Below are 57,671 nucleotides of genomic sequence, written 5' to 3'. Positions count from 1 at the left end.
TTAGTTGATTGAGTTTAGCCTTCAGGTGAATCAGTAGAACCAACCTGTGCGAAACGAAACGCCTACTATGACAAAGCAAATCGATAAAATGGTAACGGGAATAATATGCCAAGCCATGGTTTTGAGAGTGTCAGGTGATAAGTTGGGTATGACTCTAAATCTCGCGTTTAAGGCAAAGCAAAAAGTGATGAACAAAAGAGAAAATTTAAGCCAAAGTACGTGAGTGATGGGGTTCGAAAAATCTGTCCATTGAGTAAAGTCTGGCAACATATGAAAGGCGAGCATTATGCCTGTGACGATTTGGGTCACGAGTGCTGGCATCCCAATTTTTTCATAGACAGATTCAAACTTGAGTAATTCTTCTGGTGACCGCTCTTTGAGTACTCGGGGCAGTACGACAACTGAAAGTACGATATGCCCACCAGTCCAAATGGTGGCGCCCAATACGTGCAGTAATAGCAATATTCCAAACATAGTTAACTCACTTTAGGAAATGATAACTCACCTTATACTAATGAGAATCATTTCCAAATGAGCCAGGTCAAACTTACTGGCTATTTATAAAAGTATTGATTGGTATTGTGTGCGTGAATATATAGACAGGCTCGCGAGTGTGGGTTACCTAATGTAACGAGCATTAATACTCACATACCAGTGTTGCAGTTTTCCATCGGATTTTTCAATCCACAGATCATTCGTGTACTGCTCTATTTTCCCGTTAACACTGAGTGAAAATGTGTTCTCATCGAATTCGCCCAGTTTGGCAAACTTATCCGTGGTGATAAGGAAAGGTTCCATTTCTTTAATATCACTCACGTCGGAAACCACGTAGTAATGGTAAGTAAATGGCATGCTGGCATCGTTTGGGTTTTTTCGGTAAGAAACCAACTTAAATGGCTTGGTTAAAGGTACGTCGAGTACTTGTTTATCCAAAATTGAAGGGGTAGGGATAAACAGCCAAGCGGTAAATAAACCACTGAGTAATACGACAACGAAGAAAAGAACTTTTGCCGTTTTTAGTGCGAGTTTTGTATTCATTGCAAACCTTGCTGTATAGCAACCATTACTAATAGGGTGACAGTAACATCAATAAAAATAAGGTTGCTATGGTAACAGGTTTTTATTCCAAGCTTACTTGTTTAAGTAGGCGGCGTGGAACTCAATATGATCGCTGATGAAGGTAGAGATAAAGAAATAGCTGTGGTCATAACCAGGCTGCATACGTACTTCTAAATCTGTATTGTTCACTTTGGCCGCTTCTATCAATTGCTCTGGTTTTAGCTGCTCTATTAAGAAGTTATCCGCTTCACCTTGGTCAACTAAAATTGGAAGTTCAATGCTATGTTCTTTCATCAATTCTGAAGCGTCATACTGCTTCCAAGACTCAATGTCACTGCCTAGATATTGGCTGAACGCTTTTTGCCCCCAAGGGCATTGCATTGGGTTACTGATCGGGCTGAATGCTGAAATAGAACGATAGCTATCCGAATTTTTGATACCGATGGTCAATGCGCCGTGCCCACCCATGCTGTGTCCTGAAATAGACTTGATAGCCGTTACTGGAAAGTAAGCTTCAATTAACGCTGGAAGTTCTGTCACGATGTAGTCATACATATGGTAGTGATCATTCCACGGTGCTTGAGTTGCGTTTAGGTAAAAACCCGCCCCTTGACCCATATCGTAACTTTCATCATTTGGCACATTTTCACCGCGAGGGCTAGTGTCTGGCGCGACTATCGCAATACCTTGCTCGGCAGCCGCTTTGAAAGCATTGGCCTTCTGCATAAAATTTTCATCTGTGCAGGTTAAACCAGACAGCCAGTATAAAACGGGTACTGGATTTTCTTTGCTTGCATTAGGCGGTAAAAAAATTGCAAAACGCATATTGCAGTTAAGAGTGGCAGAGTGGTGGCTGTATTGTTTGTGCCAACCGTCGGCAACTTTTGCTTGGCTGATATTTTCGATAGACATGATGATTAAGCCTTTGATATTGGAATAGCCGCTCTTAGAGAAGAACGGCTATTAGGTAAAGCGAAGTTAGGTTGTTTGCCTATATCTAGGTCACTGACTTCTGCTTGAGTGACTTAGCTAAGCTTATGTTACTTAAACCTGTTTAGACTATTTATCCATGTGTAGAACAGTACGGATAGACTCACCTTTGTGCATTAGGTCGAACGCTTCATTTACGTCTTGCAGACCCATAGTGTGAGTAATGAACTCTTGTAAGCCAAACTCACCCGCCATGTAACGGTTTACGATTTCTGGAAGCTCAGAGCGACCTTTAACACCACCGAAAGCAGAACCACGCCATACACGCCCAGTCACTAGTTGGAATGGACGAGTTGCGATCTCTTGACCAGCACCAGCAACACCGATGATCACTGATTCGCCCCAACCTTTGTGACAGCATTCAAGTGCTTGGCGCATTACATTTACGTTACCAATACACTCGAAAGAGTACTCAACACCGCCGTCTGTCATCTCAACAATCACTTCTTGAATCGGCTTGTCGAATTTCGTTGGGTTGATGCAGTCAGTCGCACCAAGCTGTTTTGCTAGCTCGAATTTGCTTTCGTTGATATCAACACCGATGATGCGGTCTGCACCAGCTATGCGAGCACCAATGATTGCAGAAAGACCGATACCACCAAGGCCGAATACAGCAACGTTGTCGCCTTTTTCTACTTTAGCTGTATTTAGTACCGCGCCCATTCCTGTAGTTACACCACAACCAAGAAGACAAACTTCTTCAAGTGGTGCGTCTTTAGATACTTTTGCTAACGAGATTTCTGGAAGTACTGTGTACTCAGAGAAAGTCGAGCAGCCCATGTAATGGAAAATTGTTTCGCCATTGATTGAGAAACGGCTCGTTCCATCTGGCATTAAGCCTTTACCTTGAGTTTCACGTACTGCTTGGCAAAGGTTTGTTTTGCCAGACTTACAGAATTTACATTCACCACATTCAGCGGTGTAAAGAGGGATAACATGGTCGCCAATTTCAACGCTTGTTACGCCTTCGCCTATCATTTCAACAATACCGCCACCTTCGTGACCTAGGATTGATGGGAAGATACCTTCTGGATCGTCACCTGATAATGTGAATGCGTCAGTGTGACATACGCCAGTCGCGACGATACGAACAAGAACTTCACCAGCTTTAGGAAGTTGAACGTCAACTTCTTCCATTTTAAGAGCTTCACCGGCCGCCCAAGCAACCATAGCTTTAGATTTAATATGCGTTTGACCAGGTTTAATTTCGATTGTCATTGGATGCTTCCTATATATATCAGTACAGCGGATAACTGTGCAATTAGCTTCAACCCGTTAAGAGTAGTTGAGCTTAATTGTTTCCGCTCTCTCGTTTTGTTGGGGCTAGTATAGAGTTTTGTATTAATTTGATAATCCCTCAAAATTGAAAATGATTATTACATATAAGTAATAATTGCCAGGATTGAACAGAAACCTAGAAAGTAAGAAGTAAGAAGTAAGAAGAAAAAGTAAAGACACAGAAGCTTATGAATAAGGGTAATGAAGTGCTTTCTTAAAAGATAAAAGAAACTAGACAAAAAACGATAATAATCGGATTTATTATCACTTGTTTAATCGACAATATATAAAATTTAAACAGTATTTCTATATCCGTTAAATTTAATTTTTGTAAATTAAATAAATATTATCGATACGATTAAATACATTAATCAATCGTGAATTAAATAGTGTTGATATTATTTAAGTATTTGATTTTATTATTTATGTTTTGTCATGGTTATTTTAAATGACACGGATTAAATGCAATGATAGAAAATCAAATTTCTATGTTTATATAACGCATCACACTATTGACCTATAATACTACAAATTAAAATTTTCTACGGATAATATGCTCTTCAGATATTAATAATAAAGAAGACTTATACATGGAACTCAATACTCTGATCGTAGGAATTTATTTCCTTTTCCTTATCGCAATAGGTTGGATGTTTAGAACGTTCACCAGTACAACCAGTGATTATTTCCGCGGGGGCGGTAACATGCTTTGGTGGATGGTTGGCGCGACTGCGTTTATGACTCAGTTCAGTGCTTGGACCTTCACTGGCGCAGCAGGTAAAGCGTATGCCGATGGTATGGCTGTCGCGGTTATTTTCTTAGCGAACGCCTTTGGTTACCTGATGAACTACCTGTACTTCGCTCCGAAATTCCGTCAACTGCGTGTAGTCACGCCAATTGACGCAATTCGTATGCGCTTTGGTAGCTTCAACGAGCAAGTGTTTACTTGGTCTGGCATGCCGAACAGTATTGTTTCTGCGGGTATTTGGCTAAATGGCTTAGCGATTATCGCATCGGGCATCTTTGGCTTCGATATGACGACAACCATCGTTCTAACTGGTCTTGTTGTACTTGTGATGTCGGTGACAGGCGGTTCATGGGCGGTTATCGCGTCTGACTTCATGCAGATGGTTATCATCATGGCGGTAACGGTAACGTGTGCTGCGGTGGCAATCGTGCAGGGTGGCGGCGTTACTGAAATCATCAACGACTTCCCAGTAGCTGAAGGCGCGTCATTTGTTTCTGGTAACAATCTGAACTACGTAAGCATCTTCGGAATTTGGGCATTCTTCATCTTCTTCAAGCAGTTCAGTATTACCAACAACATGTTGAACTCTTACCGTTACCTAGCGGCAAAAGACTCAAAGAACGCGAAGAAAGCGGCTCTGTTAGCATGTATTCTGATGACCATCGGTCCAATCATTTGGTTCATGCCACCTTGGTTTGTCGCTGGACAAGGCATTGACCTTGCGGCGCATTACCCAGATGCAGGTTCTAAAGCGGGCGACTTCGCTTACTTATACTTCGTAGAGCAATACATGCCAGCAGGTATGGTGGGGCTTCTAATTGCAGCGATGTTTGCGGCAACCATGTCTTCAATGGACTCAGGTTTAAACCGTAACTCAGGTATCTTTGTTATCAACTTCTACCAACCGATTCTTCGTCCAAACGCGACAGAGAAAGAGTTGATGGTTGTGTCTAAGTTGATGTCTTCGGTCTTTGGCATCGCTATCATCCTTATCGCACTGTTTATCAACTCGCTGAAAGGTTTGAGCTTGTTCGACACCATGATGTACGTTGGTGCATTAATTGGTTTCCCAATGACGATTCCAGCATTCTGTGGTTTTTTCATTAAGAAGACTCCGGACTGGGCAGGTTGGGGCACGTTAGTGGTTGGCGCGATTGTGTCTTACATCGTAGGCTTCGTGATTACCGCTGAAATGCTACAAAACTGGTTCAACCTAGAGCCGCTAACAGGCCGTGAATGGTCTGACTTGAAAGTTGCAGTAGGCCTGATTGCGCACTTAACGTTTACAGGCGGCTTCTTCATTCTGTCGACAATGTTCTACAAACCACTAGAAGCGTCTCGTCAGAAAGATGTTGATACCTTCTTCAACAACCTTGCGACGCCATTGGTTTCTGAATCAACCGCGCAGAAGAAACTGGATAACAAACAACGCCACATGTTGGGTTCACTGATTGCAGTGTCTGGTGTGGCAGTAATGGCGATGTTTGCTCTACCGAACCCATTCTGGGGAAGAATGATGTTCGTACTGTGTGGCGGTATCGTGTTTATCGTTGGTCTGATGCTGGTGAAAGCTGTGGATGACTCGGTGGAAGATGCGAAAGAGGACGACTTGAAAATTTAACTCCCCCTCAATAAAACTCGACAAAAGAGAACGATAATTCAAATGGCTGAGCATTACTGCTCAGCCGTTTTTTTCTACATACTCCATAATTCTGTCTGCTGCTGTTTCTTCTTGTTTTGCTTTGTGTATCCATCTTTCTGTTTTATGCCTTTCTTATGCTTTTTTCTAGGTGCTGTAATAAAGTAAATTAATTATTTTGAACGATTGTTCAAAATAATACTTGAACAACTGTTCACGATTGAATATATTACTTCCACACCAACGGAGACCAACCAGTAAACGCCTCCGTTTTTGAACTCAATTATTTAAGAATCGACAGGATATTTATCATGACTAACTTCATCAAACATTCAGTAGAAAGCGCACCAGAGCAAAGCAAAAGTATTCTAGAAGGTGCCAAAAAGCAGATGGGCGTGGTTCCTGGTTTGTATAGTGTTATGGCTGAATCACCAAATACTTTGAAAGCGTACACTCAATTACACCAACAATTTAATGACTCGTCTTTTGATGCTGAAGAGCTCACCGTGGTATGGCAAACCATTAACGTTGAACACGAGTGTACGTACTGTGTTCCAGCTCATACGGGTATCGCACATTCAATGAAAGTGGACCCAGCATTAACGGAAGCGCTACGTAACCAAGAGGCTATGCCAACTGAAAAGCTACAAGCACTGCATGACTTTACGTTAAGCATGGTTCGTAATCGCGGCAATGTGGCAGACAGTGAAATGGAAGCATTTTTTGCAGCAGGGTACGGTCAGCAACAAGTATTAGAAGTGATTCTTGGCCTGTCGCAAAAAGTGATCAGTAACTATGTAAACCACGTAGCGAAAACACCAGTAGATAAAGTATTTGAACAGTTTGCGTGGAGCAAATAAGTCCCTTGATAGAGTGATTTACTCTTTCAAAAAGTAGCTTAGGCTCATTAGATTGACGCTTGAAACTCCCTGACTAATTAAATTTAGGCAGGGAGTTTTTGTTTTGTGGAAGACAGTCCAACCAAAAATTCTCATTTTTTGAAATATCTCTTGATCTCAAGTTAACTTGAAGTTTTATGATGCTGACATTGGTATGGTTCACAAGCGAACTGATCACTTATCGAAAATTTCTTGAGGGATACAATGAATAACAGTGACTTTGATAGCTACCTAACAAGAGTAGGGCTGACTTCAAAACCGGCATTAACCGTGGAAGGGTTGAAGGCTTTACATCATGCTCAGCATAGAAAAATCCCATTCGAAAATTTTGATATAGCTTTAGGACAAAGTATTTCACTGAGTGATGAAGATCTCATCAATAAACTGATTCATAAAGAGCGTGGTGGTTATTGTTTTGAACTCAATGGTCTTCTTTTGAAAGCTTTGAAAGCGACTGGCTTTGACACGAGAGCATTATTGGGAAGAGTACATTTAGCTGGTGAACCAACCGGAAGAAGCCATCAAGTCAGTTTAGTTAATCTGGAAGACCAGTTGTGGATTGTGGATGCGGGCTTTGGTTCTCACACGCCTCGCTCCCCTTTGCCTTTAGTCACTGACAAAGAGCTTTCAACCGACATTCAAACGTTTCGTTTTATTGAAACTGAGCAATTTGGATACATGTTGCAAGTGAAACTGCCTGACGATAATGATGGTTTTATTTGGCAAAGTTTATACAGCCTTGATATGACTTATGTCTGCGAAGCAGATAAATCATACGGTAATTTTTATGTGTCTAATAACCCTCAATCATTGTTTGTGACTTCACGCATTGCGGCGTTTCCTATTGAAAATGGCATTGTGACTCTTTTTAATCACACCTTGAAAAAGGTAGTAAATGGCGTCACGGAAGAAACAGTGTTAGAAGAAGATGAGTCTTACCTAGAAGTACTCAAGACTCAATTTGGTATTAAACTTGAAGCTTCATTTTCAGATCTAAAGCCGTTAGCAACTGACTAATTATTTGATGTCTAAATGTCTAAATTTTGATGTTTAAGTTTCTAACCTGACTAACAAAAACGGGTATGTCGTAATCGGACATACCTGTTGTCGTATAAGCCAATCGCCACAATCTTATTGAAGACGTAACATCCTCACAGCTCATTCTTTCCTATTGTGTTTAGGTTTTTCCTCTGAGGTTTTATGTTACGTTTTCTTTTTTGCAGCTTTTCGTTAGTGCTGCTTTATCCAACCGCAATTGATTTATATCTCGTGGGTTTACCGCAAATAGCGGCTGACTTACACGCCTCTGAAGCTCACCTTCATATCGCCTTTTCTATTTATCTCGCAGGTATGGCTGCCACTATGTTGTTTGCTGGGAAATTAGCAGACACGATTGGCAGAAAGCCAGTAGCCATTGTAGGCGCAGTCATATTTTCTATCGCCTCTTTTACTGGGGGAAATGCAGAGAACGTCGAGTTTTTTTTGATTGCTCGATTTGTGCAAGGAATTGGGGCTGGCTCTTGTTATGTTGTGGCTTTTGCGATTCTGCGGGATGTATTAGACGATAAAAAACGCGCGAAAGTCTTGTCGATGTTAAATGGTATTACTTGTATTGTCCCCGTTCTTGCGCCTGTTCTTGGTCATTTGATCATGACGCAATACCCATGGCAGAGCTTGTTTGTCACTATGACTGGAATGGGCGTAGTGGTGACGGCGCTATCTCTGTTTGTTTTAAAAGAGACCTTATCAAAAAAGAGTCCTTCAACAAATATTTCTTTGGCTAAGGGGATGCCGCACCAAAGCAGTTCGAAAGATAACGTGAATTATGATCTGCCAGCCGATGATGCTTGGAAAGTTGAATCCTTCAAAACCTCTTTCTTTGTTAGCCGCGTGGTCATGACATCTTTGGCTGTGACCGCAATTTTGACCTACGTGAACGTCTCTCCCATGTTATTGATGAACGAAGTAGGTTTAGATCGAGCTGGCTATTCCGCCGTTATGGCTGGCACGGCGTTCGTCAGTATGCTGGTGTCTTTTTCTGCACCATTTGCACTGTCTATTTTTAAGCAACGCACTCTAATGGTGGCGGCTCAATTATTACTGATAAGTGCGGCAAGTCTAGTGACTATATCCTTTAGTTACCAACTTGGTCACGCCGTCACCTTCATCGGTTTTGGGCTCGTATCTGCTGGTTTCTCTTTAGGTTTTGGCGTCACAATGAGTCAAGCATTGAGCCCTTATTCGAAGCGAGCAGGTTTTGCGAGTTCTATTTTGGGCGTTGCACAAGTGTGCACTTCGGCATTCTATATCTGGTTTATGGGTGTGATCGGAGTGAGCGCTTTGGGAATGCTAGCGTTTATTCTTGCTGGTGGTGGCGTTATTAGCTTGGCTTTAATACTATGGATACGTCCATCTCGCACTCAAAATGACTATGAAGAAATCACTCGCACGTCTTGATTTGAATTTACTGTTCACTTTGCAATTGTTGCTGCAAGAGCAAAGTGTTTCTAAAACGGCAAAGAAGCTGAATGTCACCCCCTCAACGGTCAGTAAATCACTCACTAAATTGCGAGATTGGTTTGAAGACCCGCTATTTGTCAAAACGCCTCAAGGGTTAACTCCAACCCCTTTGGCAATGAGTATGGCGCATGATCTACAAGATTGGTTGCAAATCGGCAGCCAAATCTTGACAAAAAGAGGGGATGAAACGCCTAGTGACATTTCCTTGAACTTGGAAGTTGAGTCGCCTCTTTTCTTGATTATGTTGAATGATCTACTGAAAGAAACCTATCAAAGATACCCCAATGCAAAAGTTAAAACGCGCAGTTGGGATTATGACTCGATTGATGCTTTAGTGCGTGGAGAATCAGATATTGGTTTTTCAGGAAGAGAAACACACCCAAGATCGAAAGAGTCGCTGAATGCACTGCCTTACTTTATTGATTTTGAAGTGCTATTTCATGACATGCCCGTCGTTTATCTTCGAAAAAATCACCCCGCTTTACAGCAAGAATGGAATCTAGACACGTTTTTAAGCTACCCGCATATCAACATTGTGTGGGAGAAAAGTGAGACGTGGGCGTTAGATGAAGTGCTGATTGATCTTGAGCGGAAGAGAAACATTGCATTGACGATGGCGAGCTTTGAACAGTCACTGTTTATGACCGCGCAACCTAACCATCATATGATGACCACTGCTCCCCAATATTGTTTGAAATATACCGAGCAATTGCACCCAGATTTGGTGTGTATGCCCATTCCTCTTAGTGATGAACACAAAGAGAAATTACTGATTCCTTTTACTTTGCTATGGCACAAAAGAAACGCTTATAACCCAGTGATTATTTGGCTAAAAGAGACCATTAAATCTTTATATCAATGTTAGCTTTAGCGGATAGTATCAATGTAAAAGTTCATTAAATTTAGGCATTCTTCAGATGTAAAAATGGCGGTTATTTAATGTTCTCAACTAAAAAGAGCACTAAATAACCGCCATTTTTTATTGCTGCTCGATATTTTACGATTCTAATGAAGGCTCATTAAAATCGTAAAATGGGTCGATTAAGCACTTTTGTCCATCAAGCAAGCATAAGCCGTTGTGAACGGTGCTTCTTGGTATTGCTTAAGACCTGTTTCTTTAAACTTCATCATTAATGGATGACGTTTAAGATTTTCTTTAATTTTAGTTGGAGCAACTACCGTGACATCAAGACCGTCAATCAGTTGAATCGCTGCTTCAAGTTTGAAACCAAAACCACCGCCAGCAAATTTGCCTTTAGTTTGACGTTGGCGAATAACAACCTTGTCTACTTGGTAATCTTCCATAAGTTTTGCAAAAGAAAATTGAAAGTCTTTCATTTTCTGTGTGTCGTTTGCATCACCAATAGAAACCTTCGAAACTCGGCAGTCTGGAATGTTAAATACACCGTCAGAAAGCGAAAGGAGACAGATGATTGCATCATTGCCTTTAATTTCAACACCACAAATTTTCATGCTTTTACCTACTTATTTTTGAGCCGTACATTATGAGGCTATTTAAGTGAGTTCACCAGTTTTACTGCATTAGCTTAACTGATACTGACTATAATTAAATCAATTGATTGAAAATTGCACACCTATTGAAATGTTGAGAGAAATGTACCCCCAAAGGTTTTTACTGCTAGGCTTATATTGCGGTCTCTGATTTGAGTGTTACATCTCAAATACCTAGCTATAAATACGCCTTGTACGGTATATTATTGCAACTAATTTCCTATCCCTAACTTATGTGGTTGTAGAGCCTTTATGAATATCAACAATATTTCCATTAAGAGTAAAATCGCGATCCCTCTGGTCGTTATTGTTGTTCTGTTTTTTATGGTGACAGTACTTAACGTTGTTAAGTCTAATGAACAGGCAGCAATAAACCACGAACTGAATAATGTGGTGCAACCCGTACTTGAAAATATCGAAGATGGCTATCGTGATATTTACCAAGTGATTGCCGCGGCTCAAGGTTTATTACTGGCTCAAGATGATGCGGCGATTGCTTATCAACAGCATGAATTCAAAGACAATGCTTATAAAATTGTTCCGAGATTTGAAAGCATCCAACAATTGTATGATGCTGATGTTCTCAATTCTTCTTCGCGTGGAGAGCTAACAAGGCTTGTAAAATCAATGCGTAATTGGGTCGTTTTACATGAGCCAATGTTCAATAACCCGCAAAACGTACATGCGTACAATACTGAGAAGTCACAAGCGATTGATAAAGAATTTACTACCATTCGTGAGCAATTGATTTCAATTCGTAGCCTGATTGAAGAGAAGCAGATTGCTTTGCGCCAACAAGCGGATGATTCTATTCAATCTAGCAAGCTGACGTTAGAAATAGGTATCGGTGTGGCGTTCTTTGCGGCAGTGTTCGCGATGTGGTCGTCCAATCGTTTCATTATCAAACCTATTCAAAATGTTGAAAAAGCGATGAATGAAATTGCTTCCGGAGATGGGGATTTATCTCAACGAATGACGGTGGATGGGACTGATGAAATTGCCCGATTAAGCGGCGCGTTTAATGAGTTTGTGAGTAAGATTCATATCACAGTTGAGCAAGTCATTTTTGCCTCTAATGCGGTGCGTGCTGAGATGGAAAACATCAAATCATTAACGCAAAGCGTAGCGGAATTCTCTGCCAATCAACAGCAAGAAAGTGAAGTGGTTGCGGCGGCTGTCCATGAAATGCAGGTGACCAGTGAAACGGTAAGTCACAATGCTAATGATGCAGCAACGGCTAGTAATAGTGCCAATAGTGAAGTGGAATCTGCCAATAACACTCTTGGGTCAACAGTGACTTCAATTGAGCAATTGGCGACAGATATTGACCGAGCAAGCAGTGTTGTGCATGAATTGGATAGCGATGTGAAGAATATTGCCTCCATTTTGGGTGTGATCAAAGGCATTGCTGAACAAACGAACTTGCTGGCGTTGAATGCTGCCATTGAAGCTGCACGTGCAGGGGAACAAGGGCGAGGCTTTGCCGTGGTAGCTGATGAAGTTCGAGCTTTAGCGAGCAAAACGCAAGAAAGCACGGGTGAAATCGAGTCTATGATTGAGCGCTTAGAAGCTGGAGCCAAGCAAGCCGTCGGTGTGATGAATGAAAGTAAGCAGAGCAGTGAAAAAACCATAGAGAAAGCGGAAACTGCGGCTTCTTCTCTAAGTGAGATTCGAAGCTCTATTGGCTTAATGAATGATATGAACACACAAATTGCAACTGCCGCTTCTCAGCAATCTAATGTATCTGAAGACGTGAACCAAAATGTACAGAGAATTACGGAAAGCACAATGCATATGGTTGAAATGGCAAGCAGTGCTGAAAACGCATGTATGGCATTAGCGGAGCAATGTGAGTCACTGGATTCACTCGTATCTCAGTTTGAAGTCTAGTTTTTAAAAGCTAAAAGCTAAAAGCTAAAAACGGATAGCTTAAAAGTTTAGTTCTTGAAATTTGGATGCCAGTATTGTGTATCTGAATTTTGAAACTAAGCTTTTTTTGGTTTTGGTTTTGGTTTTGGTTTTGGTTTTGGTTTTGGTTTTGGTTTAGCGATTTTTATCTGTGACATGTTGACTGACAAGGCTCGCGAACTTTTCTATACCGATGCGCCACTCTTTTGTATCTTCAAAGTTTGCCACGCTCATTCGAACGCAATTTTTATACTGCTCTTTTGTGCCGAATACGGTACCCGGAAGAATGATGATTTTTTGCTCTTGGCATTCACGATAAAGAACGGAGCTATCGACCTCAAAAGGCAAAGTTAACCAAACGAGATACGAGCCTTGAGGGCGAGTTAAATTAAAACGGTTTTCTAAGTTCGAAAATTGGTTTAATGATTGCACCAAATAATGGGCAAAACGCTTTTGGTTGTGCTGATACACGCGGCGCATTTTGGTTAAATGGCTGCGATACTTTCCTGTAGTCAAAAACTCGCCGACGGCTGACTGCATTAAATTTAAGCTTCCCATACTTTCACAAATCAAATGTTTCTCAATTTGCTTTTGATAGCGCTCTGAAATGATCCAGCCGATTCTGAGCCTTGAATCTAGGGTTTTAGATAGGGAGCTGACATAAATGACTCTACCTGTTTTATCCAGCGCCTTTAAAGCGGGAAGTCCGCTGTCTGCGCTTAATCCACCAAACACATCATCTTCAATAATAGGGATATCTTCACTGTAGCTGAGCAATTTTTTCCTATGCTCTAGAGGCATTCTTGCGCCTGAAGGGTTCGTGAAGTTAGGCGTGACAATAATGGCTTTCACAGGCCACTTTTGTATCGATTTTTTAAGCTCTTCTACATCAATTCCGTAATGGTCATTACTGGGTATTTCTAATACTTGTAAGCCTAACGATTCAAGCAATAATAAACTTCCGAAATAGCAGGGAGACTCAATCGCCACTATGTCTCCGGGCTGAGTCAGTGCTCGCAACGCAAGGCTGATACCTTGCTGTGCTCCATGAGTAATCGCCAAGTCACTTTTAGCGGCATTAATTCCCATACTTTGACTGATTCGCAGTAGCTGTTGAATCAGTAAATCGTTGCCTGGAGGCAGTTGGTAATGGCTTGGGATTTGGCTTTGCATTCGGCTATGCCTGCCGACTTCAGCGTATAAACTTTTAATGGCATTCGAATTGGTGTTGGGATGGGCAGATCCAGTTGGCAGAATAGGCTTTCCCTCAGGATAGCTGAGTACCGACTTAGAGAGAGACAGTAAATCAACCTTGCTCGGTTCGACAGGAATGGCTGGTTGCTGAGTCAAATTTGGTTTCACTCGATACCCAGATTTAGCAACCGAATAAATGATCCCAACGGCTTCAAGTTCTTGGTAGGCTCGGATGACGGTGTTTTTGCTTACGTTGAGCTGCTGACTTAAAAGCCTGATCGATGGGAGCTTATCTTCAGGCATGAAAACCCCTTTCTCTATAGAAAGTAATAAATGATTTTCAACTTGATGGTACTTACTCTTCGAATTCATGCCTTTCCTATTTTTACGTGTCTACTCATTTCCTAACATGCCATAACCATTGTCATTGCAATCACCGTATCTAAAACCATAGCTAAAACCATAGCTAAAACCAAAACGCTTATTACACTGCAGAAGTTATTTGCAACGTATCGTGTGAATTACTTTACCGCGCCTCTCAATTTAATTCTCAAATCTGTACCCAAAAAATTGATTAAATCTGTATCTTTTAAGTTTCTTGTACCCAATTAAAGTAGCTGCATATTCCATCAACGACCTGAGGCCTGATTATGTTGTTAAAATTGATTCCATTTGTATTTGTTTGGCTTTGGGCGTCAGGATTTATTGGAGCAAGGTTAGGTCTGGAATACGCAGAGCCAGCGACTTTGCTATCGATTCGTATGGTAGGAAATGTCATGCTTTTTGCTGCACTAGTCTGGCTATTGAAGCGAAGCATACCTAAAGGGAAAGCCTTCATTCACGCCTTTATCGTGGGCGTGCTTATACATGGCTTCTATCTTGGAGGGAGCTATCTAGCGATTGGTTCTGGTATGCCTGCGGGGCTCAGTTCTTTGTTAGTGGGTTTACAGCCAATCATCACGGCGCTTGTGATGGTGGGCTTTTCACAGCAGAAGTTCAGGCTTTCTCAGTGGCTAGGGTTAGGGCTAGGGTTCTTGGGTATATGCTTGGTCTTGATTGGTGATATTGAGTGGCAAAATGAAGATCATCGCTTATTCGCTTTTGGCACCTGTATGCTCGCGTTATTTGGCATTACGTTTGGCACGCTTTACCAAAAACGATTTTGCCAAGGGACGGATATCGTGGGATCGGCAATGGTTCAATATCTTGCGGCAGGGATGTTATTTGCACCAGTAGCGATGCAGTTTGAAGCGGGGCAAGTGGACTGGAGTATTGAATTTATATTGACGTTGTTATGGCTAGTGGTGGTGTTGTCTTGTTTTGCTGTATTGCTCCTTTTGTATATGGTTGAGCACGGGGCTGCATCTTCAGTTGCCTCTGTTTTTTATCTTGTACCACCGGTTACCGCCATACAAGCTTGGCTAATGTTTGGTGAGTCTTTTGATGCGCTAGGTGGGGTTGGCTTTGCGCTGGCAGCACTGGCTGTATACTTGGTCACTCGAACACCTAAAATATCAATTAGAGATCAAGACCCTGAGTCTGACCTGTCTCTTGCTAAGTAATCGTCGAGACTTGAGACTTGAGACTTAGGCAAAGAATGGAGAATGAAAAACGGCGCGCGTGACTCCTTTTTATAACTCAAATACACTGTATGACAGGTTCTAAAAATCATATAGGCAGTACAGATGGCAAATTGGGAAGGGGTCAGTGAGTTTGTTGCAGTGGCAGAACGTGAAAGCTTTACTGGCGCTGCGCAAAAGCTTGCCACATCGGTTGCGCAAATAAGCAGGCGTGTCGCCAACCTTGAGGAACGTTTGGCTGTTAAGCTTTTAAACCGAACCACGAGAAAAGTATCCCTGACAGAAGCGGGGCAACTGTACTTTCAGCAATGTAAACAGTTAGTGGAAGGTCTAGAAATTGCTGAGCTTGCTGTCACCCAAATGCAATCAACGCCGAAAGGTTTATTGAAAGTGACTGCGCCAGTGACTTATGGCGAACGAGAACTTGCCCCAATTTTACACCGATTCTTAAAGCTGTATCCGCAGGTTGAATTGGAATTGATGTTGACTAATCAAAAGCTGGATCTGATTGATTCTGGCGTTGATGTCGCGATTCGCTTAGGTCGCTTGGAAGACTCTAGCCTGATTGCTAAGAAACTCTCTCAAAGGCAGCTTTTCATTTGTGCTAGCCCTGAATACATTGAGCGATATGGCGAGCCTCATACTTTGTCTGAGCTTGCCAATCACCAGTGTTTACTGGGAAGCTTCGAGCATTGGCGCTTTAAAGAAAACAAGCAGTCTCGAAGCGTTCGAGTGAATGGTCGCATTAAATGTAATAGCGGATTAGCTTTGTTAGATGCTGCCAAGCAGAGCGTCGGTTTAGTTCAACTCCCGGATTATTATGTGAGTGAAGAGCTGGAATCTGGTCAGTTGGTTGAGGTTCTTTCTGATTTTCGAGACGACAAAGAAGGGATCTGGGCGCTTTATCCGCAAAATAGAAATTTATCCCCTAAAGTTCGCCTGCTGGTGGATTATCTATCAGAGCAGTTATCTCTCCGAACTTCTTAGTTACCTTTGAATCTTTTAGCTATTTCTGAACATTTAGTGATCATTCTTAGTTTATATTCGATATTTAAACGCTCTGCTTCTCTCTTTTAAATACAACGAAACATGCTTACTGGGCTTGGCGAGAGAGTAGAGGCTTTGCTAGAATGCGGCGCTTTCCTGCACGCTCTTGTGCTGAAGCTTCGCGAAGTGAGATGAACGATGAAAAAAAGCCATGTAACCGTAGGGCTAACCAACCCTAAAAGCCCAACCAACGTGGGTGCGGTAATGCGCGCGGCTGGCTGCTACCAAGTTGATGAAGTTAAATACACGGGTCAGCGTTATGCTAAAGCCGCTAAGTTTCATACTGATACGAAGAGCGCGGCACGAACGATTCCTCTTACTTTTGCTGAGTCATTTCTTGATGACTTAGACGCCGATACCCAGATCGTATGCGTAGAATTAGCGGAAGGCGCGGTGCCTCTGCCTCGTTTTAAGCATCCTGAGAAAGCCATTTATATATTTGGTCCTGAAGATGGGTCAATCACTCAAGATGTTGCAGACCGTGCTGACCATGTGGTTTACGTTCCTACTGTGGGTTGCATGAACCTTGCTGCCACGGTGAATGTGTTGCTTTATGACCGCTTGGCAAAATCAGAAGATATGGATGAGACTGATGAGCTTATTCGTAGTAGCCGTGATAATCGTAATCACTTGCTTGTGAAGTCGTAATCGAGCTGTTTATTTTATTCATTAAAAAGCCCCAAACGAGTGTATCGTCTGGGGCTTTTTTCTGCTTACTTATTTATTTAAGCAGTGATTATTCCGCACACTTTGAAGCCATAATTTGTAATGGTTTACCTGAGTCATCGAACTGCAAGCTCCATACATACTTACCACCATTGCGGATCGTAATTGCTGTATCTTGACCATAGCCACCTTTGGTTAGTGGATTCATTTGCCCCAACTTAAGGTTTAGACCATCTGCCGTAAATTGTGGAGACCACGATTTAGATGCATATTGCATGCGATAGCTACCTGGTTTTTCAGTAGTGACAACTTGATAGGTGTTATCGCCCTTATATTTTAATCCGCGTTTTGACACATGTTTCCAACCAGAATCTGCGAAGTTACCTACGACATAAAGCTGACTAGTGATGGGACCTGTACCTTCAACGGTTGGGTTATCACATTGAGCCATGAACCCACTTCCCACTTCACCACCAGTTGCGATAACCACTCCAATTGGCGCTTTGCCGCTCGGTTTAGTGACTTCTAAGAATCGAGCTTCAAAAGGTTCAAGGGCAATGGCATATTCCCCATTATTAGCAGCAAGCGCTTGGTTAGACTGAAGGTCGTTCAAGTCATCTAAAGAAGCCGATTTTTCTTGCGATAGCGCGATGGTTTGAGCTTGATCTGTCACATTCACCGCGTAAACAATGGCTTTGTCTTCAAAGGCTTTATGGTCAACATACGCGACGTCACTGGCAATAAGGTTGGTACGTTTGCCTTGGGATAAGGCTGGGTGGGTTTTTCTCAGCTCCATCAAATCAGTAACGTATTGTTTTAGATCTTGCTCATTAGCGTTTAGCTGAGCCGTAATGTTTTCAATTTTTGCGCTGGTACGGGCAACGTGATCATCACATAAGCCGTCAACCGCGCAGTCATCAGTCCAAACCTTACTTGCAAATCCTTCTAACTGATCACCAATTTCATCACCGTAATAGGTTGTGATCGGACCGGTATAAGCCGCTTGGAAAGAGAAAGCCGCTTTGTAACGTTGCCAGTATTCTTTATCTTGTGGAGACGCAATTTCGCCACGTTGCATTAAGTCACCAAAACGCACTAAGTCATGGTTACCTATCATTAGGTTGGGTTTAGCATGGTCTGGATACAATGAATGTAAAGACATCCCTTCTGCTAACCATTCTCCATCTTTTCCGCCAACCCCTGCTTCATTTACAGCAAAAGTTTCTGTTAGGCGATAGCGCATAGGGAAATCGAATGCAGAGCACAACGCAGGTGCTTCATTGCTTCCGTAGCCTGTCTCTATAATGCGGTTTTCACCGGCCCAAATTTCCGCGACCATGTAGCCTAATGGGTTAACCGTTTCACCTTTGTTATTAACGTATTCAACTTGAGATGAAGCCGTATCCACGGTTTCACGAATCTGGGTCCATGCATCTTTTGGAACTTGGTAAGCTTGGTCTAAACGCCAACCATCAATTTTTAATTCTTTAATCCAATATTCCGCCACTTCTTGATAGAAAGCTAAGCTCTCTGGGTAAGAAACTGGGTTATCTTCGCCGTGAGGTAGCTTACCTGTTGGGGAAGGAACCACGTTTTTCTTATGGTGACCAAATACGCCATCAAAGAATACATACAAGCCACGCGCATGCGCTTCTTCCACTAATTTCTTCGCGTCTTCTAACGTGCCAAATCTAGGGTCGATATTGAAAAAATCAGTAGCAAAGTACCCAGTGGCATCTAATCGGTCTGCCCAGTGATCTTGCCCTGCAATTGGCTCTGAATTGAATATAGGAGTCAGCCAAATGCCGTTCATGCCTAATGATTCAATGTAATCTAGTGAATCAATAATGCCTTGAATGTCACCATTATGATGGCTGGTGCCGTAACCCGTACCATGACCAATCGAGTTATCGCCATCCACGAAACTTTCTACCATTACTTGATAGATTCTAAGATCATTAACAGCAGTATTATTGTCAGCTTGGCATTGGTACGCCGCAACGGTGGGTGCTTGAACAGATTCAGGTGAAGACTGACAACCCGCTAGTAGGATCGCTGAAATTGCCAGAGCAGTATTGGATAAAGAAAGTTTCACGTTATGGTCCTTATTATTGTGATTCGATCTTATTATTCATCATCCCTATGTTCTATCAATCCTCCATAGAAATTAGGGCTCGGGAGTAGAGGATAGGCTGAGAGATCTTAGTCACGATATGTTCTTACTTTCTTATACAAAGCTTGATTGAGTACAAACTTTCACCACTAATCGTGCAATATCTCTCTGAAAATAAATGAAATAAAAATTTATAGTCATTGATACTAATAAAGGTTCTGTCGGTGGCGTCACTTTCTGCTATCGCAAAAACAGCGCAGAGCCCTTTATAAATAAATTGTTATAGTGTTTTATATCAAATGTTAATTTCTGTCGGTGTTTTGATGCTTGGTAGTTATCGTTTGCCGCTCTTGTTGCGTGGCATTTTATATTGTCGTAGGCAGTCAAACGTTCAATCAAGGTGGCGTAAGTGAACAGTCAATTTAACCCGTCGAACGTTGGCTTAAAACGTATTCCTCGTTTCCCATCGCCCTTTACTGTTCAGATCCCTCGTAGAAAATGGTTGGGTTGGAAAGGCATTGGTCACAGGTTAGTACTGGCTTTGGCAATGCTTTCTTTGACTACCATCTTTTTATCCGTCGTTTCGTCCTTTACGTTTAAAGATTTGAACCAGCGTTTAGTCGAGTTGAAAGAAAGTGAGATCCCCGCTTTGGAACAAGCTGCTCGTTTAAATGACATGGTGAGAGTGATCATTTCGACTTCATCTCAACTTGGAGATGCGGAATCCAATATTGAACGTAAGCAAGCCATGCAAGATATTGAGATCGCAATTCAAGTCATGGATGGCATTATGGTGAACTTTCCTGATTATCACGCCTATTTTAAAGATCTTATCGCTCAAGTTGACCACAGTTTGAGTTTACTTTACCAAAGTGAAATTGAACTGGAAGTGTTGAATAAAGAGTTACGTAACTTACTTGAAGGCTTTTACCCGCTGTTGCAACAGGCAAGCGACTCGCTGGATAATTTGCCGGACGCCCGTAAAGAAGACATTCAATACACCCAGTTAAAATCCCTGCTCTATTACCAGTTAGGTCTGGTGGAAAAGCTGTATAACGACTCAAGTTTTAACGAGCTCGATTACACCAGTTATCGCCTTGAACAGGTGGGCGAGGAGTGGTGGGCATTATGGGTGAATGGCGATCTGAGAAGTGACTTTCCGGTACTTGATCATCAACTTACTGTTATATACGACTTAGCTTCAAGTTCGAGCAGTTTGTACGAACTTAAGAACAAAGCTTTGGATTATCGCTACCAAGAACAATACTTTTTGCAAAATAGCCGTGAGTATCTTAATCAATTGACGGTGCAAATTGAACGTAACACCAGTACCGTTAACCGTAATATTGATCAGTCAATTAATGAAGCTCAGCTTTCCCTTCAATCTAATCAGCAGCTTTCTTTATTTCTCTCTTTATTTAGTATTTTGGCTGCCGCCGCTATTTCTTGGTTTTACGTGCGAAAAAGTATTTTAGAGCGACTCTTACAGTTAAAAGACAACATGTTCGCTATCTCAACGGGGCATTTAGACACTGAAGTATCCATCAGGGGTAAAGATGAAGTTACCCAAATGGCGAAGTACTTAAAGGTATTTCAAATGACGGCGAAAGCCGTGAAACAAACTAATCGTAAGTTAGAAGCCGAAGTGGAGGAGCGAACCATCGCGGAAGCTAAGCTGAGAATTACGCAAGATGAGCTAGTTCAAGCGGGTAAGTTAGCCGCTTTAGGTCAATTGAGTGTTGGGATCACCCATGAGATAAATCAACCCCTCACTGCTGTTAATAGCCACGTTCGCAGTGCTCAGCTCTGGTTGGATAAAGGTCGTGAAGACAAGGTTGTACTTAATCTACAAAAAATTGAAGGGTTACTGGAAAAAGTGTCTGCAATTACTCGTCACTTAAAAGCATTTTCAAGAAAAAGCGATGGGAAGATTCAAAATGTCGAGCTTGAACAAGTGATTGGTGATGCTATTGAGCTCTTTGAAACTCGACAAAATAATGTCCCGATTGTGTATGACAGCACTGGCATTTTTTGGGTGAAAGCCAACAGTATCCGGCTTGAGCAAGTGCTGGTTAATCTGATCAGTAATGCTTTAGATGCCGTTGAGAAACGAGACGCTCCTAGCATCATTATCTCAACAGAAGAAACACGAACATCGGTGGAAATTGTAGTCAAAGATAATGGGCTGGGCATTCCTAAAGAAGATTTACCACACCTTTTTGATCCATTTTATTCGCGTAAAGCATCGGGAAAAGGGCTTGGGCTGGGTTTATCTATTGCATACAACATCATTAAAGATTTTGGTGGTTCAATACATGTTAAATCGGTTGAACACCAAGGCTCCGAATTTATTGTCATACTTCAAAAAGGCACAGACTCATGACATCTGAAAAACATACCGTTTTTGAAAAGCATATTGTTCTTATTGACGACGAAGTGGACGTGGTTGAAGCCATGAGTGAAATGCTAGAGCTAGAAGGTTTTAACGTTAGCTCTTTCACTGACCCTAATGTGGGGCTGAAATCACTCAATTCGAACAGCCAATCTGTGGTGCTTTGTGATGTGAGAATGCCAAAGGTCGATGGATTAACGTTATTGAGTTCCATTCAGCATAGAGCGCCAAATGTGCCTGTGCTGCTTATGAGTGGTCATGGTGATATACCAATGGCGATTGAAGCCATGAAATTGGGCGCGTTCGATTTTCTGGAAAAACCATTGAATACCGACGAGCTGATTGAAAAACTCGATCTTGCTTTGGCTCAAAGCGAGCAAAGCCGTCCTAAAACGTCTCAAGGTGATGAAGGAGAGGTCTTGCCAATTGAGTCTGTGGTGATTGGGCAATCTAAGGCGATGGACACCATACGAAAGCAAGTGTTGGCTTTGGCTCATACTGGTGTGGATACCATCATCAATGGTGAAACGGGTACTGGTAAAGAAGTGATAGCCAGTGCGCTTCACCAATTCAGCAGGCGCAAAGCCAAGCCTTTTGTAGCAATAAACTGCGGTGGTATGACAGAAAGCATAATTGAAAGTGAATTGTTTGGGCATGAAGCTGGGTCTTTCACCAGCGCGAACAAAAAAAGAATTGGTAAAATTGAACAAGCGAATGGTGGCACTCTATTTCTTGATGAAATCGAAAGTATGCCGATTGCTGTTCAGATCAAGCTACTTCGAGTCATTCAAGAACGCATGATTGAACGAGTCGGGGGGAATGAGTTAATTCCAGTGGATATTGTAGTTGTAGCGGCCAGTAAAGCGGACTTGGCAAGCCTAAGTGAGACGGGTGAGTTTAGGGCTGACCTCTTCTATCGATTAAATATTGCGAGCTTAAATTTACCCGCTCTTCGCCAGCGTAAAGAAGATATTCAGGTGCTGTTTAGACATTTTGTCATCCAAGCCAGCCAAAAGTACAGAACGCGACCTTCGACTATTTACCCTGAGCAAATACAACAGCTTTGTCGGCACGAATGGCCTGGCAACGTGCGTGAATTACGTAATGTGGCTGATAGGTTCGTCTTAGGTATTGTTGGCGATGGTTTTGATCTTCAATCACCAATCTGTGAATCCACAGGTGAAGATTTTGCTTTTGAAAAGCAGATGGAGCAATACGAAAGAAACGTATTAACAGAAGCCCTAATAGAGACGGGTGGCAATATAAATGAAGTGTCGAGTAAGTTGAATTTACCTCGCAAGACGCTTTATCGAAAAATGAAGAAACACCAATTAGATAAAGACAGCTTCAAAGCTTAGTGCTTTTTTATCATGGCTAATGGCTAATGGCTAATGGCTAATGGCTAATGGCTAATGGCTAAGTATGGATAAAAGAGAAGCACAAACAATAGAAATTTCATAAAGACATTAATGACCCATTTATTTGCTTTATAAATTAACTAATACTTCAAGTTATTGTAATAAAAGAATTTTAGTATTTGGCACAATGCGTGCAATTGATGGTTGTGGCGCAAGTTCACAGGAGTCCAATTTTGGTATTACCGCAAACCTGTATCGCGGTAGTTCAATATCGATTTGGTCTAATAATGGAAAGTAAAAGAAAAATTGCTTTTGCAAGGAGATACAAACATGAAGCAAATACTGAAGGGGTCTATTGCCCTAGTTCTAGGGCTAAGCTCAATGACTGCATGGGCAGCTCAAGAGTCAGCAAACTTAGGTCCTCGTCCCCTCTTTTTAGTCAACAATATGGATGAGAGCCCTTTAAAAACCAAACTACTGAGTTGTAGTGAGGGACCTTTTCATCGCAGCGATTTTTCAATTGGTCACCGTGGAGCTGCTATGCAGTTTCCGGAGCACACTAAAGAATCGTACCTAGCTGCGATTCAAATGGGTGCAGGTGTCGTTGAATGTGACGTGACGTTTACCAAAGATAAAGAGCTTGTTTGTCGTCACTCTCAGAGTGATCTTCACACCACTACAGATGTTTTGGCTCACCCTGAGCTTGCTAAAAAATGCTCAACGCCATTTACACCAGCAAACCCTGCAACTGGGGAAGATGCACAAGTTGAATGCCGAACCTCAGATTTTACTCTAGCGGAATTTAGAACTCTGAAAGGTAAAATGGATGGCGCTAATCCTAAAGCGACAACGGTTGAAGAGTACATGAATGGCACTCCAGGCTGGCGCACAGACTTATATAGCCAAAGTGGGACGTTAATGACACACGCTGAAAGTGCTGAGCTATTTAAAGCACATGGCGTGAAGGTTACTCCTGAACTGAAGTCGGCTTCAGTGGAAATGCCGTTCAATGGATTCTCTCAAGAGATGTATGCTCAAAAGTTAGTTGATGAGTTAAAAGAAGCAGGTTTCAAACCATCAGAGACTTACTTGCAATCATTCAACCTAGATGACGTGAAGTACTGGGTAAATAAAACGCCTAAGTTTGGTAAACAAGCCGTGTACTTAGACGATCGTGTATATGATCAAGCGGATTTTGTTGCGTCAGTGAAAAATATGAAAGAGCTGCGTGATGCGGGCGTGAATATTATTGCTCCACCACTATTTGCACTGGTTGATTTGAATGACAAAAATGAAATGGTCGCATCTAACTATGCGAAGTTAGCGAAAGAAGCGGATCTAGATATTATTGCTTGGACTTTGGAGCGTTCAGGTCCACTTGATCAAGGTGGCGGCTGGTACTACCAAACGGTTAAGCAAGGCATTAACAATGATGGCGACATGATGAAAATGCTAGATGTACTCGCGCAAGATGTGGGTGTACTAGGTGTATTCAGTGATTGGCCAGCAACCGTGACTTACTACGATAACTGTATGAATAGTAAGTCTTAATTAATATTTACTATTCATGTGTTACTTGCAAGTATTGATGTAAGTACAAGCGGTTAGTTATCTTGAAAAGAGCCTTCGGGCTCTTTTTTTGTTTGTGATATTTGTGTGGGAAACTAAGGGACAAAAATGACCCAAACTAACTAGATACCTTTGGACACTTATGACTCATACCAGAGTGATGTTTTAGTTGTTCATTTTAAGTTATTGAAAAGTAATAATTATTTTTCTGGCATGAAGGGTGCAATAGTGAATTCGACTTTCAACAATAAGTAAAATAAGGTTTGAATATGAAAATCAGTGTTAAAGGACTGTTAATCGCTAGCTCATTACTGCTTCCATCAATGGCTATGGCAAGCGACTGCTCTAGCCGTGGTGTGTTAGACGATAGATACTGTGATGAAAACCAAGACTTGGTTGCCGACTCACCAAAGAATCCTGATGAATGGAATGATCCAAGTACGCTTGTGTTTACCTATACACCAGTAGAAGACCCGGCTTTGTATAAAGATGCGTTTGCTGATTTCCAAGCTCACTTGAGCAAGATTACTGGTAAGCGCGTTATTTACTACACGGTTCACTCTAATTCAGCTCAAGTTGAAGCAATGCGTTCAGGTCGACTTCATGTTGCTGGATTCTCTACAGGTCCTACAGGCTATGCCGTTAACTTAGCGGGTTACGTACCAATCGCTGTGAAAGGTGATGAATCAGGTTTCCAAGGCTATAACTTAATCACTATTGTTCGTAAAGACAGCGGTATTAATACTATGGCTGACTTGAAAGGCAAAAAGGTTGCGCATACTTCTGCTTCTTCCAACTCTGGTAACCTTGCCCCACGAGCTTTATTCCCTGCGAAAGGCTTAGTGCCAGATGAAGACTACAAAGTACTTTACTCAGGTAAGCACGACCAATCAATTCTAGGCGTGTTCAATGGGGATTATGATGCAGCACCCGTGGCATCAGATGTCTATGATCGCATGGTGGCAGCAGGACGAGTTGATGATTCAGAGCTAAAAATTATTTACCGCAGCCCCCGCTTCCCTACCTCTGCATTTGGTTATGCTTACAACCTAAAACCAGAATTGGTTGAGAAGATTGAAGAAGCGTTCTTCAGTTACCGCTTTACTGAAGAAATGAGTTCTTCATTCAAAGGGGCAGACCGATTCTCTCCAATTTCATACCAAGAAGAATGGGATGTCATTCGTGATATTGCACACGCAACCGGTACGGCTTACACAAAAACGGGTCTGAAGAAGCTAGCAGAGAAAGATGCAGCGAAGCGTGCGAAGAAAAAAGCAGCGGCGTTAGCAAAACAAGCGGCTAGCCAGTAGCGCCTCATTAACTAGTGATTGTTATTGGAGAGCGTTACTAGATAACGATTTATCAATAACTGCTTACGAATAGCTTTCACTAGTTACAGGTTACACGCTTCACTAAACAATAATCACATTTTACCTCTTTAGCTTATCCAATTGATAAGCGCATTTTAAATCTATGCCCTCACGGGTAGGGCATAGATCATCTTAAATTTTGCACAAGGAAATGCAGTATGGCTGTCGCAAGCTATGAAGGAATAAAGATTAATAACCTGTTTCATGAATATGTGGCAGGTAAGCCGATTCTTAAAGGCATTAATATTGATATTGATGCGCCGGGTATCATTGCCATTATCGGTCCATCAGGCACAGGTAAAAGTACGCTTCTACGTTGTATCAACCGCCTTAATGATCCGAGCAAAGGCGAAATCATATTTGATGGTGCTGACCTTACTCAACTAAAAGGGCAAGCGCTTCGAATGCAGCGTCGCCATATCGGCATGGTGTTTCAAGAATACAATCTAGTTGAGCGCTTAACCGTCATCGAAAACGTATTAAGCGGGCGTTTAGGTTACATGTCGGCGTGGAATGCATGGCGTCGAAACTACTCAACTGAAGATTTAAATAAAGCCTTTGAGCTACTCGAATTTGTCGGTTTACAAGATTTCGCGAACCAACGAGCGGATAGTTTGTCTGGCGGACAAAGACAACGTGTCGGTATCGCTCGTGCGGTCATGCAAGACCCATATATATTGTTAGCGGATGAACCCACGTCTTCACTTGACCCTAAAACAGCGGTTGAGATCATGGAGCTAATGGAAACCTTCGCTGAGCAGAAAAACATTCCAGTCCTGGTTAACATTCATGATGTGAACTTAGCGAAACGTTACGCGAAACGCATCATTGGAATGTGTAATGGTAAAGTTCACTACGATGGTAGCCCTGAAGGGATCTCAGAAGATGATCTAAAAATCATTTATGGGGGTGAATCATGGCTGGATTAACCCAAGATGGTTCTGTTCAGAACTCATCAAGTACGCATTCTTCAAGCCAATCTGTTAATAGGGAAAACCCTTTCAAAACGTCGTGGACGAATAGAGCGATTATGGCTGCGATTGTGGCGTATCTGTTTTATAGCTTTTCTACATTAGGTTTAACGCTTGACCGACTTATTATTGGGTTTGGCGAAAGCGAGCGCTTACTTGCAAGGATGTTCCCGCCAGATTTTTCTCGCACCAGTTTGCTGCTGAGCGGATTAGCTGAGAGTTTGCAGATCGCGATCATCTCGAGCTTCTTTGGCATTGTGATTTCACTGTTTTTAGGCTTGCTTGCCGCAAGGAATATGATGCCTTCAATTGTTTCAACACCAATACGTTGCTTCATCGCTTTGTGTCGTTCTTTTCACCCGGTGATTATCGCGATCTTATTCGTGAAAGCGGTAGGCTTTGGCGCTTTGGCTGGCATCCTAACCTTGGTTTTTGCTTCCATTGGTTTCATCGCCAAGTTGTTCGCAGAAGCTATTGAGGAAATATCGTTTAAGCCTGTGGAAGCGATAAAAGCAACAGGGGCAAGTTTTGCTAGCGTGATTCTATATGCTGTTATGCCACAAGTGTTTACCCGCTTCATTGGTTTTGCAAGTTACCAGTTAGATTCGAATTTACGTAATTCTACGATGGTCGGAATTGTCGGTGCTGGCGGTTTAGGTGGCACACTTTTCTCGGCATTCCAGCGTTTCGATTACGATTTTGTTGCGGCTATATTGATGACCATAATCGCATTGATTCTTGTCGGTGAATTTCTTTCAAATATTGTTAGGAGAGTCTTCTAATGACAACGGCTACGATTGATAAAGAATGGCAACGCTTTACGTTTAATGAGCGTATCGCTCGGTTTGCAATTTATTTAAGCTTAGTGTGCGCGATTGTGTGGTCTTGGCAGACGGTGGAAGTGATTCCTGAGTTCTTGTATGACGCTCCAGCCCAGTTTGCAGATATGTTTGAACGCATGGTGCCGCTTGATTACGCATTCTACCCAGAGTCCATTCATGCGGCGATGATTGAAACCTTGCATATCGCCACGTTAGGTACTTTGTTTACCTTGGTTTTTGCCATTCCGTTGGCGTTACTTAATGCGCCAAATATTACGCCTAATAAAGCATTAAATTGGGTTGCTCAATTCTTTCTTGTGTCTTCTCGTTCTGTGAATTCATTAGTGTGGGCGCTCTTGTTTATTGCACTGTTTGGCCCTGGTGTTCTTGCAGGCATTATGGCGATTGCCATTCGCAGTATCGGCTTTGTAGGGAAGCTGTTAGCGGAAGCCATTGCTGAAGTGAACATGGGACCAATTGAAGCGTTGAAAGCGACAGGCGCTTCTTGGATGAGCATTTTACTTAAAGGGTATTGGCCTCAAGTGATGCCAGCTTTTTACTCTATTGTTTTATTCCGTTGGGATATCAATGTACGAGAGTCGGCAGTGTTAGGGCTAGTGGGAGCGGGTGGCATTGGCGTTATTCTTAATGATGCTCAAAACCTATTTGAATGGCAGAAAGTATCTATGGTGTTAGTGAGTATTTTTGCCGTAGTGATTATTGCTGAAGCCGTAGTAATCCATATTCGTAACAAGCTCATTTAGTCATTGAGTTAAATTCAATTCATACAGTTTAGAGCTTAAAGTGACACTTTAAAGCTTAAACGACCCTAGGTTCTTTCGGTCAACCTAGTGGTCGTTTTTTTATGCTTCTAGCTTTATCTTTTAAGTGTGAGGTCATTTATAAGTGAGAGGTCTTTGCATGTATCAGGCCTTTAAGTCAGAGGCTTTTTAATCGCAAGCAGCTTTTCGGTAAATTCTGCAAAACCATATCCACCCGGTTTGGACATAACGAGGCTAGGGTGGTGATCTAACTTATCCCAATAGTGCCGAATGTTCGCTACACCAACGGTGAGAGGCAAAGATTCAAACATCTGCTGATCATTCATAGAGTCGCCCACATAGCAGGTATGCTGGTGAATATCTTCTTCTGAAAATCCTTGTTCTTCCAAAAACTGATGAACTGCATTCCTCTTGGAGTGGTCACCATACCAAGCGTTAATGTGAATAGAACTGGCGGTTGCGTGAGCACCTAATGCATGGATTTCTTTCAGTACCGCTTGTACTATTTTTTGATCAACAGGCTCACAGTTCTGCCCAATATCAATCGCCACTTCACATAGACGGTATTCTTGATCTAATGTGAGCGATAGCTCTGGGTAGTGGGTAAGAATAGCTTCAATTTGTTGTTTCAGCTTAGCTTGGTTTGCTCTGATATCGGTGAGTGGAAGGTTAGTGCTTATCTTCAGTGAACCTGATTCCTTTTTAAGTAAAAAAGCCCCATTTTCTCCAAGTACCGCATCAACAGGCCAAAGCTGCGCGATGTGATCACACCAGCCTGCACACGCCCCTGTTACCGCGACGACTTTAATTCCGTTGTCTCGCAGCTTCTGAAGCGCAATTAATGTCTCAGGTGGTAAAGCGCCTTGCCAGGTTAGGGTGTCATCGACATCGGTGAATACCCAGTTGATGTCTTTCCACTGTGCGTGAAGTTGTTCTTCCATACTTACTTTCCTGCCTACTTTCATGCTTAAGCCCGTTAATGTAATTAAGGCGCTATTATCAAAAGGTTTGGTTTAGAAGATGCAATGCTTGGCGAAGTCGGTGGCTTCATTAGTTGTCCAGTCACCTTTTGGTTTGTCTTTCATATCTTGGCACCAAGCTTCGCTACCCACTTCTGTACAAGCCATCAGTTGAGAAGCAAGAAAGATTACTAAAGCGAATTTTTTCATCATAACATCCATATTTTATTGATAAGAGTCGTTGATATTACAAACTTATTTGGAAAGACCCAAGTGAGATTTGAGTGTTTGATTTTAATAAAATCGCATTTTTAGTATTACGTGTTTAGATGTTACTAATTTTAAGATGGATTATTGGATTATTGGATTATTGGATTATTGGATTATTGGATTATCTTAGCTCGGAGCCACAACGAAAAAGGCCAGCAAAATGCTGGCCCTTAGAATCTATAACAATACTGTTTAAACGAGTTTCATCTCTTGGATGATGTCTGAAGCTATTTCTGGTTTTGTGCTAGTTGGCTTCTCGTGTAAATCAGATTTTAATTGCCCTTTTCGGTTGCTTAGTCCCGCTTCAAGTTTTTTCAGTGAAGCAGCGATTGCTGGATACATTACATCGTCAGTTGATTTTGCTGAAACTCGAACACCTTCGTAGTTTGTGAACACTTCTACCTGATGTCGGTTGTGTTCTTTCGTAATAATAATGTCGCAACTGATCAATTGTGGAAAGTGGTTAGCTATTTTATCGAACTTACCTTCGATTTCTTTTCGTGAGTCGTCGTTAATTGATACGTGATGTGTTTGAACGTTTACTTTCATAAATCATACCTTTCCAATGACTGTGTAACCTAAACGTAGCAAAGATGCGGTAATTTGACCAAGAAGGTATTCACACATGTGTGATTGACTTCCATGTTATCAAATAATCTCTATTGAGCCCCTTGAATATGGGGTAACTAGCGCGCATATTATGTTTCGACAAATCGATGACTGCGCAAAAAAACTCCATTCTAAATTTTATTGTCTCTCTTCTTATTCTTAATACGCTTTTTGTAAGATTCCGCCCCTTTGCTGGCATTAATTTTGTCTTACTTCCTAACCTTTAGCGTCCTCTGTTAGTGGGTGATTTGTTCATTTAAAACTCTGTTAGATTTTAAGGTTAGCAGGCGTTAAGTTATCTGCTAGTCATGTAGTGGCTTTATTTTGCTTTTAGAGGGGTTGCGCACCAAGTGATTGAGCTACCTGAGGTTGTCTAATTAAGTGCTGGTTGTCTAATTAAGCGCAGTTAGCCGATTGAATAAAGGTAGCTTTCTGCCCTTATTCTTATCTGGAAGTGATGCGAATGATTTGAGTTAGGAATAGAGATCTTTCGCTAGCTTTCTGTAGTCATTCCACTCCAATTGAAACTCTAAGAGTCAAACTCATAAAAAGATGGAACGACAATCACACCATTTTTTGAAATGTGGAATCGCCTCGCGTCGGCTTTGTTATCAATACCAATTATGGTGCCATCTGGCACTTTTACGTGCTTATCAATGATGCAGTTTTGGATATGACAATTCTTACCGATTTCTACTTCTTCAAAGAGAATGCTATCGATCACAATCGCGGCGTTATTGACTTTAACTTTCGGGAAAAAGATAGAGTTCTGAGCCGAACCGCCTTCAATTACCACACCATTTGCAATCATTGAGTTGATGAAAATACCTTGGTTCCCTTCTACGGAAGCAACGGTTCGTGCCGGTGGTTGCTGAGGGTCGTAGGTTCGAATTGCCCAATCTGGTTGGTACAAATCAATAGGAGAAATTGGCTTCAATAAATCCATATTGGCTTGGTAGTAAGAATCAATGGTACCCACATCTCGCCAGTAAGTGTCTTGTGTGACGCGACCTGCTTCATCACCAAACTTATAAGCGTAAACTCTTTGATTATCTACTAGCTTTGGTATCACATCTTTACCGAAATCGTGGCTGGAGTTAACGTCTTCTACATCATCAAGCAGTGCTCTCATTAACACTTCCTTATCGAAGATATAAATCCCCATAGATGCAAGGCTGCGAGTCGGTTTGTTTGGTACACAAGCTGGGTAATTGGGCTTTTCTGAAAAATTCTTAATTTGTTGTGCGTCGTCTATTTCCATTACGCCAAACTCTTTGGCTTCATCAATAGACACTTCCATACATGCCACGGTTAAGTCGGCTTTGGAATGCTTATGTTGTGCGAGCATTGGGGCGTAATCCATACGATAGATATGGTCGCCAGAAAGGACGACAACATGTTTTGCATCGCTACGAGAGAGTAAATATAAGTTTTGATAAATCGCATCGGCAGTACCGCTGTACCAGCTGTCACCTGTTCTCATTTGTGGCGGTACATTCGTTATAAACTCCCCCAGCTCTGGGTTCAATACAGACCATCCATCACGTAAATGCTTCTGCAAAGAGTGCGATTTATATTGGGTTAACACTAAGATCTGACGAAGCCCTGAATGCAAGCAGTTCGCTAAGGTGAAATCAATAATTCGATATTTTCCACCAAAAGGAACGGCAGGCTTCGCTCGGTTGTCCGTAAGTGGTGAAAGGCGAGAGCCAACACCGCCTGCTAATACAATGGTTAATGTATCTTGCATAATCAGAGCCTCTATACGTTATGTTTTTAATTAGTTACTTATAATTAGCAAACATCAAGCCAAAACTAACTATTTGAATATTATAGATAAGATCTTAGTAGAGATAAGAGTTGCACCAAATAGTGGCACGCAATCGGGCACTTGCTTACTTTTGGTGATTTTACCGGTCAAAGTACAGCGAAAAATAACCATATACGGAACTGATGCACATAAAAGTTGCATTACAAAGTTGTCAATAAAAATGGCTTATAAGGTGATCGGCTCGATATAAATGTAAATGCTTGATTAATAGATTTCACAAATTGATTTCCATCAAAAAAGTAGGGGTATTGTGGTGTTACCTTGCACGCAAATTAAGAAATGATTCTTCATTCACTAATAAAAAGAAAGCCCTACAAAAGGAAATATTAATGAAAAAAACAGTATGTGGTTTAGCTATTTTAACAGCCCTAATGTCAACCAATGTACTTGCTCATAAAGAAGGTGACATCATTATTCGCGCAGGTGCGGCAATGGTTTCTCCTAACGACAGCAGTGGTGATGTGCTTAATACATCGGGCTCAAAATTTGGCGTAGATTCTGATACTCAGCTTGGTTTAACTATCGGTTATATGATCACTGATAACATCAGCTTTGAAGTGCTAGCTGCCACACCTTTCTCGCATACAATTTCAACAAACCATGGTGGTTTAGGTGATATTGCAGATACTAAACACTTACCGCCAACATTCATGCTTCAGTACTATTTTGGTGATGCAGACAGCGATTTCCGCCCTTATGTTGGTGCAGGTATTAACTACACAGTATTTTTTGATGAAGAGCTAAACAGCACTGGTAAGAATGCAGGGTTGAGTGACCTTTCTTTGGATGATTCTTGGGGCTTGGCTGCGAACATTGGTGCTGACTACATGTTGAATGATGATTGGTTTCTTAACGCATCGGTTTGGTATGCAGATATAGATACAACGGCGACGTACAAAGCTGGACCAACCACTTACTCAACAGATGTCACTATCGACCCATGGGTGTTTATGATTGGTGGTGGTTATCAATTCTAAGCGAGATGATTCCATTCGCTAGCTAGTTTGTACTCATGAATGTTTGAGTATTCTAACGAATAAAATAATAGCCTGAGTTCGCTTTCGTGCTCAGGCTTTTTTGTGTCTGGAAACCATACGAGATCCAGATTGGTCATGCTTTGTTAATATAATAGAAGTATTACTGTCATATCTCGCCTTTAGTATCCCTCCCTCAAATTATGGAGGATTTATGAATCGTAACGCTTTTAAGCTGAGAAATAATAAGTTAAACAAGTTTGCTTTGTTGGCCCCAGCAATGGCGACGTCGGTATTATTTGGTTGTAGTCAAAATAGCACGTCAGATATTAGCCAAACGGTCAGCTCTTTTTCTGCTAGTGATTCTTTTGGTATTCAATGTGTAGAAAAGCAGCTGCCAACCGTTAGTAACGCGGAATTAACGGGCATCACTCTTGTTGGGCGTGCTATCGCTCAAGCACCTTTTGCGACTTCAGCCGCCGAAATTGTTAGTTATGATTCTTGTACCGACAAACTTTATGTTGTAAATGCTCAAGCTAAGATTATTGATGTTCTTGAGCTAGATTCCTCGACTAAACCAACTTCTTCAGGGCAAATAGATCTGCAGTCAGCAGCGCGACATTCAGGTATTGAGATTGGTGCAGCAAACAGTGTTTCTGCTAACAACGGACTGGTAGCGGTAGCCATCGAAAATTTGAAAAAGCAACAAAACGGCATCATTGCGCTTTATCGTTCCGACACCCTAGAGCTAATCACCACTTACGCTGCTGGCGCACTGCCAGATATGGTGAGTTTTTCAAAAGACGGGCGCTATATTGCGGCTGCAAATGAAGGGGAGCCAAGCGCAGACTATGCCATTGATCCTGAAGGCAGCATCACTTTAGTGGATATAGCGAATGGTCCTTTGAGCGCAAATAGCCCTTTAGATGCAAAAGTGTCTCAAATTGATTTTAAAGCCTTTAATTCTGGTGAATCTCGTCATTCAGAGTTAACCAACAAGGTTAGAGTATCAGCGCCAACTGCCACAGTTGCTCAAGACTTAGAACCGGAATATCTCACGTTTGGTGACAACGGGAAGCTGTATGTTGCATTGCAAGAAAACAATGCCCTTGCTGCTATTGATGTCGCGCCAGCCAGTATCGATAATATTTTCGGCCTTGGTGGTAAGTCTTGGGAAGATTCGAAATTAGACGCCTCTAATAAAGATGAAAAGCTTGGCAATTTTCAAGGCTACTCAATGCTAGAAGGGCTTTATATGCCAGATAGCATCACTAGCTACAGCGTGAATGGTGACACATATATCATGACTGCGAATGAAGGTGATGGTCGTGAATATGGTATTGAAACCACGCAAAAGCAGTGTGAAGAAAAAGGCTATAAATGGGATGGCGACGACAACCAAGGCATGTTTGAGTACACAACAATAGAGGACTTCTGTATCGCTTATGTTGATGAAGTCCGAGGTAAAAAGCTCAAAGTAGATGCAAACCATCCTTTAGCGGAAGCACTGCAAGATAAAACACAACTGGCTCGATTAAAAGTCATCAAGCCGCAAGGCACACTCGGTGCGAATGAAAAAGTTCAAGCGTTTGGCAGCCGATCTTTTTCAATTTGGGATGAATCTGGACAACGAATTTTTGATAGCGGTGATGACTTTGCTCGTATAACACTTAACAGTCATCCCGATAATTTCAATAGCACGAATGATAATAATACCAGCGCCGATGATCGAAGTGATGATAAAGGCGCTGAACCTGAAGCGATTGAAGTTGCAAACATTAATGGTCGACAGTACGCATTCATTGGGTTAGAACGCCAAGGTGGCATCATGGTTTATGATGTGACAGAACCAGCTGAATCTCGTTTTATTACTTATGTGAATAATCGAAACTTTGATGAACCCGTTTGTACCCAGGTCGACGAAGAAGGGGAATGCAGTAATGGTATCTATAACCCTCAAGCGGGTGACTTAGGACCTGAATCGATTAAATACTTTTCACGATCTGGCGAACATTTTATCGCTGCTGGTAACGAAGTGAGCGGAACGACCTCGATCTTCCGAATTGATTTTTGATTGAAAGTTTTCAGTTGGAGCGAATAGTGACTTAAACATCAAAGAAATGTCACCACCACGAAAAGGCAATTCATTTTTATGAGTTGCCTTTTTTAGTTTCACTTACATGCGAATAAGAAATTATCACTCTACATTTTTTCCACATATTATGGGTATGATATTCCATAAATTAACCATTAGGAATATGTATGAAAACCAAATTGTCGGTTATTACGGCTACTCTTCTTTTATCTCACACATCTTATGCAGAGCTAGGAGAACCTGGTTTTTCTGGGAGTGTTGGTCTAGGTACAGGTATTTTTTCTGAAAGTAATAACTTAAGCACTGATGGTAATGAAATCGTTCCAAGCACGGTATCTGCTTCTTCTGAAAGTGAAATCAGTATTGAGCCGATTGTAAAATTGGAATATGTTTTCGGACAAGATTCGCACCAAAAAGCTTATGCGGGCACTCATAATGAAGAGCTGATTAATAGTGATTTAGCGATGGAGTTAGGTTACGCGTATGAGTTACGTGGTGGGACTGTTGTTGATGTTTCTTACATTCTTGGGTTAATGAATGAAGAAGTATGGTCTAACCCATATGCATGGAACACAAAACGTGAAGTGACAGACTCATCTGAATCTGCTTTTCGTTTACAAGCAGAAGACATCTTAGGTTCGAACTTTGCTTTTGATGGTTTGTACTTCACAAAAGATATTGATCAAGAACTAAGTGATAAAGCTTTAGAACGTAGTGGTTCTGGTTTCTCTGGCACACTGTTTTACACTCACTTTTTAAATGAAACTTCAGCTTTAACGCCTTCTGTTACTTACGCTTCTTTCTCTGCTGATGGTGATGCAATGTCATATTCATCATACGGCTTGGGCTTAGAATATATGAAGCAAATGGGTCAACACGCGATTTCCTTAGGTGGTGAATACAGCAATACGGCTTACGACGGTCGTAATACTGAATTTGGTAAAACTCAAGATGATACTGGCTACGGCGTGACAGCAATGTACCAATATGAAGAATTTATGGATTGGGAAGATGTCACTTTCCTCGGTCTTGTCAGCTATGAATCGATTTCATCAAATATCGATTTTTACGACAACAGTGAATACCAAGTTATGGTTGGCTTAACTTACGACTTCTAATTCATCCTATTAAATCGATAGGTCTGAATACCATTTCAATGTATCGATTAGAGATACAAAAAAGCCGCCACCGTTCAAATAGTTCTAGTTTGAACGGTGGCGGCTTTTGATTTAGGTCTCTATTTAGCGCATTACTTGATTAACCGATTAACCGATTAACCAAGTAACCCGCTCAATAGAATATACCCATTAACTCACTGAATTGAGTTAGCAGACTATGGCTGTTGCTTAGTTGGCGCTAGAGCAATTTCACGGATACATACGTTCTGTGGTTGTTGGTAAGCGAAAGATACCGCGCGAGCAATATCGTCAGCTGCCAATACGCCGCCCATATCTTCTTTCCAAGAATCGTAACCATCTTTGATCTCTTGAGATGTAGTGTGAGACAGAAGCTCAGTTTCTACAGCACCCGGTGCGATAGTCGTAACACGAACATTTGAAGCAGCAACTTCTTCACGAACGTTCTCAGAGATAGCGTGTACCGCGAACTTAGTACCACAGTAAGCAGCGTGGCTTGGGAAAGTTTTCTTACCCGCGATAGAGCTGATGTTGATGATAGTACCTGTGTTGCGTTCCATCATTGGAGCAAGTACAGATTGCATGCCGTTTAGAAGACCAATTACGTTCACTTCGAACATTGTCTTCCACTCTTGCGCGTCTTGCGTATCGATTTGACCAAGAAGCATTGCACCAGCGTTGTTGATAAGTGCGTCTACAGGACCAAATTTCTCTTCACCTTGTGCGATTGCCGCATCAAAAGACGCTTTGTCTGTTACGTCTACTTTTACTGATAGAGAGTTTGGTAGGTTAAGCGCTTCAAGGCGGTCAACACGACGAGCTAAAAGTAGCAGAGGGTGACCTTCATCGCTTAGACGACGAGCGATTGCTTCACCAATACCAGAGCTTGCACCTGTAATTACGATTAGTTTTTTCATTTTATTTCCTCTGTACTTTTATTGCGTCGGTTGGCTACGACGTATTGTTTAAGTGCATTCGAATCAAGTGCTTGTTGCCTTGCTTCGTTGCGATGGAGGTATATTAAGGAAAATAGCATTGTTGATATATAGCGCTTTACTTGAAACACTGTTGCCGTGGTGCAACAATAAGTGCGTTCACTTTATAGCTTTATAGCGTCATAACTCTAGAGCTTCATCATCTTTAAATTTCACAAGTAAGCTGGCGACTATGCTCAATCAAATTAACCTATCTGATATTCGTTCTTTCGTGCTTATCGCTCGCTTAGGTAACTTCACTAAAGCGGCAGAGGAGCTTGATGTCTCGCGCTCCCACGTATCACGTCAAGTGAGTAGCCTAGAAAAACAGATGGGTGTGACGCTGTTTATCCGCACCACTCGAACCTTAAGGCTGACTCACGCAGGGCAAGATCTGTACGCGAGATGCGAGCAAGCCTTAGATAATATAGACCAAGCTCTGATTGCTGCTGTGGACGATGTCGAAGAAGTGCGCGGTGACATAAAAGTAAACTGTGTCGGTGGTTATTTGGGTGAGGTGATCATCGCTGATCTGATCAATGAGTTCATGCAGCTCTACCCAGACATCAGCATAAGCCTTGATTTCAGCAGTAACCGAGTCGATCTTATTGAAGACGCGTTTGATATCGCTTTTCGGATGGGGAGCTTAGAAGATGCAGGATTTATCGCAAGAAAGCTTTTGGACATTGAGATGGGAACACTCGCAAGCCCTGAGTATTTCGCTCGTAAAGGAAAGCCTAATCATCCTAAAGATCTGATCCATCATGACTGCTTAACGGGCTCAGTGCGCAAGTGGAGCTTTCAAGCTGTGGATGATACTAAGAAAACGGTCGATGTGCATGTGACGGGCAGGCTGCAATGTAAAAATGGGCGAGTGTTGGTGCAGGGCGCGAAATCGGGCAACGGGATTATTCGTGTTCCAACCATCTATTGTTTACAAGAACTGAATGACGGGCAGTTGGTGCAAGTGTTTGATGAGTGGGTGGTGCCTAAAGTGGATTTTTCAGCGATCTACCATCGAGACCGCTATCAACCAAGTCGAATTCGAACCTTCATTGATTTCGTTAAAGGTCGCTTTGAAAAAATGCCAGTCAGCTAAGCGTATTTGCTGGTGTCGACTAATAGCTGTTTAAGCTTTAGCTTACATCTCGTCGATTTCGTTTTGCAGGCTTTCCAGTTGATCCAGAATCAGTAAAAACTTCTCACCAAAGGGTGTTACATGATACTCAACTCTTGGTGGGAGTTCGTTGAACATTTGTTTATCTAAAATCCCGAACTCAACATTTCGCTTCAAACATTCATTCAGTACCTTGGTCGATAACCCTTCGACCGAGCGCACCATTTCACCCGGGCGATTAATACCATTCGCCAGTAATTGGTAAACCGTTAGCGACCATTTACACCCGTAGATGGTTTCTACCATGCGAGCGGAACGCTCTGGTGCTGATTTTCTTGAAAAAAAGTTTTCCTGATTTTTCATAAAGATGTACCAATAAGTACCTACCTAACCGATTTGTACTTACTATTCATAGTGTTAGTTCAGAGCCTAAGATTACCACGTTCACATGACTTAGGAGATAACAAAATGAACTTCACTAAAAAGGGTATTGCAGATCGTAACTAATAAAACGCGGAACTTTTCACCTGCAGCTGTTCATCGCTATTTGCTTCAGTATTCGCGTAGAATAAATGCTAGAAAGATAAAAAGAATAATTAAAACGATAACAAGAGTAAGGTCGCCATTATGTTCAACATGGACTTTTCAAAGAGATTGGTTATAGAAACCGAGCCACTAGATTGGGTCGCGAGCCCTGCCAAAGGGGTATGGCGCAAGCCTCTAGAAAGAGAAGAGAAAGAATCGGGTCACACGACTAGTGTGGTGAAGTACGATCCTCAATCTTCGTTCTCTGAGCACCCGCATCCGCAAGGTGAAGAGATCTTCGTATTAGAGGGTATCTTCTCTGATGAGACCGGAGATTTCCCAGCGGGTACTTATCTTCGTAATCCGCCGGGTAGTGCGCATTCCCCATCGAGTAAAGGTGGCTGCACGATCTTGGTTAAGCTTAATCAGTTTGATTCAAGGGACTTAGCTCAAGTTCGTATCAATACTCTAGAAACGGAATGGCTTGCGGGTATTGGTGGTTTACAAGTGATGCCCCTGCATGAATTTGAACATGAGCATGTCGCATTAGTGAAGTGGCCTGTCGGCGAGCGTTTTCAGCCGCATCGTCATTTTGGAGGTGAAGAGATCTTTGTGTTGTCTGGCACTTTTAAAGATGAACATGGCGAATACCCAAAGCATACTTGGATGCGCAGCCCTCATATGAGTGAGCATTTCCCCTATGTGGAAGAAGAGACGATTATCTTGGTGAAAACTGGGCACCTGCCATTGATATAGTGATTAACTCGACCAACACAATTGTCAAAGCCGCTTCTTTCAAGTCAGCGGCTTTTTAACGTTTGTCTCTATGCGTCTATTATTTTTACGTACCTAATGAACACTAAGCTAGTAAGCTAGTAAGCGACACCAATACGTTGGCGTGGATACTGACCAGCTTCTAACTCATCAATCATTGCGATTGCGTAATCGCTGACTGAGATCCTGCTGTTGCCTGCGTCGTCTGTAAGCAGTTGATCACCGCCAGTACGGTAAGTCGAGAGCTTATCTCCGGGGAATATTTCAGCCGCAGGGCTAATGAAAGTCCAGTTAAGTTCATTACTAGACTGCTTGAAGGTTTCTAGAGCTTCACCTTGTGCTAGAGCTTCGTTTTTGTAATCAGCTGGGAAATCAGGAACGGTAACCAGAGCGATATTAGGAGCCACTTCAAGTGAACCTGCTCCGCCCACCCAAAGTAAGCGATGGATGTTCAGGCTTGGTAATGAAGCCAGTAGCTTTTTAGCAGTGTTGTTTACAATGTCATGATTACCCATTGCACGCCCACCAATTGATGCGATCACTGCGTCTACACCAAACAAAACATCGGATAGATTTGTGACATCACTGAGTAGATCCAATTGACGCACTTCTACATTGTCTAATTCTACTCGGCTAGGATCTCTAACGACTGCAACCACCTCATGCCCACGAGATTGAGCTTCTTGAGCGATGTGACTACCAATCCAACCTGAAGCGCCTAATACTGCAATTTTCATAATGTTTCTCCAATCATCTAATTTATTGAGTCGTTTTCTCGACAGCCATTGCAGTCTAATAGCTCACTAGGTTGCGATAAATATCGCCAAATGATGTAGATTGTATCTATATAGTTATCTAATTGACTTGGTTAAGCCGCTAAGCTCGAATCAAACCTGATAATCAGAAAAAGTTGGGAGTGTGTGATGGATAAATTAACGGCAATGCGCAGCTTTGTAGAGGTGGCAAATTGTGCCAGCTTTACCCAAGCCGCTGAGCATTTAGGATTAAGCCGCTTACAGGTATCACGCCATGTTCAAGAGATTGAAGCCTGGTTGAAACAACGATTGCTGCATCGTACAACACGAAAGGTGAGCCTCACAACTGCTGGAGAGGAGGCATTAAATCGTTGTGAAAAAATACTGTATGAAACCACCGAATTAGAACTGACCGCCTTGAATCGAAATGATCAGTTATCGGGCACAATTCGTGTTGCCGCGCCGATAGGGTTAACTCAAAATATCTTACTCGACGTCGTGGAGCAGTTCACTGAATTGCATCCCAATATCACGGTTGAACTGTTTGCATCGGATCATTTTGCGCAGTTGGTCGATGAAAGGATAGATATCGCTCTTCGCTATACAGATCAACCTGACGACAGTTTGATCGCTCGCAAGTTGATGGTTATTGATTCCGTAGTGTGTGCTTCTGCTAAGTATTTGTCTAAGTATGGTGAACCTCAGCATATTGACGATCTGAAAGATCATAACTGCTTTAGACACTTAGGTGCTTCCTCTTGGACGTTTGTCAAAGATAATCAGCATAAAGCTGTTGAGGTAAAAGGAACGATAATCGCCAATGATATTGGTGTATTAGCCCGTGCTGCACAACACGGGAAAGGCATTGTCCACCTGCCTTGTGATCTGGCAAACCCTTTAATTAATAGCGGGAAGTTGCAGCCTATCCTTAGTGAATTTGTTGTGCCTAGCAGTGTGCTATGGGCGGTTTATCTTTCTCGCAGTTATCAATTGCCTATAGTGCGACAGTTTATTGATTTTGTTGCACAATCTTGGAGTTCTGATATTAAACTTGGCGACGCTTCGCGGTGAAGGCTTGTTTCCAAAAGACAAAAATCCGATACCAAAACGGATATCGGATTTGAACTCAATTGAGAAGTTCTAGTGTTTGATTGCTAATAAAGGACTGCCTTGTTTCATTTACTGCCTATTGATTCCCTCCTTGTCATAAATGCTCCCATCGATTTAGATAGCGGCTACACATAACGATTTCTATGTATAGCGGCTTTATACAACGTCACTTTTAGACATAACCATTTTTATACATAGCTATGTTTGCTTTGATGACCCTCAACCATACCTAATGGAATATTAGGTAGAGGTTGATACAAACTTTCGGTCATCTCTGATAAAACTTGGTCAAATACTTGTGCGATAACCGTTGAAACATCGCTAGTTAAATCGTACATCGCTTTTGGCGGTAAAGTGATGGTCTCACTGACCGCTAACTCTGATAGTTCGTGTATTGCTCGGCTACCTATTGGTGAGGCAATACTCAGTGGGCATATCAGCGCTAGTTGGTTAAGTTTACGAACGGTCTTTTCACAGTAAAATTTGATTCTTTGTTGGTCGTCAATCGTATCCATATTAGGAAGACAAATTCGTAGCTTGGTGAGAACTTCCATGCTGTCCAGCACTTGCTGCCAATTCATATGATATTCGTTCATCATATCTTCACGTTCAGATTGAATAAGCCAGTTGATCATCACTTCATCTAGCAAGTACATGCTATGTCTGATGTTCTTACCATGTATCGTTTGGTTACGGACTAAGCTTCGGGTTTGCCAATCATCATGCATCGCTTTAAGTTTGTTTTGATAGATCCGGTACATTGGTCGGCTATCTAACTGTGCTTTAGTTTGTAATGAGTCGGATGTTTCAAGGATGTCAGCATAGATTTCATTGACCTTAGAAATAGCTTCACTGGTGAGTTTGCAAGACAGTGCGTAGTGAGTAGCAGCTCGGTGCTGTCGTGATAGTTGCAGTATCTGTCTTATCAACACTAGCGTTTCAAACTTCTGGCTGAGTGTCGCTTGTCGCTTTGTTGAATAGTGAAATAAGGTCGCGAGTATTACTAATGATGTAACAATTGAAATAATGACAAACATATCTAACTCCTTTTATGTTTATACCTATTTAGTGGTAGTTCATTATCTGTGCCATGTTTTTAATTTAAATAAATCAATGAGTTATATTTTTTCCATTTATGTGTCTGCTCTAGAACAGTGCACTGGATCACTAAACTAGTGAGAAAGGCAGAAGAAGTAAGCGACTTTAATGCTCTTCAGCGTCGTTATTCCTGAAAGCTAAAGAGCCTAAATGGCTAACCTCTTTACAAGGCTAGCCAGATTGGGTTACACAGAGATGTACATTTAGAGAGTGGATGGTGAAGAGATGACTAAAGATTTACGTCTAATATGTCAGTGGGAAGACAGGTAACCTTTAAGCTTGTTCGGGTTGATAGCTCGTTAAGTCAATAGTTCGTTAAATCAATAGTTCGGTAAGTCAATAGCTCGGCAAGTTAGCAGCTTGATAAATCAATAGCTCCATAAATCAATAACGCGATAAGTCGATCACTTTATTACACAGTTTACTTAAAGCCAGTTGATCATGGCTGATCAAGATAAGACCGCAATTAGCTTCTTTCGATACTTCAACAATCAGCTTTAGTGTTTGTGCTGCTGTAATTGGGTCTAACCTTGATGAGGGCTCATCTGCAATTAACAGTTTTGGGCTCATCAGTAGTGCTCGTAAAATGGCAAACCGCTGTAACTCTCCTCCAGATACTTGGCTTGATGGACGCTCAAGCAGAGCAGAATCAAGGCTTAATCTATCTAGAAGTGCAGGTATCTTGGAGCGATTTAGCTTGTGAAGTGCACATAAGTCATCAAGTAACGTTTTTAGTGTTGTGTGAGGAGAATGCGCACTTGGTGGATCTTGATAAAGTTTAAGTCGTTGCCCTTTTTCGATTTTTTGAAGCCAGTTGATATTGCCGGAAAAGTCGTTATGCAGCCCTAGTAAAGTGTCGGCAAGAGAAGATTTACCGCATCCGCTATCACCATAAACTCCCAATATTTCACCTTGTGATAATGAGAACGTCAGATCTGAAAAGAGTATTTTTTGGTCGCGGTAAATAGCTAAACCTTCAACTTCAAGCAATGGCTTCTGCCCGCTTTGTATACCAACCTCTGCGGGAGCAGTTTGGCTACTTGATTCATTTAAAGGCTGTGAAGAAGTGGGCTGATCAAATGACCAATATTCAGGTTGCGCTCGAATAAGCGCTTTTGTATAGGCGGCTTGTGGCTGTTCTAAAATAGCTTTCGCGTCACCTTGTTCTACAATTTCACCTTCTTTCATGACGATAATGTCACCACCTAACATTTTAGCCAGCTTAATGTCATGAGTAATAGTGAGCAGCCCGCCGGGTTTCTCATTTTCAAACGGTTGGCAGTGAGAAAGGAGAAGTTGCCCAACGTGATCACGTCGGCTTTCGTCTAAGCCTTTTGTGGGTTCATCTGCAATTAACAGTTTGCCTCCTGCTTGAGTCGCGCATAAATACGCTGCACGTTGCGCCATTCCACCAGAAAGTTCAAATGGGTGTTTACCTCCATCTTTATCCAGTTCCATTTGTTGAAGTGCACGGTGGGTGAGGGTGTCACTCTGGGAGCGATCTTTGTTTAAAACCAGCTTATGGACTTCGTTTATTTGCGCGGCAATTGTGCGAAGCGGGTTGAGTGCTAGCCACGGCTCTTGAGGTAATAAAGCGATTTCTTTTCCCCAAAACCGTTCTCGATTTAAAGGGTTAAGCTCATCAAATAAAGTAATGTCGCCTTCTGGCTTTAAGGCATCTGGCAATGTGCCTGCGACGGCCGCCGCGATTAAGCTTTTTCCCGCGCCTGTTTCACCCAAAATGGTGAGCGGACGCTGAGGATATAAGTCTAAACTTAAGTTCTGGACTAAGGTTTGAGTGTCAGTATGAATCGAAAGATTTTCAATTTTTAGCATTGTGTTCATGCTGTTACTCCTTTGTCCGCTTGTTTGCCTGGTTGCGATTTTTCTTGTTTAGACCTCGGTTCATTATGCGAATGTTTTTTTTGCTGAGTGAGACGCTTGCCTTGGGCTAATAAATGAAAGCTTAATACGAGAAGAAAAACGGTGAGTACTGGTTGAATCAAAACCCAAGGGGCTTGGTGGTAGTAACGGAATAGTTCAACCATCATTAAGCCGAGCTCAGCTTCCGGCGGCTTAAGCCCAACATGCAGAAAGCCTAAAGATGCAAGCGCCAGTATTGAATTACCAGTACCAAAGCAGAACAGAGTAAATAAGTCGTTTCGGCAATCTGGCCATAAATGACGCTTGAAAATATACCAATGGTTGAAGCCATAAAGTCGAGACGCTTCTACAGCCGGCGACTGAATGAGTGACAACGTTCGGTTACGTGATACACGGAAAAAGTCCACCCACAGCATGAGAGATATGGCGATGTAAAGAATGAGGAAGGAGCCCGGAACCATAGCCGCGAAAAGTAAGACGAGGATTAAGCCGGGCATGGCGAGTATCATATTCACATTGAATGAAAAGACTTTATCCCACCATCCTTGTTTCCAACCTGCTATCACGCCCATGGAAGTACCTAATAGCGCAGCCGTGGTAATACTGATTAACGCCATGGAAAGTGAGGTGGTGATGGCGTGGCTTAACCTCGCTAAATTGCTGCGTCCAAAATGGTCTCTGCCTAAAGGTTCTTCGACAGAAGGCGTTGTGAATGCAAGGTCTAAGTTTTGCTTGGCAATATCACCTTGATAGACAGTCCGTTCTAGCATGACTACGCATAACAAGGCGGCTAAGATAATCAGACCTAACCATTGCGGCTTTGTTAAATTCATACGATCTTAACCTTCTTTTTTTCGGGTTCTGCTTGTTGTTTATTAGGTGCGAATTTTGAAAATAAAGCAGAGGGTTTATTCACGCGTTGCCTTGGATCCAATTGGTAGTTTACAAGATCGACTAAGGTATTGATGACCACAAACAAAAGCCCCATTAGCAGAGCAGAACCTTGGATCATTGGGATATCTCTACGGAAAATCGCATGCGCTAACGCGTGACCAATACCCGGCCAAGAGAATAATGACTCGATCATAATGATCCCTTCAATTAACCCGGTTGCTTGAACGCCAACAAAAGTAATAACAGGTAAAGCGATGTGTTTATGAGCGTGATGCTGAAAAGCTTGCGCCTCAGTTAGTCCTTTTAAACGAGCGAATAAAAAATGCGGTGCTGTGATGGCATCATGAGTGGCATTTCTTATAAGACGGCTAGACATTGCAGCCAGAGATAGCGCTAAGGCGAGGGCGGGTAAAATAATAAACTCGACTCGTCCAAAGCCAGCCACAGGCAGCCAATTCAGTTGTAACGCAAAGATAATCACCAAAGCCAAACCAATCAGAAATACAGGCTGGGCTCTTAAGATGATGGAACCTAATAGCGAGAAGTGATCTGCAAAAGAGTCGGTTCGCCTTCCACAATAAATACCGATGGGAATAGCAATGATAAGGGAGATGACGGTCGCAACTACTGCCAATAAAATGGAGTGCCCGAGCTGGTGGCTGATTTCGTCAATGACAGGGGTACCACTAATCAATGAGGTCCCTAGGTCAAAATGGAGAAGATCCCACAGCCATTCGATGTATAGCTGAAAGCCTGAGCGATCAAGCCCTAGTTCTTGGTAAACCGCTTGTGCTGCATCTGCATCCACATAATCGTACCCGTAGCGACCCGCTGCAATTCGAAAAGCAAAGTCGCCAGGTAACAAGCGCATTAAAATGAAAGTGAGTGTTCCGATGCTCCAAGCCACAAAGCCGGCTTGGAGTAGTCTTCGGATTAAGATATTAATCATTAATCGTCATCTCTGAGATGCGGTAGTTGATTTCAAATGGGTCAAAAGAGAAGTGGTTAACACGTTCATTGACCGCAACTAACTGAGTGTAGAAAGTCACAGGAATCAGTGGCATTTCTTCCGCTAATATAGATGAAGCCTCTTGAGTCATTCGATTATATTGCTCTTGATTTGGTTCAACCGATAGACGTTGAAGTAAGCTACTGAACTCATCAGAAGACCAGTTCATTGGTCCCCAGTCACTGCCTTTATGGCTAGCAAAATCGCGCATTAGTAAGGCTAGGGGATCCGCTGTAGTGCCAAAATTACGCGCCACGAGCGCCATTTCTAAGGTGCCGTCTTTGTGCTTGGATGGAATCGCACTTGAGTTGTCGATAGAAACATTCACCTGAATGCCAACTTCTTTAAGCTGAGCTTGAATCGCGGTTGCCACGATAGGTAACTCTGGTCTGTCTGAGTAGGTAGTTAAAGTAATATCGAATGGCTTGCCTTCTCGCGAAAGGATACCTTCCTCATTTTCCTGCCAACCTTGCCCTGCGAGCAATTTTTTCGCTTGGTTGATATTGCGTTGAGTTTGCTTAAGGGAATCGATGTGCCATGCGCCAAGAGAAGGGGCAAACAGTTGATACGCTTCAGAACCAGGAACGCGGACGATTTGTTTTGAAATACCAGTTCGGTCCAAAGCTAAACTGATAGCTTGACGCACATCTGAATGATCTAAAAGTGGGTGTTCATTATTCAGCTTAATTAGGATTGTTCTTGGGATGGACTCCATCACTAGCTCAACATTTTTCGCTGACTCAAGTAGGTCGATACTGGCTGGGTCTAGTGTATAAACCAGATCAGCTTGCCCTGTTTGTGCTAATAAAGCACGGCTTTCAGAGCGATGACCTGCAAGGTAGTGAACATGTTCAATCGAGGCTTTTGTGCCCCAGTAGTCAGCATTTTTGACAACATGCGCTTTATGAGGAGCTTGTAACTCTTGAATTTTATAAGGACCAGTACCACTCAGTTGTGCCACATTTCCTTGTTGATCAAACGAACTTGGTGCTGCAATCGCTGCCGTGTAATGCGCTAACACTGCCAGTAATGGTCGATAAGGTTGAGATAGCTCTATGACTAGAAGGTTGTCTGAAGCTGATATTTCTTTAATGGGTACACGTTTTAATACGCCAGGTTTTTTTAAAGCGTGAGAAAGAGATGTTTGAACAGCTTGCGCGGTAAGCGGTGAACCATCGTGGAAAACAACGTCTGTGCGCAATGTAAATTCCCAGCGTAAATTGTTTGCGCTAGTTGTCCATTCTTTCGCTAATAAAGGTGTGACGTTGCCTGACTTATCGATAGCAGTCAGCGCTTCAACGACTTGTAATCGTGTAAATAAATAGCCGTTTTTCGATAAATCTTGGTCGGTGAATTCAAAGGGACCAGAAATGTTGAGAGTGGTTGGTTGTGTTTCTTTCGATGGTACAAATATCCATATGAGTAGTGCACTGATGGAAAGTAGTGCCAGTGCGGCAAGCTTTTTCATGCTTTTGTCCTAGTTACGATTAATAATTCGCAATGTTATAACATAACAAAAATGTATTGTTAATGATAATAGTTGCTAATTAGCTTGGTTTTTTATCGGACGTGAGTATGAAAAAAGCCCCACTGAAATCAGTGAGGCTCTAAATTTTGAATGTTTTTGGAGGTAAAGCGGGTTATCTAACGACGTTTTCAGCCATAAGTGGGCGGATTAGCCTGTTAAATACGCTTGATTAAGCAAGCTTCAGGTCAAACTTGTTGCGATACATCACCATATCTTCAATGGTCAGTACTGGCATGTTGTGCAATTTACCAAACGCTACGATCTCAGGGGCTTTCGCCATGGTGCCGTCTGGGTTGGTTACTTCACATAATACGCCAGCAGGAGCAAAACCCGCCATTTGCATTAAATCGACCGTGCCTTCTGTATGACCACGGCGAGCTAAAACGCCACCTTTACGTGCACGTAATGGGAAAACATGACCAGGGCGAGCAAGGTCAGATGGCTTCGCATTTGGGTTTGCAGCTGTTTTGATGGTCGTCACGCGATCTTTTGCAGATACGCCTGTAGTCACGCCTTCTTTCGCCTCAATAGTCACAGTGAATGCGGTTTGATTCGCACTGTTGTTATCAACAACCATTGGAGGAAGATCAAGCTGATTTGCTTGTTCGTCGGTCAGACATAGGCAAACAATGCCGCTACATTCGCGGATCATGAGTGCCATTTGAGCGTCAGTTAGGTGCTCGACAGAGTAGATAATATCACCTTCATTTTCACGACTTTCATCGTCTAAAAGTAATACGCCACGACCTTCTCTTAAGGCTTCTAGGGCGTTTTCTACGCGAGTAATTGGTTCGCCAAATTCGGCAAGTAGTGAAGACTGATTCATGGTTAAACTCCTAAATATCACCAGAATCAGGGCTGTATGAGGGATTAAAAACACACACAGTAACCCCTGCTTATTAAAGCAGTGATTACATGCGTAATGGTTTTATCCAAAACGAAATACACCACTTCATCATATTGAGTGGTGTGTTTTCATTCTCTCTCATCCGGACTATAACCGTCGGCTCTGGCATCTCACCAGATCTGCTGACCTCGACGTATCGAGCGCTCGCGGGCTTATTTAGGTTCATTCAGACATAAACAAATTGAATGTGGATGAAAACTAAACATACCGCCGGTGGGGAATTGCGCCCCGCCCTGAGAATAAAAATTAAATATGTCGCTTCATTCGTTGCAAGTCTAAATCGTGTTGTGATTTAAATTTCAGGAACGTAATGAGCGAGGGAATGGTAATCCTTTCATTCTTGGATTTAAAGGACTGGTCGCAAAGTTTCACTCATTTTACCGTTAGGTGAACGCTACTTGGTCATTTAATGCTCGTAAGTGGAATTAAAGAGAAGATATTTATCTGAAGAGTCAGTTGTCTAATGCTTAGAAGCTAGATAGAAGCTAGATAGAAGCTAGATAGAAGCTAGTTAGAAGGTACTTTTAAAGAATTTAGCAGATACGGTGTTTGAGCGTTTCTTTATTCTGAATCAAATATTAAGCGTCGTAGGTTGGTGTTTTAGTCAAGTTGACCGCGCAATCGAATAAGTCATTCTATAAGTAGGGTTATTTTGCCTTAGGATAACATTTCTGACATAAACCTGATGTTGTTGATATTTTGCTACGTTAGGATGCGCCCTTTCGCATGGACTGCAGAGTGACAATGATTAACTATATTGCCCAAAAATCTAAAGGATTATTGCTATTAGCCTTTAGCCTTTATTCTCTTTTACCAGTTGTACTGATTGGTATTGATGTTGACCTTGGGCAACCCGTTGGCGATTTTGTAGGGCGTTTCATGACGCTGCTGACGGACTCCGCTGGCAGTTCTGGATTTCTTGTAACTTTAACGGTGCTGAGTGCATTGGCGCTGCGACTAAAATTCCCTCGAATTAAGTTTTTAAGCTTGGCTATTCAACTCTCATTACTGTTAGTGATTTGCTTCTCAGCTAAGACATTCTTAAAGCATTCTACAGAAAGCCCGCGACCTTATACTGAGTACCTTGCTCAAGTGGATTTAATCGAACTTCCTGAAAGTTTTTATCAATTGTCGCTTAGTGAAAAAAATGAAGTGATCATGAACGTTAAATCTAATGTGAGTGAGTGGCGAGTGCACCATTGGCTTGGGGAGCAGGATTACTCTTTTCCTTCAGGGCACACTATTTTTGTTGCGATTTGTATAGCTTTCTTTGGTGGGTTGTTTTTTGAAAACCGCAAGTTTACTTGGGTCGCTGGGCTGATGATTTGGGCTGCTGGTGTGGCTTACAGCCGGTTATGGCTAGGCATGCATCGACCAGAAGACTTGATTGGCTCTGTCGTGTTAGCTGCACTGATTTATCTAATGGTGCCGAAAATTCCTATCCCTGTGCTTAAACAATATTTACCAACAGTATTATTTAACAAGGGTTTAATTTAACAAGGCTTTGATTTGATTCTTGGGGATTTTTCCGGTCATTCGATTTCTTGATTTAATCCTAACTCCTTTTGCTTCTTCTTTGTTAACCCGAGAGAGACGATTCTATAAGACTCTTTCAGATAGTAGATCAGCTCTTCATCAGAGCTTGGCGTGGATTCATAGTGCTGTATCCACTTCATCCCTCTAGAAGCAAAATATGGTGCGGGTTTATACCCCGGTTGATCACTCAGAAAATCATAATTTAGGTTTGATGTTTTAAAGATAAAAGCAGGTTGGTCATTCGGTCCCCAGCCACCAATAGCGAACACTTTCCCTCCAACCTTCCATACGTGGGAGTTATTCCACTGCACGACATAACTCGTCGCGGGGAGGGCTTTGCAAAATTCATTGTATTCATCATAAGTCATATTCTGAACCTTCTTTATCCTTTCATTTATCTATCTACTCACTATGGTATTGGGGTTGTTAGTTATGTATTAAAAGCCACTGACTCCTTGCCAAACGGCGGTTATCCCACTTGCTGAGCAAAGAACAAGAGCTCCGATACGAATCTTTTCTTTAGGGAGCGTCTGAGTGGTTAGTAAGGCTAACTTGTAGCCAAGCCAAGAAGCTGGAATAAGTGGCATCGTTATCCATAGGTGGTGCAAAGTAAAGAAACCAGCAGGAATCTGTACTATCAACGAGATGATAGAGCTAAAGACAAAAAAGGCGGATAAATTGCCGCGAAGTTGGTTGGCTTCTTGATGCTGAAGCAATAGCGCCATTGGGGGACCACCAATGCCAGAGCTGGTACCAAAGAAACCAGAGAAAAAACCTGCAATACCCATTTTGATCGGTGTGGGCTCAATTCTAAAAGGCAGCAAACTAATGATAACGGCAAGAACAACCAGCAGACCCAACCAAAGAGACAGCACCTGAGTTGACACCATCACCAATAAAAAACCACCTGCAATTGATCCTGGGATTCGTCCAATCAGGGCTACTTTCAAGCCTCCAATAGAAATATTGGAGCGGTGCTTCATTGCATTCAATATTGAAATGAACAGCCCAATTAAACAAATTGGCGCGGGCACATAGTCGGGTGAAATAAGGAAAAGTACAGGAGCTGCAACAATAGCTAAGCCAAATCCAATCGCAGTTTGGACGAATGACCCAAGAAAGATGAGAGTCATGGCGATTAAGACGGTTTGGTCAAAGTAGTCTGTGAGCATATGCATTGTTAGAGTATGAGGGCTGAATGAGCACTATAAAGTAAAGTCATCGGGATTGATGCAATTACGGTAAGTATTTCTTCATAGGATCATGTTATTACAGTGATACATAAGAAGGGTGAATCATTCAAGAGTTAATGGGTTTTCAGACAAATAAACAGGGAATAAACATACATTTATTCCCTATAGAAAAGCGTTAAGCAAATGCAGGTTGAAGACGTGTTACGGGTTTATCATTGATAGGTAAGTGTATTAGAGCGGCAAGGAATGCCAATACAACTGTTGACCACCAAATTGGCTCATATGACCCGTAGTAATCGTAAATGCGACCACCTGCCCACGCGCCTAAGAAGCTGCCGACTTGGTGAGTAAAGAAAACCAAACCGTAAAGACTTGAAAGGTAGCGTGCCCCAAAAATCTGTCTGACAAGCCCTGAAGTCAGCGGCACTGTGCCTAACCAACAAAAACCAATCGCACCACCAAATAGTGCAGCCGTTGATTCAGTTACTGGAAGTGTTACGAAAGCGGCAATCACCACCGTTCTTACTAAATATAAAGCAGACATGACATGGCGTTTACTGAATTTGTCTCCCATTACTCCCCAGAAGTATGAACCGAAGATATTAAATATACCCACGTATGCCAAAGCCATCGCGGCGCTACTTGCGGGTAAATCTTTATCTGCTAAATAACTTGGTAAGTGAGTCGCAATAAACATGACGTGAAAGCCACAAACAAAGAATCCAGCATGAATAAGCCAATATCCCTTGTGAGAAAACGCCTCTCTTAATGCTTCTTTCAAGGTTTGTGTATCTTCAATTTGAACTTTTTGATTGATCGCTGTTTTAGCTTTTGGAGCCCTCATAAACAATGCAAACGAAATCATGAAACAGGTTAAAAGTGCGAATACTTGCATGGCGGTTTGCCAGTTAAATTCATTTAACATGTATTGCGCCCCGGGGATCACTGCAAACATACCAAATGAACCTGCAGCCGTTGTTAAACCAAAGGCTTTTGCTGCATGTTCCGCAGGCACTACTTTTGCTACAGCGCCAAGTACAATCACATAGCTAGTCGCACTTAGCCCTAAACCAATTAAAGCACCAAGTGATACGTATAACATGCTTGACTCTGTAGCCACTGAAGTCAGTAATAAACCTAAACCGTAAGCACAAGCGCCTGCAATGATGATTTTTCTCGCGCCCCATTTATCTGCTGCCATGCCGACAAAAGGTTGAAACACACCAAAGAGAAGGTTTTGAAGTGCGATAGCAAAACTGAAGAACTCTCGACCAGTGCCAAAATGTTCTGAAATTGGCATCATGAAAATGCCAAATGATTGTCTAATCCCTAGACTAATAATCAGTGTGCCAATCCCTAGCCATACTAATAAAGGAAAACGGAAAATGCTCATGTTAGTACTCGTTGTTAGTAATGGTGTATCGCGGTGTGGTGAATTGTTAGAGCTATTGCTGGTTTAGTGGTGATGATGTTGGTGATCGATCATATTGTGCTCTTCAGGTTGCTGGTGGCACCCGCTGTTAACGGCGTGCTGGGCTAATAGCTCAATCAAAGGCTTGCTGTGATGAACAATGACTAAGCTAATGATCAGTAATATGATCATCCTGCATAGCTGAGCGAAAAGTGATTGTGAGAACATAAGTCACGAAATCTTGGTCTGTCTTAAATAGGCGCGCATCATAAAGCCGCCATGAAACGCTGACAAATGAGAATATGTGATTCAATTTATGCATTTTGTGCATAGATTGGTTAAGTAAGGTCAGCTGCTACACGCAGTTTATGGATGTAAGAGCTAGAGATTCGATCAACCTGCTTCGTGCTTAATAGAAATAACTATTACAAAAATGGTTTTACGGAAATCGACATTATTACTAAGAGTGGCGACCAAAAGGATGATGAGAAAGGGCAATTACAGGTCGAAAGATGTAATAAAGTTGTCGAATTTCCATGTTGCTTAGGTCGCTTGATTTTTAGGTGTGTAACATAATTCTTACACAGTAATTAAAAATTAACAGCAGTTGGTTCCTCGACATTGTTTACAAAGATCGTCATTTTATGCGCTCGATCACTTTACTCATGATGAAGTAAAGAGCTTTAAATTTAGGGATAAGGAAGCAATAAGCGCATGGATAAAGATCATAATCTTCGAGAGAACCTATTGGCTCTTCTATTAGGTAGCGCACTGGTTTCATTAGGCGTCATCTTCTTCAATCAAGTGGGTCTACTGACAGGTGGAACCGCGGGGTTAGCTATCTTTTTAACTAAGGTCTCTGATTTTAGTTTCGGGCAAATCTTTTTCGCCCTCAACCTTCCTTTCTATATTCTTTCTGTTACCCGAATGGGTTGGCGTTTTACCATAAATACCTTTGTTGCCGTTTCTATTGTCTCGTTTGCTGTGGATCACTTGCATCATGTAATCCAAATAGCAGAAATTAATACTATTTATGCCGCTATCATTGGTGGCGGTTTGATTGGTATGGGGATGTTGGTCATCTTCAGGCATAAGATGAGCCTAGGTGGTTTTAATATTCTGGCTTTGTATCTGCAAGAGCGTTTTGGCATTCGTGCGGGCAAGATCCAAATGGTGTTAGATTGCACAATTGTTGTATTGTCGCTCTTTATTGTGGATATCACACTGATCTTACTTTCGGTTGTTGGCGCAGTGGTGACGAACTTAATTCTGGCGATGAACCACAAACCGGGTCGTTACCAGCCAGTGCAACAAACGAAAGCAGCATAAACAGCAATAGTTTAATACCTTGAGAGTTAAATGCCTTGAGAGTTAGGGAAGCCTTGGGTCTCTCACATCATACATATCGCAAAAAGCCCGCTTAACTTCATGGTGAGTTAAGCGGGCTTTTTTGTTTGTAGTCTATTCGTAAGCGTATTTAGTTAAACCGTCACGGTGCTAATATTAATGTGCTAAGAAGGTAACTAACATTTTTCGCAGCCATTCCCCGATTTGGAATCACAGTCGATGACATTGCCATGGCTATCAAGGGATAAATGACAACACTCTTCAAACAGCTTCTTCAATTCATTTCGACTCTTTTGCACACGAGATTTCATCGTGGAGTAACTGATATTTTGTTGTTGAGCGAGTGCTTTTTGGCTTTGACCTTTAATATCAATTGCAAACAATAGAGAAGCATTCTGCTCCGGTAAAGCTTGGATAAAAGGTTCAATACACTTTGATAAATCTTGCTCAAAACTAGAATCATGATCGTCATTCGTAAACCATAAATCTTGCGCATCAAGTTCATGGTCTCTTTGCTGGCGAGCTCGTTTTCGGTAAAAATCAATAATGGTTCGATTTGCCAGTTGAAATAGCCATGCCTTTACGCTGTCTGCATCTTGGACAGTATTTAAGCTTTGATAAGTCTTGATCAAAATTTCTTGCAGTAGGTCATCAACATCTGCTGAGTTATTAACTTTAGAATGAAGAAAAGTTTTCAGTGCTTGTTGGTAGTCTTTCCACACTTGTTCTAATTGCAGAACGGTACTATTTGCACTGTTCATTTACGCAACATTCGTCTTGTAAGAAATCAATCACACCTTCGAGGCATTCATACTCTGCTACACAAAATAGGGTTCTCCCCTCACGTCTTTGGCTGATTAGCCCTGCCGACGCTAGGCTTGAAATGTGATGAGACAAGGTAGAGCCTGGGATACCTAACTCTTCCTGCAAGCCGCCAACAGCAACGCCTTGGTAACCCGCTTTAACAACACTCTTATAAATAGATAATCGAATCGGGTGACCCAATTCTTTAAGTGCTTTCGCTACAGCTTCTATGTTCATGTGTGTTCCTTAATATTTAATTCGATAATAGTCGAAATAAATATTAATTACAAATAGTGATTTAAAAGCTAAAACAAGATGTCAATTTAGATAAAGCTTTAAGAAGATAAGAAGATAAGAAGATAAGAAGATAAGAAGATAAGAAGATAAGAAGATAAGAAGATAAGAAGATAAGAAGATAAGAAGATAAGAAGATAAAGATGAATGAGTTCACCTTTATCTATAAACAGAATGTGCTTATTCCAAAACCAAGGAATTAAAAATCACGTAAATCCAGCTCATTGTTGATTAACACAACACATTGAGACGCGAAAAGCATATTTGGACCGAGACTTATTTTTTCAGTGCCTAATCTCTTTAAGCTGTTATAGCTCTTTTTCGGCATCGGAATATGGTCTGTTAATAAGAAACATGGGTTCTCTGTAATCTCTGCATCTCTAACGAACGTTCCCTTTTTATCCATCATATATAGCTGGTGGTCTTCTGCTAATTCTTTAACCAGCTTTTCAAAGCTCATCGTTCGAACAGTGATACCAGGTTCGACTTGACGGCTTTGCTCTTTGGTCATTCCTTTCGATGCATCGGTAGCTCTTACAACCGCTGCTAATAAGGCCGCTTCATGAAACCCGCCAATATTAGTAATTTTATTTGAATCGAAAGTAATGGTACGCGAAAAGTCTTTGGTACTTTCTAACACCAGATGAACAGTGACATCAGCACGGTGAGATTGCGCCACAAAGATTGTATTCATAAGAGTATGGGCAAGAATCTCTGTATGAGCATCTTGACCGACACCTTCAAGGATAAGGTGACTTTCTGTTGGAGCAGCGCGAGCTCTTAAAACAAATGAACGCATAGCAAATACCTTGGTAGCTTCGATATCACCAAGATAGGTATATCGAATAAATAGATGAGTACAGTTTGATGCGGTATGTAACTCCTTTCTATTAATGAAGTCAAATGCTGTTGTTCAAATCGGAAGAATACGGTCAAAGACATTCTTAATAAGACATAAGAGCCACAGGAATGTTTGCAAAACTTGAAGACAAAAGATCCATAGGTAAGATGATGGGCATTAATAGAAGGAAGTCATTAATGAAATTACAAAAAATAGAGAAAACTGAATACAGAAAGAAGATGAATGTATTGTTGATTACATTAGTTGCGTCTCTTGCGCTCATAGCAATTGGCTCAAGTTCAATGCTTATTTCATTATTTGGCTTTACTGAATCGGTAAGTGGGGAGTCAACCGGTAACTTTCATTTAAATGTCATCGGCGTAATCATTGCTATCGCAGTGAATGTTTGCGCGATCAAAGTATTTAAAAACCATCCTTATTTGAAAGAGGCCTTATACGTTTGGGACCTGAAGCAGATCCATAACCACATTTATAGAAAATTAAAGCGTATTAAACGAGAGGCCGAATCGGGTAATCGAGATGCATTAACGGTTCTTTTTTTCTATTACACGACTCAAAAGCAAGTATATGAGCTCGATAACAACACGCTGACAATCAACTCTGTAGAAACAGCATTAGAAAAACTTGTAGAAGAAGCATTACGTTGGGAGTTTGACTTGAATATTGCAGATTTTGATAAGAGTTTGATAGATAAACTGTGACTTTACAGCCTGTTTTGAACACTTAATAATCAATAAATCCTCGTTTGATTGACTTTTGAACGGTTGAACCGTTTTTTTTGATTTTTTTAAGAAAAGGGGTTGCCAAGTTTTAGATGTTCTCTATAATGCCGCCTCACTGACACGGCAGACGCCACAAGGCTTCAGCAGTAATCAGTAAGACGAAAAGTTCGAAAGAAATTAATTTTAAAAAGTGTTTGACACTTAAAATTAAATCGCTAGAATTCACGTCCGCTTTGAGAGGTTCCTTGTTAAAAGGAAGCGTTCGAAAAGCAAAGCTCTTTAACAATTTAAACCTATCAATCTGTGTGGGCACTCGTTGATGAATATCAAAACGTTATTGGTTCTTTTTCGAAAGAGCGTAATAGCAGTTACTTCGGTAACAAAATGATTTCAATGAACTGAGTGACCAATACGAATAACGACTTTCTCTTGTAGAAAGAAATTATTTGGCACAGTCAATTCATTATCATTCTGTTGGAATGATAATAACTTTAAAATTACATAGTAGTTTTGAAGTCAGTATTCGTTGAGTCACAAAATCTTAAATTGAAGAGTTTGATCATGGCTCAGATTGAACGCTGGCGGCAGGCCTAACACATGCAAGTCGAGCGGAAACGACATTATTGATTCTTCGGAT

At 41.8% G+C, this 57,671-nt stretch carries 52 protein-coding genes, 1 rRNA gene, 1 pseudogene and 1 riboswitch; of the genes and pseudogenes, 27 read left to right on the top strand and 27 right to left on the bottom strand.

The window, feature by feature from the left end; all coding sequences use genetic code 11:
• Positions 1-30: 30 nt before the first annotated feature.
• From F0226_RS16260 to F0226_RS16245, 4 genes are all read right to left on the bottom strand, one after another.
• On the bottom strand, positions 31-474 hold the full coding sequence (locus F0226_RS16260) for a CopD family protein (protein WP_171736622.1): 444 nt from the start codon (positions 472-474) through the stop codon (positions 31-33).
• A 144-nt stretch (positions 475-618) separates the two neighbouring features.
• A complete protein-coding gene (locus tag F0226_RS16255; protein ID WP_171736621.1) occupies positions 619-1,038 on the bottom strand; it encodes a hypothetical protein in 420 nt (139 codons plus the stop codon).
• 93 nt (positions 1,039-1,131) lie between these two features.
• Positions 1,132-1,971 (bottom strand): S-formylglutathione hydrolase, encoded by an 840-nt coding sequence (gene fghA, locus F0226_RS16250; RefSeq protein ID WP_171736620.1) that lies wholly within the window; start codon positions 1,969-1,971, stop codon positions 1,132-1,134.
• Between the two features lie 147 nt (positions 1,972-2,118).
• Positions 2,119-3,267, bottom strand: coding sequence for an S-(hydroxymethyl)glutathione dehydrogenase/class III alcohol dehydrogenase (locus tag F0226_RS16245; protein ID WP_171736619.1), 1,149 nt, complete (start codon positions 3,265-3,267; stop codon positions 2,119-2,121).
• Between the two features lie 650 nt (positions 3,268-3,917).
• Between F0226_RS16245 and F0226_RS16240 the strand changes: the two genes are divergently transcribed.
• From F0226_RS16240 to yidZ, 5 genes are all read left to right on the top strand, one after another.
• Positions 3,918-5,696 (top strand): transporter, encoded by a 1,779-nt coding sequence (locus F0226_RS16240; RefSeq protein ID WP_171736618.1) that lies wholly within the window; start codon positions 3,918-3,920, stop codon positions 5,694-5,696.
• A gap of 329 nt (positions 5,697-6,025) precedes the next feature.
• Entirely contained in the window at positions 6,026-6,574 is a 549-nt protein-coding gene (locus F0226_RS16235) for a carboxymuconolactone decarboxylase family protein (RefSeq protein ID WP_171736617.1), read from the top strand.
• 243 nt (positions 6,575-6,817) lie between these two features.
• The gene (locus F0226_RS16230; RefSeq protein ID WP_171736616.1) at positions 6,818-7,630 is read left to right on the top strand and encodes an arylamine N-acetyltransferase; all 813 of its coding nucleotides are present in this window, start codon (positions 6,818-6,820) and stop codon (positions 7,628-7,630) included.
• Positions 7,631-7,813: 183 nt separating this feature from the next.
• Complete coding sequence (locus tag F0226_RS16225; protein WP_171736615.1) at positions 7,814-9,070, top strand: MFS transporter; 1,257 nt, start codon at positions 7,814-7,816, stop codon at positions 9,068-9,070.
• Positions 9,045-9,998: an HTH-type transcriptional regulator YidZ gene (yidZ, locus tag F0226_RS16220; protein WP_171736635.1), complete on the top strand. Its 954-nt coding sequence runs from the start codon at positions 9,045-9,047 to the stop codon at positions 9,996-9,998. The genes F0226_RS16225 and yidZ overlap by 26 nt, the downstream gene beginning before the upstream one ends.
• Before the next feature lie 176 nt (positions 9,999-10,174).
• Here yidZ and F0226_RS16215 read toward each other — a convergent pair whose 3' ends face one another.
• Entirely contained in the window at positions 10,175-10,606 is a 432-nt protein-coding gene (locus F0226_RS16215; protein ID WP_171736614.1) for a DUF3010 family protein, read from the bottom strand.
• Between the two features lie 291 nt (positions 10,607-10,897).
• Between F0226_RS16215 and F0226_RS16210 the strand changes: the two genes are divergently transcribed.
• Entirely contained in the window at positions 10,898-12,535 is a 1,638-nt protein-coding gene (locus F0226_RS16210; RefSeq protein ID WP_171736613.1) for a methyl-accepting chemotaxis protein, read from the top strand.
• Positions 12,536-12,688: 153 nt separating this feature from the next.
• On the opposite strand, the gene F0226_RS16205 is transcribed toward F0226_RS16210, so the two are convergent.
• Positions 12,689-14,119 carry a PLP-dependent aminotransferase family protein gene (locus F0226_RS16205; protein ID WP_171736612.1) on the bottom strand — a complete coding sequence of 477 codons (1,431 nt, stop codon included), beginning with the start codon at positions 14,117-14,119 and terminating at the stop codon, positions 12,689-12,691.
• A gap of 278 nt (positions 14,120-14,397) precedes the next feature.
• On the opposite strand from F0226_RS16205, the gene F0226_RS16200 reads away from it, so the two are divergent.
• From F0226_RS16200 to F0226_RS16190, 3 genes are all read left to right on the top strand, one after another.
• Complete coding sequence (locus tag F0226_RS16200) at positions 14,398-15,309, top strand: DMT family transporter (protein ID WP_171736611.1); 912 nt, start codon at positions 14,398-14,400, stop codon at positions 15,307-15,309.
• A 123-nt stretch (positions 15,310-15,432) separates the two neighbouring features.
• Entirely contained in the window at positions 15,433-16,314 is an 882-nt protein-coding gene (locus tag F0226_RS16195; RefSeq protein WP_171736610.1) for a LysR family transcriptional regulator, read from the top strand.
• A gap of 198 nt (positions 16,315-16,512) precedes the next feature.
• Positions 16,513-17,022, top strand: coding sequence for an RNA methyltransferase (locus F0226_RS16190; RefSeq protein ID WP_171736609.1), 510 nt, complete (start codon positions 16,513-16,515; stop codon positions 17,020-17,022).
• A gap of 88 nt (positions 17,023-17,110) precedes the next feature.
• Here F0226_RS16190 and F0226_RS16185 read toward each other — a convergent pair whose 3' ends face one another.
• The gene (locus F0226_RS16185; RefSeq protein ID WP_171736634.1) at positions 17,111-19,171 is read right to left on the bottom strand and encodes an alpha-amylase family glycosyl hydrolase; all 2,061 of its coding nucleotides are present in this window, start codon (positions 19,169-19,171) and stop codon (positions 17,111-17,113) included.
• 391 nt (positions 19,172-19,562) lie between these two features.
• Here F0226_RS16185 and F0226_RS16180 point away from each other — a divergent pair, with 391 nt between their 5' ends.
• From F0226_RS16180 to phnE (F0226_RS16150), 7 genes are all read left to right on the top strand, one after another.
• Positions 19,563-21,536: an ATP-binding protein gene (locus F0226_RS16180; protein WP_171736608.1), complete on the top strand. Its 1,974-nt coding sequence runs from the start codon at positions 19,563-19,565 to the stop codon at positions 21,534-21,536.
• Positions 21,533-22,903 (top strand): sigma-54 dependent transcriptional regulator, encoded by a 1,371-nt coding sequence (locus F0226_RS16175; RefSeq protein WP_171736607.1) that lies wholly within the window; start codon positions 21,533-21,535, stop codon positions 22,901-22,903. The genes F0226_RS16180 and F0226_RS16175 overlap by 4 nt, the downstream gene beginning before the upstream one ends.
• A gap of 330 nt (positions 22,904-23,233) precedes the next feature.
• Positions 23,234-24,454, top strand: coding sequence for a glycerophosphodiester phosphodiesterase family protein (locus tag F0226_RS16170; RefSeq protein ID WP_171736606.1), 1,221 nt, complete (start codon positions 23,234-23,236; stop codon positions 24,452-24,454).
• Positions 24,455-24,741: 287 nt separating this feature from the next.
• Positions 24,742-25,782 (top strand): phosphate/phosphite/phosphonate ABC transporter substrate-binding protein, encoded by a 1,041-nt coding sequence (phnD, locus tag F0226_RS16165; protein ID WP_171736605.1) that lies wholly within the window; start codon positions 24,742-24,744, stop codon positions 25,780-25,782.
• Positions 25,783-26,000: 218 nt separating this feature from the next.
• Positions 26,001-26,771, top strand: a complete 771-nt coding sequence (gene phnC, locus F0226_RS16160) for a phosphonate ABC transporter ATP-binding protein (RefSeq protein WP_171736604.1) — start codon at positions 26,001-26,003, stop codon at positions 26,769-26,771.
• Positions 26,759-27,595, top strand: a complete 837-nt coding sequence (gene phnE / locus F0226_RS16155) for a phosphonate ABC transporter, permease protein PhnE (protein ID WP_171736603.1) — start codon at positions 26,759-26,761, stop codon at positions 27,593-27,595. The genes phnC and phnE (F0226_RS16155) overlap by 13 nt, the downstream gene beginning before the upstream one ends.
• Positions 27,595-28,398, top strand: coding sequence for a phosphonate ABC transporter, permease protein PhnE (gene phnE, locus F0226_RS16150; protein ID WP_171736602.1), 804 nt, complete (start codon positions 27,595-27,597; stop codon positions 28,396-28,398). The genes phnE (F0226_RS16155) and phnE (F0226_RS16150) overlap by 1 nt, the downstream gene beginning before the upstream one ends.
• Before the next feature lie 170 nt (positions 28,399-28,568).
• Here the strand turns inward: phnE (F0226_RS16150) and F0226_RS16145 are convergent, their stop codons facing one another.
• The 4 genes from F0226_RS16145 to glgC all read right to left on the bottom strand — a co-directional run bounded on the left by F0226_RS16145 (position 28,569) and on the right by glgC (position 32,004).
• Positions 28,569-29,357: an HAD-IIB family hydrolase gene (locus tag F0226_RS16145; protein ID WP_171736601.1), complete on the bottom strand. Its 789-nt coding sequence runs from the start codon at positions 29,355-29,357 to the stop codon at positions 28,569-28,571.
• A gap of 72 nt (positions 29,358-29,429) precedes the next feature.
• A complete protein-coding gene (locus F0226_RS16140; RefSeq protein WP_171736633.1) occupies positions 29,430-29,585 on the bottom strand; it encodes a DUF3012 domain-containing protein in 156 nt (51 codons plus the stop codon).
• A 252-nt stretch (positions 29,586-29,837) separates the two neighbouring features.
• On the bottom strand, positions 29,838-30,194 hold the full coding sequence (gene raiA, locus F0226_RS16135) for a ribosome-associated translation inhibitor RaiA (protein ID WP_171736600.1): 357 nt from the start codon (positions 30,192-30,194) through the stop codon (positions 29,838-29,840).
• A gap of 589 nt (positions 30,195-30,783) precedes the next feature.
• Positions 30,784-32,004 (bottom strand): glucose-1-phosphate adenylyltransferase, encoded by a 1,221-nt coding sequence (gene glgC / locus F0226_RS16130; RefSeq protein ID WP_171736599.1) that lies wholly within the window; start codon positions 32,002-32,004, stop codon positions 30,784-30,786.
• Positions 32,005-32,414: 410 nt separating this feature from the next.
• Here glgC and ompW point away from each other — a divergent pair, with 410 nt between their 5' ends.
• From ompW to F0226_RS16115, 3 genes are all read left to right on the top strand, one after another.
• Positions 32,415-33,062, top strand: a complete 648-nt coding sequence (ompW, locus tag F0226_RS16125; protein WP_171736598.1) for an outer membrane protein OmpW — start codon at positions 32,415-32,417, stop codon at positions 33,060-33,062.
• Between the two features lie 277 nt (positions 33,063-33,339).
• Positions 33,340-35,133 carry a choice-of-anchor I family protein gene (locus F0226_RS16120; RefSeq protein ID WP_171736632.1) on the top strand — a complete coding sequence of 598 codons (1,794 nt, stop codon included), beginning with the start codon at positions 33,340-33,342 and terminating at the stop codon, positions 35,131-35,133.
• A gap of 188 nt (positions 35,134-35,321) precedes the next feature.
• Entirely contained in the window at positions 35,322-36,272 is a 951-nt protein-coding gene (locus tag F0226_RS16115; protein ID WP_171736597.1) for a DUF2860 family protein, read from the top strand.
• Between the two features lie 215 nt (positions 36,273-36,487).
• On the opposite strand, the gene F0226_RS16110 is transcribed toward F0226_RS16115, so the two are convergent.
• Positions 36,488-37,207 carry an SDR family oxidoreductase gene (locus F0226_RS16110; RefSeq protein WP_171736596.1) on the bottom strand — a complete coding sequence of 240 codons (720 nt, stop codon included), beginning with the start codon at positions 37,205-37,207 and terminating at the stop codon, positions 36,488-36,490.
• A gap of 250 nt (positions 37,208-37,457) precedes the next feature.
• Here F0226_RS16110 and F0226_RS16105 point away from each other — a divergent pair, with 250 nt between their 5' ends.
• A complete protein-coding gene (locus F0226_RS16105) occupies positions 37,458-38,363 on the top strand; it encodes a LysR family transcriptional regulator (protein ID WP_171736595.1) in 906 nt (301 codons plus the stop codon).
• Between the two features lie 42 nt (positions 38,364-38,405).
• Here F0226_RS16105 and F0226_RS16100 read toward each other — a convergent pair whose 3' ends face one another.
• Positions 38,406-38,744: a helix-turn-helix domain-containing protein gene (locus F0226_RS16100; protein ID WP_171736594.1), complete on the bottom strand. Its 339-nt coding sequence runs from the start codon at positions 38,742-38,744 to the stop codon at positions 38,406-38,408.
• A gap of 33 nt (positions 38,745-38,777) precedes the next feature.
• On the opposite strand from F0226_RS16100, the pseudogene F0226_RS22770 reads away from it, so the two are divergent.
• A pseudogene (locus F0226_RS22770) lies at positions 38,778-38,876 on the top strand (sugar dehydrogenase); the annotation flags it as partial.
• A 132-nt stretch (positions 38,877-39,008) separates the two neighbouring features.
• Positions 39,009-39,662 (top strand): cupin domain-containing protein, encoded by a 654-nt coding sequence (locus tag F0226_RS16095; protein WP_171736593.1) that lies wholly within the window; start codon positions 39,009-39,011, stop codon positions 39,660-39,662.
• Positions 39,663-39,778: 116 nt separating this feature from the next.
• Here F0226_RS16095 and F0226_RS16090 read toward each other — a convergent pair whose 3' ends face one another.
• Positions 39,779-40,417: an NAD(P)-dependent oxidoreductase gene (locus F0226_RS16090; protein ID WP_171736592.1), complete on the bottom strand. Its 639-nt coding sequence runs from the start codon at positions 40,415-40,417 to the stop codon at positions 39,779-39,781.
• 186 nt (positions 40,418-40,603) lie between these two features.
• Here F0226_RS16090 and F0226_RS16085 point away from each other — a divergent pair, with 186 nt between their 5' ends.
• Entirely contained in the window at positions 40,604-41,506 is a 903-nt protein-coding gene (locus F0226_RS16085) for a LysR family transcriptional regulator (RefSeq protein ID WP_171736591.1), read from the top strand.
• A 227-nt stretch (positions 41,507-41,733) separates the two neighbouring features.
• Here the strand turns inward: F0226_RS16085 and F0226_RS16080 are convergent, their stop codons facing one another.
• The 6 genes from F0226_RS16080 to ribB form a co-directional block, all read right to left on the bottom strand.
• Positions 41,734-42,582 (bottom strand): hypothetical protein, encoded by an 849-nt coding sequence (locus F0226_RS16080; RefSeq protein ID WP_171736590.1) that lies wholly within the window; start codon positions 42,580-42,582, stop codon positions 41,734-41,736.
• A 445-nt stretch (positions 42,583-43,027) separates the two neighbouring features.
• Positions 43,028-44,488 carry an ATP-binding cassette domain-containing protein gene (locus F0226_RS16075; RefSeq protein ID WP_171736589.1) on the bottom strand — a complete coding sequence of 487 codons (1,461 nt, stop codon included), beginning with the start codon at positions 44,486-44,488 and terminating at the stop codon, positions 43,028-43,030.
• On the bottom strand, positions 44,485-45,360 hold the full coding sequence (locus tag F0226_RS16070; RefSeq protein WP_171736588.1) for an ABC transporter permease: 876 nt from the start codon (positions 45,358-45,360) through the stop codon (positions 44,485-44,487). Before F0226_RS16070 ends, F0226_RS16075 begins: the two co-directional genes overlap by 4 nt.
• Positions 45,357-46,370: an ABC transporter permease gene (locus F0226_RS16065; RefSeq protein ID WP_171736587.1), complete on the bottom strand. Its 1,014-nt coding sequence runs from the start codon at positions 46,368-46,370 to the stop codon at positions 45,357-45,359. Before F0226_RS16065 ends, F0226_RS16070 begins: the two co-directional genes overlap by 4 nt.
• Positions 46,363-47,898, bottom strand: a complete 1,536-nt coding sequence (locus F0226_RS16060; protein WP_171736586.1) for an ABC transporter substrate-binding protein — start codon at positions 47,896-47,898, stop codon at positions 46,363-46,365. The genes F0226_RS16065 and F0226_RS16060 overlap by 8 nt, the downstream gene beginning before the upstream one ends.
• A gap of 229 nt (positions 47,899-48,127) precedes the next feature.
• Complete coding sequence (gene ribB, locus F0226_RS16055; RefSeq protein ID WP_171736585.1) at positions 48,128-48,784, bottom strand: 3,4-dihydroxy-2-butanone-4-phosphate synthase; 657 nt, start codon at positions 48,782-48,784, stop codon at positions 48,128-48,130.
• A gap of 147 nt (positions 48,785-48,931) precedes the next feature.
• Positions 48,932-49,110, bottom strand: a riboswitch (FMN riboswitch).
• A 499-nt stretch (positions 49,111-49,609) separates the two neighbouring features.
• On the opposite strand from ribB, the gene F0226_RS16050 reads away from it, so the two are divergent.
• A complete protein-coding gene (locus tag F0226_RS16050; RefSeq protein ID WP_171736631.1) occupies positions 49,610-50,362 on the top strand; it encodes a phosphatase PAP2 family protein in 753 nt (250 codons plus the stop codon).
• Between the two features lie 35 nt (positions 50,363-50,397).
• On the opposite strand, the gene F0226_RS16045 is transcribed toward F0226_RS16050, so the two are convergent.
• The 4 genes from F0226_RS16045 to F0226_RS16030 form a co-directional block, all read right to left on the bottom strand.
• Positions 50,398-50,769, bottom strand: a complete 372-nt coding sequence (locus F0226_RS16045) for an MmcQ/YjbR family DNA-binding protein (protein ID WP_171736584.1) — start codon at positions 50,767-50,769, stop codon at positions 50,398-50,400.
• A 69-nt stretch (positions 50,770-50,838) separates the two neighbouring features.
• On the bottom strand, positions 50,839-51,534 hold the full coding sequence (locus tag F0226_RS16040) for a sulfite exporter TauE/SafE family protein (protein ID WP_171736630.1): 696 nt from the start codon (positions 51,532-51,534) through the stop codon (positions 50,839-50,841).
• 235 nt (positions 51,535-51,769) lie between these two features.
• Positions 51,770-52,987 (bottom strand): MFS transporter, encoded by a 1,218-nt coding sequence (locus tag F0226_RS16035; RefSeq protein ID WP_171736583.1) that lies wholly within the window; start codon positions 52,985-52,987, stop codon positions 51,770-51,772.
• A gap of 63 nt (positions 52,988-53,050) precedes the next feature.
• Positions 53,051-53,233: a hypothetical protein gene (locus F0226_RS16030; RefSeq protein WP_171736582.1), complete on the bottom strand. Its 183-nt coding sequence runs from the start codon at positions 53,231-53,233 to the stop codon at positions 53,051-53,053.
• A gap of 486 nt (positions 53,234-53,719) precedes the next feature.
• Between F0226_RS16030 and F0226_RS16025 the strand changes: the two genes are divergently transcribed.
• Positions 53,720-54,334, top strand: coding sequence for a YitT family protein (locus F0226_RS16025; protein ID WP_171736581.1), 615 nt, complete (start codon positions 53,720-53,722; stop codon positions 54,332-54,334).
• Positions 54,335-54,528: 194 nt separating this feature from the next.
• Here F0226_RS16025 and sigZ read toward each other — a convergent pair whose 3' ends face one another.
• The 3 genes from sigZ to trmY form a co-directional block, all read right to left on the bottom strand.
• A complete protein-coding gene (sigZ, locus tag F0226_RS16020) occupies positions 54,529-55,113 on the bottom strand; it encodes an RNA polymerase sigma factor SigZ (RefSeq protein WP_171736580.1) in 585 nt (194 codons plus the stop codon).
• Positions 55,097-55,393 carry a metalloregulator ArsR/SmtB family transcription factor gene (locus F0226_RS16015; protein ID WP_171736579.1) on the bottom strand — a complete coding sequence of 99 codons (297 nt, stop codon included), beginning with the start codon at positions 55,391-55,393 and terminating at the stop codon, positions 55,097-55,099. The genes sigZ and F0226_RS16015 overlap by 17 nt, the downstream gene beginning before the upstream one ends.
• 256 nt (positions 55,394-55,649) lie before the next feature.
• Positions 55,650-56,249, bottom strand: a complete 600-nt coding sequence (trmY, locus tag F0226_RS16010) for a tRNA (pseudouridine(54)-N(1))-methyltransferase TrmY (protein ID WP_171736578.1) — start codon at positions 56,247-56,249, stop codon at positions 55,650-55,652.
• 239 nt (positions 56,250-56,488) lie between these two features.
• On the opposite strand from trmY, the gene F0226_RS16005 reads away from it, so the two are divergent.
• On the top strand, positions 56,489-57,013 hold the full coding sequence (locus tag F0226_RS16005; protein WP_171736577.1) for a DUF3087 family protein: 525 nt from the start codon (positions 56,489-56,491) through the stop codon (positions 57,011-57,013).
• A gap of 564 nt (positions 57,014-57,577) precedes the next feature.
• Positions 57,578-57,671, top strand: a 16S ribosomal RNA gene (locus F0226_RS16000); the annotation flags it as partial.

The sequence above is a fragment of the Vibrio sp. 99-70-13A1 genome, assembly GCF_013114625.1.
GTDB lineage: Bacteria > Pseudomonadota > Gammaproteobacteria > Enterobacterales > Vibrionaceae > Vibrio.
The sequence above is the reverse complement of the archived record's forward strand: the minus strand, read 5'-3'. Positions and strand labels throughout refer to the sequence as shown.

Coding starts and splice junctions, on each gene's coding strand:
- F0226_RS16260 (WP_171736622.1), bottom strand. CDS start 474: ATGTTTGGAATATTGCTATTACTGCACGTATTGGGCGCCACCATTTGG.
- F0226_RS16255 (WP_171736621.1), bottom strand. CDS start 1,038: ATGAATACAAAACTCGCACTAAAAACGGCAAAAGTTCTTTTCTTCGTT.
- fghA (WP_171736620.1), bottom strand. CDS start 1,971: ATGTCTATCGAAAATATCAGCCAAGCAAAAGTTGCCGACGGTTGGCAC.
- F0226_RS16245 (WP_171736619.1), bottom strand. CDS start 3,267: ATGACAATCGAAATTAAACCTGGTCAAACGCATATTAAATCTAAAGCT.
- F0226_RS16240 (WP_171736618.1), top strand. CDS start 3,918: ATGGAACTCAATACTCTGATCGTAGGAATTTATTTCCTTTTCCTTATC.
- F0226_RS16235 (WP_171736617.1), top strand. CDS start 6,026: ATGACTAACTTCATCAAACATTCAGTAGAAAGCGCACCAGAGCAAAGC.
- F0226_RS16230 (WP_171736616.1), top strand. CDS start 6,818: ATGAATAACAGTGACTTTGATAGCTACCTAACAAGAGTAGGGCTGACT.
- F0226_RS16225 (WP_171736615.1), top strand. CDS start 7,814: ATGTTACGTTTTCTTTTTTGCAGCTTTTCGTTAGTGCTGCTTTATCCA.
- yidZ (WP_171736635.1), top strand. CDS start 9,045: ATGAAGAAATCACTCGCACGTCTTGATTTGAATTTACTGTTCACTTTG.
- F0226_RS16215 (WP_171736614.1), bottom strand. CDS start 10,606: ATGAAAATTTGTGGTGTTGAAATTAAAGGCAATGATGCAATCATCTGT.
- F0226_RS16210 (WP_171736613.1), top strand. CDS start 10,898: ATGAATATCAACAATATTTCCATTAAGAGTAAAATCGCGATCCCTCTG.
- F0226_RS16205 (WP_171736612.1), bottom strand. CDS start 14,119: ATGAATTCGAAGAGTAAGTACCATCAAGTTGAAAATCATTTATTACTT.
- F0226_RS16200 (WP_171736611.1), top strand. CDS start 14,398: ATGTTGTTAAAATTGATTCCATTTGTATTTGTTTGGCTTTGGGCGTCA.
- F0226_RS16195 (WP_171736610.1), top strand. CDS start 15,433: ATGGCAAATTGGGAAGGGGTCAGTGAGTTTGTTGCAGTGGCAGAACGT.
- F0226_RS16190 (WP_171736609.1), top strand. CDS start 16,513: ATGAAAAAAAGCCATGTAACCGTAGGGCTAACCAACCCTAAAAGCCCA.
- F0226_RS16175 (WP_171736607.1), top strand. CDS start 21,533: ATGACATCTGAAAAACATACCGTTTTTGAAAAGCATATTGTTCTTATT.
- F0226_RS16170 (WP_171736606.1), top strand. CDS start 23,234: ATGAAGCAAATACTGAAGGGGTCTATTGCCCTAGTTCTAGGGCTAAGC.
- phnD (WP_171736605.1), top strand. CDS start 24,742: ATGAAAATCAGTGTTAAAGGACTGTTAATCGCTAGCTCATTACTGCTT.
- phnC (WP_171736604.1), top strand. CDS start 26,001: ATGGCTGTCGCAAGCTATGAAGGAATAAAGATTAATAACCTGTTTCAT.
- phnE (WP_171736603.1), top strand. CDS start 26,759: ATGGCTGGATTAACCCAAGATGGTTCTGTTCAGAACTCATCAAGTACG.
- phnE (WP_171736602.1), top strand. CDS start 27,595: ATGACAACGGCTACGATTGATAAAGAATGGCAACGCTTTACGTTTAAT.
- F0226_RS16145 (WP_171736601.1), bottom strand. CDS start 29,357: ATGGAAGAACAACTTCACGCACAGTGGAAAGACATCAACTGGGTATTC.
- F0226_RS16140 (WP_171736633.1), bottom strand. CDS start 29,585: ATGAAAAAATTCGCTTTAGTAATCTTTCTTGCTTCTCAACTGATGGCT.
- raiA (WP_171736600.1), bottom strand. CDS start 30,194: ATGAAAGTAAACGTTCAAACACATCACGTATCAATTAACGACGACTCA.
- glgC (WP_171736599.1), bottom strand. CDS start 32,004: ATGCAAGATACATTAACCATTGTATTAGCAGGCGGTGTTGGCTCTCGC.
- ompW (WP_171736598.1), top strand. CDS start 32,415: ATGAAAAAAACAGTATGTGGTTTAGCTATTTTAACAGCCCTAATGTCA.
- F0226_RS16120 (WP_171736632.1), top strand. CDS start 33,340: ATGGCGACGTCGGTATTATTTGGTTGTAGTCAAAATAGCACGTCAGAT.
- F0226_RS16115 (WP_171736597.1), top strand. CDS start 35,322: ATGAAAACCAAATTGTCGGTTATTACGGCTACTCTTCTTTTATCTCAC.
- F0226_RS16110 (WP_171736596.1), bottom strand. CDS start 37,207: ATGAAAAAACTAATCGTAATTACAGGTGCAAGCTCTGGTATTGGTGAA.
- F0226_RS16105 (WP_171736595.1), top strand. CDS start 37,458: ATGCTCAATCAAATTAACCTATCTGATATTCGTTCTTTCGTGCTTATC.
- F0226_RS16100 (WP_171736594.1), bottom strand. CDS start 38,744: ATGAAAAATCAGGAAAACTTTTTTTCAAGAAAATCAGCACCAGAGCGT.
- F0226_RS16095 (WP_171736593.1), top strand. CDS start 39,009: ATGTTCAACATGGACTTTTCAAAGAGATTGGTTATAGAAACCGAGCCA.
- F0226_RS16090 (WP_171736592.1), bottom strand. CDS start 40,417: ATGAAAATTGCAGTATTAGGCGCTTCAGGTTGGATTGGTAGTCACATC.
- F0226_RS16085 (WP_171736591.1), top strand. CDS start 40,604: ATGGATAAATTAACGGCAATGCGCAGCTTTGTAGAGGTGGCAAATTGT.
- F0226_RS16080 (WP_171736590.1), bottom strand. CDS start 42,582: ATGTTTGTCATTATTTCAATTGTTACATCATTAGTAATACTCGCGACC.
- F0226_RS16075 (WP_171736589.1), bottom strand. CDS start 44,488: ATGAACACAATGCTAAAAATTGAAAATCTTTCGATTCATACTGACACT.
- F0226_RS16070 (WP_171736588.1), bottom strand. CDS start 45,360: ATGAATTTAACAAAGCCGCAATGGTTAGGTCTGATTATCTTAGCCGCC.
- F0226_RS16065 (WP_171736587.1), bottom strand. CDS start 46,370: ATGATTAATATCTTAATCCGAAGACTACTCCAAGCCGGCTTTGTGGCT.
- F0226_RS16060 (WP_171736586.1), bottom strand. CDS start 47,898: ATGAAAAAGCTTGCCGCACTGGCACTACTTTCCATCAGTGCACTACTC.
- ribB (WP_171736585.1), bottom strand. CDS start 48,784: ATGAATCAGTCTTCACTACTTGCCGAATTTGGCGAACCAATTACTCGC.
- F0226_RS16050 (WP_171736631.1), top strand. CDS start 49,610: ATGATTAACTATATTGCCCAAAAATCTAAAGGATTATTGCTATTAGCC.
- F0226_RS16045 (WP_171736584.1), bottom strand. CDS start 50,769: ATGACTTATGATGAATACAATGAATTTTGCAAAGCCCTCCCCGCGACG.
- F0226_RS16040 (WP_171736630.1), bottom strand. CDS start 51,534: ATGACTCTCATCTTTCTTGGGTCATTCGTCCAAACTGCGATTGGATTT.
- F0226_RS16035 (WP_171736583.1), bottom strand. CDS start 52,987: ATGAGCATTTTCCGTTTTCCTTTATTAGTATGGCTAGGGATTGGCACA.
- F0226_RS16030 (WP_171736582.1), bottom strand. CDS start 53,233: ATGTTCTCACAATCACTTTTCGCTCAGCTATGCAGGATGATCATATTA.
- F0226_RS16025 (WP_171736581.1), top strand. CDS start 53,720: ATGGATAAAGATCATAATCTTCGAGAGAACCTATTGGCTCTTCTATTA.
- sigZ (WP_171736580.1), bottom strand. CDS start 55,113: ATGAACAGTGCAAATAGTACCGTTCTGCAATTAGAACAAGTGTGGAAA.
- F0226_RS16015 (WP_171736579.1), bottom strand. CDS start 55,393: ATGAACATAGAAGCTGTAGCGAAAGCACTTAAAGAATTGGGTCACCCG.
- trmY (WP_171736578.1), bottom strand. CDS start 56,249: ATGCGTTCATTTGTTTTAAGAGCTCGCGCTGCTCCAACAGAAAGTCAC.
- F0226_RS16005 (WP_171736577.1), top strand. CDS start 56,489: ATGAAATTACAAAAAATAGAGAAAACTGAATACAGAAAGAAGATGAAT.